Source organism: Sulfitobacter sp. SBS6, from assembly GCF_048285585.1.
Classification (GTDB): domain Bacteria; phylum Pseudomonadota; class Alphaproteobacteria; order Rhodobacterales; family Rhodobacteraceae; genus Sulfitobacter; species Sulfitobacter pontiacus.
The window spans coordinates 112915-169633 of record NZ_JBLWBA010000002.1 but is presented as its reverse complement, the minus strand read 5'-3'; the positions used below and the strand labels follow the sequence as shown (position 1 = coordinate 169633).

General features: G+C 61.6%; 52 protein-coding genes (1 of these 52 cut by a window edge). 21 read left to right on the top strand and 31 right to left on the bottom strand.

Annotation, left to right across the window (positions count from 1 at the left end):
• Window positions 1–198 precede the first annotated feature (198 nt).
• The 7 genes from ACNQ62_RS00905 to ACNQ62_RS00875 form a co-directional block, all read right to left on the bottom strand.
• The gene (locus tag ACNQ62_RS00905) at window positions 199–1338 is read right to left on the bottom strand and encodes a M20/M25/M40 family metallo-hydrolase (RefSeq protein ID WP_418093962.1); all 1140 of its coding nucleotides are present in this window, start codon (window positions 1336–1338) and stop codon (window positions 199–201) included.
• A 71-nt stretch (window positions 1339–1409) separates the two neighbouring features.
• Window positions 1410–2576: a M20 aminoacylase family protein gene (locus ACNQ62_RS00900; RefSeq protein WP_009824267.1), complete on the bottom strand. Its 1167-nt coding sequence runs from the start codon at window positions 2574–2576 to the stop codon at window positions 1410–1412.
• Window positions 2573–4258, bottom strand: coding sequence for an ABC transporter ATP-binding protein (locus ACNQ62_RS00895; protein WP_418093961.1), 1686 nt, complete (start codon window positions 4256–4258; stop codon window positions 2573–2575). Before ACNQ62_RS00895 ends, ACNQ62_RS00900 begins: the two co-directional genes overlap by 4 nt.
• A gap of 1 nt (window position 4259) precedes the next feature.
• On the bottom strand, window positions 4260–5147 hold the full coding sequence (locus ACNQ62_RS00890) for an ABC transporter permease (protein WP_064216922.1): 888 nt from the start codon (window positions 5145–5147) through the stop codon (window positions 4260–4262).
• 1 nt (window position 5148) lies between these two features.
• Window positions 5149–6090, bottom strand: coding sequence for an ABC transporter permease (locus ACNQ62_RS00885; protein ID WP_005848795.1), 942 nt, complete (start codon window positions 6088–6090; stop codon window positions 5149–5151).
• A gap of 64 nt (window positions 6091–6154) precedes the next feature.
• Window positions 6155–7762: an ABC transporter substrate-binding protein gene (locus tag ACNQ62_RS00880; protein ID WP_418093960.1), complete on the bottom strand. Its 1608-nt coding sequence runs from the start codon at window positions 7760–7762 to the stop codon at window positions 6155–6157.
• A 30-nt stretch (window positions 7763–7792) separates the two neighbouring features.
• Window positions 7793–9337 carry a M81 family metallopeptidase gene (locus tag ACNQ62_RS00875; protein ID WP_418093959.1) on the bottom strand — a complete coding sequence of 515 codons (1545 nt, stop codon included), beginning with the start codon at window positions 9335–9337 and terminating at the stop codon, window positions 7793–7795.
• A gap of 134 nt (window positions 9338–9471) precedes the next feature.
• Here ACNQ62_RS00875 and ACNQ62_RS00870 point away from each other — a divergent pair, with 134 nt between their 5' ends.
• Window positions 9472–10281 carry an IclR family transcriptional regulator gene (locus tag ACNQ62_RS00870; protein WP_418093958.1) on the top strand — a complete coding sequence of 270 codons (810 nt, stop codon included), beginning with the start codon at window positions 9472–9474 and terminating at the stop codon, window positions 10279–10281.
• On the opposite strand, the gene ACNQ62_RS00865 is transcribed toward ACNQ62_RS00870, so the two are convergent.
• Entirely contained in the window at window positions 10278–10973 is a 696-nt protein-coding gene (locus tag ACNQ62_RS00865) for a DnaA N-terminal domain-containing protein (RefSeq protein WP_289080375.1), read from the bottom strand. The genes ACNQ62_RS00870 and ACNQ62_RS00865 overlap by 4 nt on opposite strands.
• 389 nt (window positions 10974–11362) lie before the next feature.
• Here ACNQ62_RS00865 and ACNQ62_RS00860 point away from each other — a divergent pair, with 389 nt between their 5' ends.
• The 3 genes from ACNQ62_RS00860 (at window position 11363) to ACNQ62_RS00850 (ending at window position 15231) form a co-directional block, all read left to right on the top strand.
• Complete coding sequence (locus ACNQ62_RS00860) at window positions 11363–12673, top strand: AAA family ATPase (RefSeq protein ID WP_107277637.1); 1311 nt, start codon at window positions 11363–11365, stop codon at window positions 12671–12673.
• The gene (locus ACNQ62_RS00855) at window positions 12670–13734 is read left to right on the top strand and encodes a ParB/RepB/Spo0J family partition protein (RefSeq protein ID WP_418093957.1); all 1065 of its coding nucleotides are present in this window, start codon (window positions 12670–12672) and stop codon (window positions 13732–13734) included. The genes ACNQ62_RS00860 and ACNQ62_RS00855 overlap by 4 nt, the downstream gene beginning before the upstream one ends.
• A gap of 402 nt (window positions 13735–14136) precedes the next feature.
• Complete coding sequence (locus tag ACNQ62_RS00850; RefSeq protein WP_005848780.1) at window positions 14137–15231, top strand: TRAP transporter substrate-binding protein; 1095 nt, start codon at window positions 14137–14139, stop codon at window positions 15229–15231.
• A 252-nt stretch (window positions 15232–15483) separates the two neighbouring features.
• Here ACNQ62_RS00850 and ACNQ62_RS00845 read toward each other — a convergent pair whose 3' ends face one another.
• Window positions 15484–16875: a TRAP transporter large permease gene (locus ACNQ62_RS00845; protein ID WP_005848778.1), complete on the bottom strand. Its 1392-nt coding sequence runs from the start codon at window positions 16873–16875 to the stop codon at window positions 15484–15486.
• Window positions 16875–17453 (bottom strand): TRAP transporter small permease subunit, encoded by a 579-nt coding sequence (locus ACNQ62_RS00840; RefSeq protein ID WP_174226630.1) that lies wholly within the window; start codon window positions 17451–17453, stop codon window positions 16875–16877. The genes ACNQ62_RS00845 and ACNQ62_RS00840 overlap by 1 nt, the downstream gene beginning before the upstream one ends.
• 229 nt (window positions 17454–17682) lie before the next feature.
• Here ACNQ62_RS00840 and ACNQ62_RS00835 point away from each other — a divergent pair, with 229 nt between their 5' ends.
• The gene (locus ACNQ62_RS00835) at window positions 17683–18366 is read left to right on the top strand and encodes a YrbL family protein (protein ID WP_418093956.1); all 684 of its coding nucleotides are present in this window, start codon (window positions 17683–17685) and stop codon (window positions 18364–18366) included.
• 15 nt (window positions 18367–18381) lie between these two features.
• On the opposite strand, the gene ACNQ62_RS00830 is transcribed toward ACNQ62_RS00835, so the two are convergent.
• The 10 genes from ACNQ62_RS00830 to ACNQ62_RS00785 all read right to left on the bottom strand — a co-directional run bounded on the left by ACNQ62_RS00830 (window position 18382) and on the right by ACNQ62_RS00785 (window position 29372).
• Window positions 18382–19446, bottom strand: coding sequence for a c-type cytochrome (locus tag ACNQ62_RS00830; RefSeq protein WP_418093955.1), 1065 nt, complete (start codon window positions 19444–19446; stop codon window positions 18382–18384).
• A gap of 13 nt (window positions 19447–19459) precedes the next feature.
• Window positions 19460–20044, bottom strand: coding sequence for a cytochrome c oxidase assembly protein (locus tag ACNQ62_RS00825; protein ID WP_005848771.1), 585 nt, complete (start codon window positions 20042–20044; stop codon window positions 19460–19462).
• Window positions 20041–20448 (bottom strand): hypothetical protein, encoded by a 408-nt coding sequence (locus ACNQ62_RS00820; protein WP_132998019.1) that lies wholly within the window; start codon window positions 20446–20448, stop codon window positions 20041–20043. The genes ACNQ62_RS00825 and ACNQ62_RS00820 overlap by 4 nt, the downstream gene beginning before the upstream one ends.
• Window positions 20445–23012, bottom strand: coding sequence for a cytochrome c oxidase subunit I (gene ctaD, locus ACNQ62_RS00815; RefSeq protein WP_418093954.1), 2568 nt, complete (start codon window positions 23010–23012; stop codon window positions 20445–20447). Before ctaD ends, ACNQ62_RS00820 begins: the two co-directional genes overlap by 4 nt.
• Entirely contained in the window at window positions 23009–23995 is a 987-nt protein-coding gene (gene coxB / locus ACNQ62_RS00810) for a cytochrome c oxidase subunit II (RefSeq protein ID WP_418093953.1), read from the bottom strand. Before coxB ends, ctaD begins: the two co-directional genes overlap by 4 nt.
• An 11-nt stretch (window positions 23996–24006) precedes the next feature.
• On the bottom strand, window positions 24007–25407 hold the full coding sequence (locus ACNQ62_RS00805) for an APC family permease (RefSeq protein WP_418093952.1): 1401 nt from the start codon (window positions 25405–25407) through the stop codon (window positions 24007–24009).
• Between the two features lie 77 nt (window positions 25408–25484).
• Complete coding sequence (locus ACNQ62_RS00800) at window positions 25485–26102, bottom strand: DedA family protein (protein ID WP_037941363.1); 618 nt, start codon at window positions 26100–26102, stop codon at window positions 25485–25487.
• Between the two features lie 45 nt (window positions 26103–26147).
• On the bottom strand, window positions 26148–26894 hold the full coding sequence (locus tag ACNQ62_RS00795; RefSeq protein WP_418093951.1) for a c-type cytochrome: 747 nt from the start codon (window positions 26892–26894) through the stop codon (window positions 26148–26150).
• A 15-nt stretch (window positions 26895–26909) separates the two neighbouring features.
• Window positions 26910–28691, bottom strand: coding sequence for a GMC family oxidoreductase (locus ACNQ62_RS00790; protein WP_418093950.1), 1782 nt, complete (start codon window positions 28689–28691; stop codon window positions 26910–26912).
• Window positions 28692–28694: 3 nt separating this feature from the next.
• The gene (locus ACNQ62_RS00785) at window positions 28695–29372 is read right to left on the bottom strand and encodes a gluconate 2-dehydrogenase subunit 3 family protein (protein WP_005848754.1); all 678 of its coding nucleotides are present in this window, start codon (window positions 29370–29372) and stop codon (window positions 28695–28697) included.
• Between the two features lie 228 nt (window positions 29373–29600).
• Between ACNQ62_RS00785 and ACNQ62_RS00780 the strand changes: the two genes are divergently transcribed.
• Window positions 29601–30269, top strand: a complete 669-nt coding sequence (locus tag ACNQ62_RS00780; protein ID WP_005848752.1) for a L,D-transpeptidase — start codon at window positions 29601–29603, stop codon at window positions 30267–30269.
• Between the two features lie 82 nt (window positions 30270–30351).
• On the opposite strand, the gene ACNQ62_RS00775 is transcribed toward ACNQ62_RS00780, so the two are convergent.
• The 3 genes from ACNQ62_RS00775 to ACNQ62_RS00765 all read right to left on the bottom strand — a co-directional run bounded on the left by ACNQ62_RS00775 (window position 30352) and on the right by ACNQ62_RS00765 (window position 31775).
• On the bottom strand, window positions 30352–30648 hold the full coding sequence (locus tag ACNQ62_RS00775) for a hypothetical protein (RefSeq protein ID WP_289082184.1): 297 nt from the start codon (window positions 30646–30648) through the stop codon (window positions 30352–30354).
• Window positions 30649–30761: 113 nt separating this feature from the next.
• Complete coding sequence (locus ACNQ62_RS00770) at window positions 30762–31253, bottom strand: MgtC/SapB family protein (RefSeq protein ID WP_180829799.1); 492 nt, start codon at window positions 31251–31253, stop codon at window positions 30762–30764.
• A 168-nt stretch (window positions 31254–31421) separates the two neighbouring features.
• Window positions 31422–31775, bottom strand: a complete 354-nt coding sequence (locus ACNQ62_RS00765) for a PRC-barrel domain-containing protein (RefSeq protein ID WP_174226631.1) — start codon at window positions 31773–31775, stop codon at window positions 31422–31424.
• Between the two features lie 217 nt (window positions 31776–31992).
• On the opposite strand from ACNQ62_RS00765, the gene ACNQ62_RS00760 reads away from it, so the two are divergent.
• Both ACNQ62_RS00760 and ACNQ62_RS00755 read left to right on the top strand, forming a co-directional pair.
• Window positions 31993–32499 carry a superoxide dismutase family protein gene (locus ACNQ62_RS00760; RefSeq protein ID WP_005848745.1) on the top strand — a complete coding sequence of 169 codons (507 nt, stop codon included), beginning with the start codon at window positions 31993–31995 and terminating at the stop codon, window positions 32497–32499.
• A 138-nt stretch (window positions 32500–32637) separates the two neighbouring features.
• A complete protein-coding gene (locus tag ACNQ62_RS00755) occupies window positions 32638–32883 on the top strand; it encodes a DUF1289 domain-containing protein (protein WP_009824242.1) in 246 nt (81 codons plus the stop codon).
• A 44-nt stretch (window positions 32884–32927) separates the two neighbouring features.
• Here ACNQ62_RS00755 and ACNQ62_RS00750 read toward each other — a convergent pair whose 3' ends face one another.
• Window positions 32928–33401, bottom strand: coding sequence for a Dps family protein (locus tag ACNQ62_RS00750; RefSeq protein ID WP_005848741.1), 474 nt, complete (start codon window positions 33399–33401; stop codon window positions 32928–32930).
• Between the two features lie 109 nt (window positions 33402–33510).
• The gene (locus ACNQ62_RS00745; RefSeq protein ID WP_005848738.1) at window positions 33511–33951 is read right to left on the bottom strand and encodes a hypothetical protein; all 441 of its coding nucleotides are present in this window, start codon (window positions 33949–33951) and stop codon (window positions 33511–33513) included.
• A 302-nt stretch (window positions 33952–34253) separates the two neighbouring features.
• Between ACNQ62_RS00745 and ACNQ62_RS00740 the strand changes: the two genes are divergently transcribed.
• The 3 genes from ACNQ62_RS00740 to ACNQ62_RS00730 are packed head-to-tail and all read left to right on the top strand — an operon-like array spanning window position 34254 to window position 38579.
• On the top strand, window positions 34254–36347 hold the full coding sequence (locus ACNQ62_RS00740; protein ID WP_064216576.1) for a TonB-dependent siderophore receptor: 2094 nt from the start codon (window positions 34254–34256) through the stop codon (window positions 36345–36347).
• Window positions 36347–37570 (top strand): MFS transporter, encoded by a 1224-nt coding sequence (locus ACNQ62_RS00735; RefSeq protein ID WP_418093949.1) that lies wholly within the window; start codon window positions 36347–36349, stop codon window positions 37568–37570. Before ACNQ62_RS00740 ends, ACNQ62_RS00735 begins: the two co-directional genes overlap by 1 nt.
• Window positions 37563–38579 (top strand): siderophore-interacting protein, encoded by a 1017-nt coding sequence (locus tag ACNQ62_RS00730; RefSeq protein ID WP_418093948.1) that lies wholly within the window; start codon window positions 37563–37565, stop codon window positions 38577–38579. Before ACNQ62_RS00735 ends, ACNQ62_RS00730 begins: the two co-directional genes overlap by 8 nt.
• 75 nt (window positions 38580–38654) lie before the next feature.
• Here ACNQ62_RS00730 and ACNQ62_RS00725 read toward each other — a convergent pair whose 3' ends face one another.
• The 3 genes from ACNQ62_RS00725 to ACNQ62_RS00715 all read right to left on the bottom strand — a co-directional run bounded on the left by ACNQ62_RS00725 (window position 38655) and on the right by ACNQ62_RS00715 (window position 41740).
• On the bottom strand, window positions 38655–40445 hold the full coding sequence (locus tag ACNQ62_RS00725; RefSeq protein ID WP_418093947.1) for a Hint domain-containing protein: 1791 nt from the start codon (window positions 40443–40445) through the stop codon (window positions 38655–38657).
• Window positions 40446–40843: 398 nt separating this feature from the next.
• The gene (locus tag ACNQ62_RS00720) at window positions 40844–41593 is read right to left on the bottom strand and encodes a helix-turn-helix transcriptional regulator (protein ID WP_037941385.1); all 750 of its coding nucleotides are present in this window, start codon (window positions 41591–41593) and stop codon (window positions 40844–40846) included.
• Between the two features lie 78 nt (window positions 41594–41671).
• Entirely contained in the window at window positions 41672–41740 is a 69-nt protein-coding gene (locus tag ACNQ62_RS00715) for a hypothetical protein (protein ID WP_418093963.1), read from the bottom strand.
• Window positions 41741–41763: 23 nt separating this feature from the next.
• On the opposite strand from ACNQ62_RS00715, the gene ACNQ62_RS00710 reads away from it, so the two are divergent.
• From ACNQ62_RS00710 to ACNQ62_RS00685, 6 genes are all read left to right on the top strand, one after another.
• Window positions 41764–42642 (top strand): glycosyltransferase family 2 protein, encoded by an 879-nt coding sequence (locus tag ACNQ62_RS00710; protein WP_418093946.1) that lies wholly within the window; start codon window positions 41764–41766, stop codon window positions 42640–42642.
• A gap of 109 nt (window positions 42643–42751) precedes the next feature.
• Entirely contained in the window at window positions 42752–43528 is a 777-nt protein-coding gene (locus ACNQ62_RS00705; protein ID WP_418093945.1) for an enoyl-CoA hydratase-related protein, read from the top strand.
• 104 nt (window positions 43529–43632) lie between these two features.
• Complete coding sequence (locus ACNQ62_RS00700; protein WP_418093944.1) at window positions 43633–44070, top strand: enoyl-CoA hydratase; 438 nt, start codon at window positions 43633–43635, stop codon at window positions 44068–44070.
• The gene (locus ACNQ62_RS00695) at window positions 44067–44972 is read left to right on the top strand and encodes a cation transporter (RefSeq protein WP_278376424.1); all 906 of its coding nucleotides are present in this window, start codon (window positions 44067–44069) and stop codon (window positions 44970–44972) included. Before ACNQ62_RS00700 ends, ACNQ62_RS00695 begins: the two co-directional genes overlap by 4 nt.
• Window positions 44973–45082: 110 nt before the next feature.
• On the top strand, window positions 45083–46213 hold the full coding sequence (locus tag ACNQ62_RS00690; RefSeq protein WP_418093943.1) for an efflux RND transporter periplasmic adaptor subunit: 1131 nt from the start codon (window positions 45083–45085) through the stop codon (window positions 46211–46213).
• Window positions 46210–49290 carry an efflux RND transporter permease subunit gene (locus ACNQ62_RS00685; protein ID WP_418093942.1) on the top strand — a complete coding sequence of 1027 codons (3081 nt, stop codon included), beginning with the start codon at window positions 46210–46212 and terminating at the stop codon, window positions 49288–49290. The genes ACNQ62_RS00690 and ACNQ62_RS00685 overlap by 4 nt, the downstream gene beginning before the upstream one ends.
• A 116-nt stretch (window positions 49291–49406) precedes the next feature.
• Here ACNQ62_RS00685 and ACNQ62_RS00680 read toward each other — a convergent pair whose 3' ends face one another.
• Together ACNQ62_RS00680 and ACNQ62_RS00675 are read right to left on the bottom strand one after the other, a co-directional pair.
• Window positions 49407–50054 (bottom strand): NAD(P)H-dependent oxidoreductase, encoded by a 648-nt coding sequence (locus ACNQ62_RS00680; protein ID WP_288960228.1) that lies wholly within the window; start codon window positions 50052–50054, stop codon window positions 49407–49409.
• A gap of 123 nt (window positions 50055–50177) precedes the next feature.
• Window positions 50178–51728: an AMP-binding protein gene (locus ACNQ62_RS00675; RefSeq protein ID WP_254693873.1), complete on the bottom strand. Its 1551-nt coding sequence runs from the start codon at window positions 51726–51728 to the stop codon at window positions 50178–50180.
• Between the two features lie 201 nt (window positions 51729–51929).
• Here ACNQ62_RS00675 and ACNQ62_RS00670 point away from each other — a divergent pair, with 201 nt between their 5' ends.
• On the top strand, window positions 51930–52796 hold the full coding sequence (locus ACNQ62_RS00670) for a bile acid:sodium symporter family protein (protein ID WP_168592940.1): 867 nt from the start codon (window positions 51930–51932) through the stop codon (window positions 52794–52796).
• 10 nt (window positions 52797–52806) lie between these two features.
• The gene (locus tag ACNQ62_RS00665; RefSeq protein WP_418093941.1) at window positions 52807–54462 is read left to right on the top strand and encodes an FAD-binding dehydrogenase; all 1656 of its coding nucleotides are present in this window, start codon (window positions 52807–52809) and stop codon (window positions 54460–54462) included.
• 10 nt (window positions 54463–54472) lie between these two features.
• Here ACNQ62_RS00665 and ACNQ62_RS00660 read toward each other — a convergent pair whose 3' ends face one another.
• Window positions 54473–55108, bottom strand: coding sequence for a TetR/AcrR family transcriptional regulator (locus ACNQ62_RS00660; RefSeq protein WP_005848717.1), 636 nt, complete (start codon window positions 55106–55108; stop codon window positions 54473–54475).
• A gap of 213 nt (window positions 55109–55321) precedes the next feature.
• On the opposite strand from ACNQ62_RS00660, the gene ACNQ62_RS00655 reads away from it, so the two are divergent.
• On the top strand, window positions 55322–56350 hold the full coding sequence (locus ACNQ62_RS00655; RefSeq protein ID WP_418093940.1) for a YeiH family protein: 1029 nt from the start codon (window positions 55322–55324) through the stop codon (window positions 56348–56350).
• On the top strand, window positions 56350–56719 hold the beginning of the coding sequence (locus tag ACNQ62_RS00650) for a LysR substrate-binding domain-containing protein (RefSeq protein WP_418093939.1). The gene runs 506 nt beyond the window's last position; 370 of the gene's 876 nt are visible here — the first part of the coding sequence; it begins with the start codon at window positions 56350–56352; the stop codon falls past the right edge of the window. Before ACNQ62_RS00655 ends, ACNQ62_RS00650 begins: the two co-directional genes overlap by 1 nt.

Below are 56719 nucleotides of genomic sequence, written 5' to 3'. Positions count from 1 at the left end.
CTACGTAAGACCCGAACCGTAACCCGTCGTCCCCGTCTAGCGCCCCGTGTCTGCATCTCTGCGTCTCCGGTAGAACGCTCTATAGACCTGTGATTTGGGGGCTGCAACAGCTTTTTTCAAAAAACTTCGTTTTTTTCGATTTTATTCGGAACCGCGCTGATATCGCGTGCTGTTGGCGCTATGCCCCCATTCCGGCCCCTATGCCCCAAGCCGACAGTAAAGCCCCGCGGCCAGCTTTGCGCGCTCTACCAGACTGTCGACTTCGATATGTTCATTCAGCGTATGGAGCCCCTGCCCCCGGACCCCGATGGAATCGAGCGTGGGCAATCCGAGGTAGCCGGTAAAGTTCCCGTCCGATCCGCCGCCTGCCGATTGGCCGGTCATCTCGAACCCCAGCTCGCGCGAGATGTCTTGCGCCACCCCCAGCATCGCCATCGTGCCGGGCTGGTCCGGTTCCCACACGGGGCGGGTCACACCGCGCGTGACCTCCATCACCACATTCCCCTGATCCGCGTTCAACGCCATCATCTTGGCAATGCCCGCATCCAGTTGTTCCTGTGTCTTGGCCATAGACAGGACTTCGGCGTCGCAGACCGAAGATACGCAGTTCACCCATTGGCCCGCGTTGAACACGCCCAACGAGAAGGTACAGTCGTCGCTGGTCATGCCTTCGATCACGGCGACATGCTTTGCCATTTCGGCAATCGCCGACACGCCGTCCTTCAGCGCCCATCCCGCGTGGCTGGGTTTGCCGCGGGTTTGCAGGTTAAACCGCGCGATGGCATAGCGCCCGATCACCGCGCCGCCGTCGGGGCAGGCAGGTTCGGGCACAAGGATATACTTATGGCGCTTGGCCTCGGCCTCGATCAGCGCGCGGGTCGACGGTGTGCCGACCTCTTCATCCGGCGTGAACAGCACGGTGACGGGCAGCGGAGTCTCGACCCCGGCGACCAGCAATTTGCGCAGCGCATCAAGGAAGACATAATTGCCGCCCTTCATATCCATCAGCCCGGGGCCATAACAAAGCCCCCCCTCGCGCCGAAACGGCAGCTTTTGCAACGTGCCTACAGGGTGCACCGTATCCATATGCCCCAAGAGCAGAATACCCCCCTCGCCCGCGCGGGGGTGGGGCATGGTGGCGCGGACGCTGTCGCCGAACCCCATCCGGCCCGGAATCCGTTCAACCCGCGCGCCCAAGGCCGCCAGATCATGCTGCACCAGATCCATCATCCGGTTCACGGCCCCCGCGTCAAAGGTCGGGCTTTCGGTTTCGATCCAGGGGCGCAGCCCTGCGATCATCTCGTCCGTGTCAAACGGCAGCTCAAGCGGATTGGTCATGTCGGGTCTCCTCCCTATTGCGACGCCGTGATCTGCGGCGCCGCCAGACGTTTTTTGATGATAGCGTAACTTCAGGCTTTGGGCAGACGTGTTTCCACGATGCGCGCATAGATCGATGCCCCCACGGGCAGCATCGCGTCATCCAGCACAAAGCCCGGATTATGCAGCGGCACATTTCCCGCGTGTCCGACACGGCAATAGGCACCGGGCACGACTTTCAGCATATCGGCAAAATCCTCTGATCCGGTGGCCTGCTCGGTCGATTCTGACGACAGGTCAGCGCCCACCACATCTGCGGCGGCTGCGACATAGGCGGTGGTCAGGTCGGGGTCGTTCATCAGCACGTCAAAGACATTGCGCAGATCCACGTCAATCTCCACCCCGTAAGACAGCGCCATGCCCGCGCAGATATCGCGGATGCGCTGATCGGCAAGCTGGGACACATCGTCGTGGAAATAGCGGATGGTGCCGGCAATCGTCGCCGTATCGGGCACCACGTTATAGGCAGAGCCCGCATTGAACTTGGTCACCGACAGAACGATGGGCTTGGTAGGGATGATATTGCGGCTGGCGATGCTTTGCAGCTGTTGCACCAAAGCGGAGCCGATAACGATCGGGTCTTTCGACTGATGCGGCGCGGCGGCGTGGCTGCCGGTGCCCTTGATCGTGATGTCGAAAAAGCTCGCCCCCGCCATCGCGGGCCCCGGCGTGACAGACACGACGTTGGGTTCCGAATTCGGATCGTTGTGCATCCCGTAGATCTCGTCACAGGGGAAGCGTTCAAACAGCCCCTCGGCGATCATGCGGCGCGCACCGCCCAGACCTTCCTCGGCGGGTTGGAAGATCAGCACCACGGTGCCGTCAAAATCCCGCGTCTCGGCCAGATAGCGCGCGGCCCCCAGCAGCATCGTCGTGTGACCGTCGTGACCACAGGCATGCATCCGCCCCGGATTGGTGGACGCATAGGCCACGCCCGAGGTTTCCTCGATCGGCAGCGCATCCATATCGGCGCGCAGACCCACGCGGCGGTTGCCACCCCCCTGCCCCTTGATCAGCCCGACAACACCGGTGCCGCCGATGCCTTCGTGTACCTCGTCCACCCCATAGGCGCGCAGCTGCGCCGCCACGATGCCCGAGGTCCGCACCTCTTCGAACCCCAACTCGGGGTGGGCGTGGAAATCCTGACGGATCGCGGTCAGATCGCTGGCAAAGGATTCGATCTTCGGAATGGTGGTCATAGGGTGGCTCCTGTCACGGGGGGCGTGCGGTCCAGCGCACGGAAGTTGGCGAAATCCCAATGCCGGCCGGGCGCGGCCTCGATCAGGTTGCGGGTGTAGTCATGGCGCGGCGCGGCAAGCACCTCGCCCGCGGGCCCATGTTCGACGACAACGCCTTTCTGCATCACCAGCACCTCGTCGCAAATCTGCGCGGCGACCCGCAAGTCATGGGTGATGAACAGCATCGCGATGCCGAATTTTTCCTGCACGTCATCCAGCAGGTCAAGCACCTGCGCCTGCACGCTGACATCCAGCGCCGACACGGCCTCGTCCGCGACCAGCAGATCGGGCTTCATTGCAACAGCGCGCGCGATGGCGATCCGCTGGCGCTGCCCGCCCGAGAATTGATGCGGATAGCGGTCCAGCGCATCGCGCGGCAGGTCCACCAGCTCCATCAGCTCGGCGGCGTGTTCCATCGCATCGGCGCGGCTGGTGCCAAAGTTGATCGGCCCCTCGCACAGGCTGCGCGCCACGGTCCAGCGCGGGTTCAGCGACCGGTAAGGGTCTTGAAACACGATCTGGAAATGCTTGCGATGCGGCTGCAACTGACGGCGCGACAGCTGCGCGATCTCGGTCCCCGCAACAGTCACCTTTCCCGCCGTAGGGTCGATCAGCCGCATGATGGCACGGGCCACGGTCGATTTCCCCGACCCGCTTTCGCCCACGATCCCAAGGGTGCGCCCCGGCTGGATGGTGAAATTCACATCCTGCGCCGCCCGCACCCCTTGGCTGGCGCGAAAGAAACCGCCCCCACCATAGGTCATCTCTAGCCCGTCCACGGTGATCACATCCCGCGCCTCAGCCGGTGCCCGAGGGGCGCGCGGATCAAGGTTGGGCACCGCCTGCAACAGCTTGCGGGTGTAGTCTTCCTTGGGCGCGGTCAGAAGCTGCCGGATCGGCGCGCTTTCAACAATGCGGCCCTTCTGCATGACGCTGACCGTATCCGCGATCTCGGCGACCACGCCCATATCGTGGGTGATGAACAGCACCGCCGTGCCATGGCGTTCCTGCATCTCTGCAATCAGCTTGAGGATCTGCAACTGCGTCGTCACATCCAGCGCCGTCGTCGGCTCGTCCGCGATCAACAGATCAGGGTCAAGGATCAACGCCATCGCGATCATGATCCGTTGCCGTTGCCCGCCTGACAGCTGATGCGGGAAAGCGGAATAGATGCGTTCCACATCCGGCAGATGCACCTGCTCCATCATATCGATGGTACGGGCCTTGGCCTCGGCGCGGGACAGATCGCTGTGCATGTTCAGCACTTCCTCGATCTGCTCGCCCACCCGCAAAACAGGGTTCAGCGCCGTCATCGGTTCCTGAAAGATCATCGCGATCCGCCGCGCCCGCAAGGCCCGCATCTGCGCCGGCTTGGCTTGGGTAATCTCGATCCCTTCCAGATCAATCGACCCGCCCTGAATTTCCAGCGCATCCTTGGGCAGCAGCCCCATGGCCGTCAGCGAGGTGACAGATTTGCCCGACCCGCTTTCGCCCACCAGACAATGGGTCTCGCCCGCGCGGATATCCAGATCGATCCCGCGCAACACCGGATCGGCCTTGGGCCGCCCCGCCAGCCCCACCGTCAGCCCGCGTATTTTCAGCACGCGTTTGGCATCGGTAAAGTCTTTGGACTTGAATTCCATCTCACACCTCCCGCTTTTTCATACGTGGATCAAGGATATCGCGGGCCGTGTCGCCCAACAGGTTGATCGCCAGAATACATAGCGACAGCATCAACCCCGGCCAGAAGATCAGCCCCGGCTTGATCTGGAAATAGCTCCGCCCCTCGGCCATGATATTCCCCCATGTAGGGATCTCGGTCGACACGCCCGCCCCCAGAAAGCTCAGGATCGCCTCGATCAGAATGGCAGAGGCGCAGATATAGGTGCCTTGCACGATCAGCGGCGCAAAGGTGTTGGGCATCAGATGCTGCAACAAGACCTTGGGCATGGACGATCCAAGCGCGATCGCCGCCTCGACATAGGGTTCTTCACGCGCGGTCAGCACCACCGACCGGACCAGACGCACGACGCGGGGCACCTCTGGCACGGTGATCGCGATGATCACCGATGTCACGCTCGGCCCGTTCAGGGCGACCAGCGCAATCGCCAGCAGGATCGCGGGGATCGCCATCAGGCTGTCCATGATCCGCATGATGATACTGTCGGCCAGCCGGAAATACCCCGCAACCAGACCAATCAGCAGCCCCACGGCGACACTGACCACCGCCGCCCCGACACCGATCAGCAGCGACACGCGCCCCCCCGTCACAACGCGGCTAAAGATATCGCGGCCGTAAGGGTCCGTGCCCAGCAAGAAGTCATCCGACGGCGGCTTCAGCCGCGCCATCGCATTCATCTCAAGCGGGTCATAGGGCACATAGTAAGGGGCCAGCACCGCCGCGAGGACAATCGCCACAAGGATCACCGCCGCAATCGTCGGACCGACACCGATCCGCATCGCTTTGGGGACAGAGAATAAACCGGTCACAACCTGAAAGGCGCTGTGCCGAGAGCTTGGGATCTGCGTCATATCAGTACCGGATCCTTGGATCGAAGAATGAATAGGAAATGTCGATCAACAGGTTGACCGTCACATAGATGCCCGCGGTCAGCAGGATCATCGCCTGAATGACCGGATAGTCGCGCGCCAGAATGGCATCGACCGTCAGCCGCCCGATCCCGGGGATGTTGAACACGCTTTCTGTCACCACCACGCCCGAGATCAGCAGCGCGAAGCCCGTGCCGATGATGGTCAGGATCGGCACCGCCGCATTGCGCAGCGCATGGCGGAACAGCACGACATTCTCGCGCACCCCCTTGGCGCGGGCGGTGCGGATATAATCCTCGCCCAGAACCTCAAGCATCGACGCCCGCGTCATCCGCGCGATCAGCGCGATATAGATCGTGGCCAGCGTCAGCGACGGCAGGATCGCACGGCTAAAGAATGGCCCGATGCCATCGGTTGGCGATTTATAGCCCTGCACCGGCACCCATTTCAGGTCGATGGCGAAAATCTGGATCAGGATATAGCCGATGACAAAGACCGGCACGGAAAAGCCGAGCACCGAAAATGACATCACAAGGAAATCCACCCAGGACCGGTGACGCCAGGCGGCAATCACCCCCATCGGCACGGCCAAAGCGACCGAGATCACAATCGTCATCAGCGCGATATTCAACGTCGGCCCCAAACGGTCGCCGATCATCCCCGCAACCGAGGTATTCGACAGCAGCGATGTGCCCAGATCACCGCGCAACAACTGGCCCATCCATGTGCCGAACTGCACCAGCAGCGGGTCGTTCAGCCCCAGACTGTCACGGATACGTTCAAGCTGCGCAGGGGTGGCAGCATCACCGGCAAGGATCGCGGCAGGATCACCGGGCGTCAGCCGCAGCAAGAGAAACACAAAAATCGCAACGATCACCATCACCGGTATCGTGGCCAATATGCGCTTGAGGATATAGAAAAACATGCCGAAGGCTCCTTGCGGTCGTAGGGGTGAGAGGCGCGCATCGCAGCGCGCCTCTCAAGGCAGATCACTCTGCCGCTTTGGTCATGTTCCAGAACACCGGCACCGGCGACGGGATCATGTCTTCGATGTTGGACCGACGCGCCTGCGGGATGATGTATTCGCCCATCATCATATAGTTCACGTTGTCCATCACATGCTCCTGAATACGCGTCGCGATCTCTTTCTTGGTCGCGTCGTCACTGGCCGAGACATACTCGGTCCGCATGGCTTCGATTTCAGGGTCATCGGGCCAGCCGAACCAGCCATCATCGCCGCGCCCGTTCAACATCACGTTGACCAGCGGGTCAGAGACTTCGGGCACCATCCAGTTGGTGAAGAACAGGTTCCACCCGCCCTCGGCCACCGGCGACTGCTGTGCGCGGCGTTGCACGACCGACTGCCAGTCCATCGACTGCATATCGACCTCGAACCCCGCCTCGCGCAGCGCTTGGGCTGCAACTACTGGCTGGTTGTTCAAGCTGATCACATCGGTCGGGGCCATCAGGACAATCGGCGTCCCGTCATAGCCCGCTTCGTCCAGCAGCTCCTTGGCACGCTCGGTATTCGCGCCACCGGTCAGCAAGTCAGATCCCGCCTCGTCCCCCAAGGGGGTCGAGCAGCCAAAGATCGCGCCACAGACTTTGTAGTATTCAGGATCACCCTGCATCGTCGCCAGCATGGATTCCTGATCCAGCGCGGCCATCGCCGCCTGACGCACCAGCTTGTTGTCAAACGGCGCATGCAAGAAGTTCGGACGCCCGATGGTGACATAGCCCAGATCATCGCGTTTCTCGACGACGACATCCTCGTTGCCCGACAGGATCGGCATCAGGTCGATCTGGACCTGCTCAAGATAGTCGATCTCACCTGCCGAAAGCGCATTCAGCGCGGTCAGCGCATCGGGCATCGTGGTCCAGACCACCTTGTCCACATTCACGACCTTGCCGCCTGCCATCCAGGATGCAGGCTCGTCACGCGGCACATAGTCGTCGAACTTTTCATAGGTCACCGACACGCCGGGCTCATAGGCGTCCTGATCGAACACAAACGGACCGGAGCCGATGTATTCCGTGATCGTCTCATCGGCAGAGGTTTCGGCAACACGCGCCGGCATGATGAACGGCGGCACCGCGGATTGCTTGGAGATCACGTCAATCAGCGGACCAAAGGGCTTGGTCAGCGTCCAGACAACGGTTTTGTCATCTGTCGGTTCAAGGCTTTCGGTCACGTCAAAGATCAACTGCCCGCCGCTGTCGCGCTTGCCCCAACGGGTCAGAGAGGCAACAACATCGGCGCCGGTCACAGGTGCGCCATCGTGGAACACCAGCCCGTCGCGCAGGGTGAACGTATAGACCAGCCCGTCGTCAGATGTTTCCCAGCTGGCCATCTGCGGCTGCGGGGTGAAATTCTCGTCCACCGCCGTCAGCACGTCATAGATCATATAGGCGTGGTCACGTGTGATGTGCGCCGTGGTGATCACCGGATCCAGCACCCGCAAGCCCGAGTGCATGACCGCCGTGATCGTAGTTTCTTCCTGCGCGAAGCTCGCGGCAGGCACCAGCAGCGCAGCCGTGGTCATCAGCGACGCCGCAAGCCCCCGGCTTTGTTTCAATGTGGGTCGTAAAGTCAGCATATCAATTTCCCATGTTGGTTGTGGTCATTGTTATATTTGGACACCGCCGGTTGATCCGCCGGTATCGGGGCGTGCAGCAGCCGCACGCGCGGCCCCGAAAACGGGACCGTTAGGAGAAAGCCGCAGCCCCGCACGCAACCGCGTAAAGGGCAGGTCTGCGGGGTCGAACGGCATGGGGCCGGGGGCACGCGCGACAATAATCTCGCGCGCACTCGGGGTGAAATCGGCCCGAAAATGGGTAGAGCTTTTGACGACAAGGATTTTCTGCGTCTCTGGTGCGATCCCGACAAAGCGGAACATCTCGCGGTCAGCCATCTGCGCAATCCGCGTAGACACAGCCACCCGCACGCCACCGATGCGCAAACAGGCCGAGGGCCCCAGATCCAGCATCGTCCCACCGTAATAGGGGCCGGTGGCTTTCACTTTGCCGTCCGACAGCATCTCGACAACCGCCTCGACCTCGACGGGGCTATCGTCGGGCAGACCGGGGTGCCCGCCCAAGCGAAAGACCGCGCGCGCACCCTCCCCCAGCTCGTGGGCTTGGGCGGCGGAATGCGGGTCTACGATCAGCCCGATCGCCGCGTCTTGGGCATCAGCATCGATCAAGGCCCGCAACATCCCCGTCGTGGCAGACACCCCACCCGCACCGGGGTTGTCTTGGGTATCGGCAATCACCACAGGCCCCTGCCCTGCCCCTTTTGCCACGCGCACCGCATAGGCAACCGCCGCGTCGGGGGTAAATGTATCATTGTCGAACTCGGATTCGGCAGCGGCATAGGCATCCGCCACCGCATCTGCTGCGGCATCCGCCGCCGCTTGAGTCTCGGCATAGGCCACCGCCGTGGGGCCACAATCGGCAATATCCGCCGCCGGAAAGCCCATGAACAGCGACGCCGACAGTGCGCCTTGCGCCTCGACCTCCGTCAGGTTTTCATACAATCCCTTGGCGGGCTGCATATCCGTCGTCTGAAACGGGATCGGCACCAGATAGGACATGCGGCGGAACGCTTTGGCCGGGCGCCTGCCGGTCTGCATCACATGATCCAGCAACCGCGCCGCTGCGGCACCGGTATCGGCCATGTCGATGTGCGGATAGGTGCGGAATCCCGCCAGCACATCCACCGTGTTCACAAATTCTTCCGAGATATTGCCATGCAGGTCCAACGCGGCTGCAATCGGCACATCCGGCCCCACCAATGCGCGTACCTGACGGGCGATCTCGCCTTCACCGTCATCGTGATGCGTCGCCACCATCGCGCCATGCAAGTCCAGAAACACGCCATCCAACGGCCCTGCGGCACGTAGCCCGTCCAGAATCTCGCCCAGAATAGTGTCGAACGCATCCTGCGTCACAGGTGCCGATGGAATAGCCCCCGCCCAAAGAACAGGCACCACATCCCAATCCGAATCCCCCGCCACCTTCAACGCACCGGTCATGCCAAGGTTCACTTCCTGAAAGGCGTCGATCATCGCGGGGCCACCCACCATAGGGACATAACCGCCACCGGCCTTGAAGGCCGCCATATCCGCAGGCTCGGGCGCAAAGGTATTGGTTTCATGAAGAAATCCGGCCATGGCGACGCGCATCGGGGAACCTACCTCTAAATCTTGTATCGCTTCACAAAACTGAATGTATTGCTTGGCGATACGGCTGTATTGCCATACGATGCTAGGCACTGACCTATCCTCGCGTCAACCCGGAGCGCTCAATGCCTGACCCCAAACGACCACATTCCTCTGTCGCGTCTAATTTTCAGGCAGATGCCGATAGGCTCTTTGTGCGCTCCGCCGCCCGCGCCATTCACGTGCTTAGCGCGTTTCACGAGGCCGACGGCCCGCTCAGCCTGTCAGACATCGCCACGAAGGCAGAGATCGACCGCTCCGCTGCGCAACGTCTTGTGCATACGCTCATGACATTGGGGCACATCCGGCGCAGCCCCGATGACCGCGGCTACCTGCCCGGATTGCGCTTGCTTGACCACACCCACGACACCCTACGTCTGGACCCCGTGGTGCAGGTCGCCACCCCCGTTATCCTCGAGATGCGCAAATCCATCGCCGAGCGGATCGACTTTAGCCTCTATGATGAAACCCGCGTGATCTATGCCCTGCGCATGCAAAGCAAACGCGAAACGTTTTACGCGACGCTTGTGGGCCATAGCGTCCCCACCTATTGCACCGCAGGCGGCCGCGCGACCCTCTGCGCCCTGCCCCCCGAAGAAGCGCGCGAGATCATCACCCGCTTCGCGCTGCACAGCTATACCTCTTACACCAACGTGGACCCCGACAGCATCATGAACAGTCTCGAACAGGCCCGTAGAGACGGTTTTGCGCAGGTCCAGAATGAATTCGTATTAGGCGAAGTCGCCATTGGTGTGCCCGTCGTCAACCGTCAGGGCCGTCCCTTGGGGGCCATCCACATCGCCGGGTCGCTTTCCGAATGGAGCGCCGAAGACTTCGCCCGCCGTGCTGCCCCCATCGCCCAAGAAGCCGCCCGCGCCATCAGCGGCAGTTTCTAGCCCTTGAATTCAATCCGCGTCACCGGCCCCAACTCTGCCTCCACCGCCGCGACAAGCGGGCGCAGAAGATGCGTCTCTATATAGCGTTGCGCGAATTTGCTCGGGGTGCGCAGCTCAAGCACGCCCCCTTCGAACGCCACATATTCAAGCTGCGAGAACCACGCCTTGAACTGATCCGCGTTCTCCCGCGACAGGTTCACCATCGCACGTTGCCACGTGCCCGGCCCGCCCTGCGCGGGCTCTGATGCCTCGGGTTTCGCGTAATCGGCCAGTTGCACCACCTTGACCGGGGTTTCGCTGCGATACCGCTCTTTCATCCGCGCATCGTAATCCGGCCCGACCAGCGGCCAGCACGGCTCTGACAACCGCGCGATCTGCGCATAGTTCAACCGATAGGCCGCCACCCTGCCCCGCACGCCGCCGCGCGTACAAATCAACAGCTGCGCATCCGTCAGCCGTTTGATCTCGCGTTTCACCGTGCGTTCATTCACTGACCACATCCGCGCCAGATCCCGCTGGCCCACGCTCAGCTCGTCAGCGCGCCAATTATACCGCGAGGTCACCGCTGCGATCAGCCGCATCAACGAGGTCTGCAAGGTCGGTGATCCGTTCAACCCCGCCACGCTCAACGCGGTCAAAAGGTCGTACTTGATCACCCCGGCTTCAGGGCCGGTCAGCCGCAATGGGTTCATGGTTTTGCCTACTCGATGTATCGTCTTATTTTTATCGGTCAGCTTCTTTGAGCCGATTCCGTTTATGCTTTCTACAAAGCTCTAAATCCCGTCTTCTGTCAACCCGCTGGGAAAAACAGGAATTATCCTTTTCCTTAATCCAAATTCAATTTGGTAAAGGTTAATAGGTTAAGGGGGACGCTAAGGTGTCACCATATCAGGGGATCGCTGTCACCAAAACAGCGTCATATGCCCCTTGCCTGTCACCAAAATCTCTTTGCCCCGCGTTAACCGCAGCGAAATAAAGCCGTTCTTCAGGAATGGCGCGCGAATTTCGGGAAAATTAGGTTTTGCCAAATTGCCGAATTCGCGTTATTCGAAATTCGAGGCTTAAAAACGCGAGTAGATAGATGAGAAATCACAACGACCTTCTTAACATGAACGAGCGCAGCTTGGAACAACAGGCCGCCGTGCGCCGCGCCACCTTCTCCCCCGGAGAGATAAAGGCCCTGCGCCCCTTCTCTATCTGGGAGATCAGCCAGTTCATGTTCGACGTCCCCGCCGACACCCTGCGCAAGAAGCTGGCGGACGACCCGACCCTGCCCCAGGGGCTTACCGAAGAGGATGGCCGCCAACGCTGGTTCAGCCTCGAAGAGATCAACGAGCTGCGCCGCCGCGCCAAATTCCGCGGCCGCAAGCTGCTGCCCGAACGCCCCCGGGGCCGTGCCATGCGCGTGGCCGTGTCGAACTTCAAAGGCGGCGTCGGGAAGACGGTCGTCGCACAACACCTCGCCCATGCCGCCGCCCTTGATGGCTACCGCGTGCTCTGCGTCGACTTCGACCCGCAAGCGACGCTGACCCATTCGATGGGGCTGACCGAGGTCAAGGAAAGCCACACGGTCTGGGGCATCATGTGTCGCGACCTCTGCCGTGAATCCAACCGGATCATGGAAAGCTATGATGACCCCGATGACTGCCCCTACCCCGCCGCGGACGAATTGCCCGAAGACGTGCAATCCATCGGCGCGCAGCGGTTTCAGGAATTCATCCAGCCCACCTGCTGGCCCACGATCGACATCATCCCGTCCTGCGCCAACGCGGCTTTCGTGGAATTCGCCTCGGCCCAATACCGCGCGCTCCACAAGGCATGGAGCTTTTTCGGCTGCGTCGCGCGCTATCTCGATGAACTGCCCGACGATCAATATGACATCATCATTTTCGACTGCCCGCCCGCCATCGGCTACCAGTCCCTAAACGCCGCGTTTGCGGCTGATATCCTCTATATCCCCTCGGGCCCGGGCTACTGGGAATATGACAGTACAACCAGCTATCTGGGCCAGCTTGGCGACGCGATGGCCGATATCTCGGAAGGGTTCGCAAGCCTTGCAGCGGATGCAGGCATTACGCTTCCTAAACAGTTTTCCGACATCCGTTTACTTATGACCCGTTTTGAATCCAACAATCCGTTGCACAGCGCCATGATCGACGCGTTCAAGAACGTCTTCGGCGCCGATGTCTGCGCCCACCCGATTGAAATGACCCGCGCGGTCGAACAGTCGGGCCGGTTCCAGATGTCGGTTTACGAACAGGACTATCGCCAGATGACGCGCGAAACATGGAAACGGGCGCGGCAGAGTTTCGACCGTGCCTATGACGAGTTTTTGCAAACCGTGCTCGAAGCGTGGAAAGAAAACGGAAAACGTAAGGAGAAGGCAGAATGAGCAGTAAAAACAAATTCGGCTTCGCCCCGGTAGAAGCCCCCACATCCGGCAGTCGCCGCAACCGCCAGCCGGGCCCCATGGGCGCCGCCGTGCGGGACGTGGCCGAAAACCTGCAAGAGGCAACCGAAGCCAAAATCGAACAGCGCCGCCGCAACGCCGAAGACGCCAAGACTTTCCGGCAAGCCCAAGGCGAAGGCCGCGTGCTCTACCAGATCGACCTGTCGGAAATCTTCACCGACGATCTGCCGCGCGATCGCCTTGCGCTGGAAGAAGTCGCGCAGTCCGACGAGATGGAGGAGCTTAAATCCTCGATCCGCGAACGTGGGCAGCGCGAGCCCGTCGAGGTCTATGTCGGGCCGAACGGGCGCTACCAGCTCAAGAAAGGCTGGCGCCGTTTCACCGCCCTGTCGCAGTTGTTTTCGGAAACCAAAGATGACCGCTTTGGCACGATCACCGCGCGGGTAGAAGTGGGCGAGGATGACCGCATTTCGCGCTATGTGGATATGGTCGAAGAAAACGTCGTGCGCGAAGACCTGTCTTTCGCCGAGATGGCACAGGTTGCGATCACCGCCGCCAAGGACGACGCAGTGGAAGAGATCGACCCGGCAGAGCTGGTGACCCGTCTTTACAGCGCGCTGCACAAGACCAAGCGGTCTTACATCAAAAGCTTTGTCTTCCTTCTCTCTGCTTTGGAAGGGAGCTTGCAGTGGCCCAAGGCCGTGCCGCGCAATCTGGGGGTCGATGTCGCGCGCGCGCTGCGCACGCCTGATCAAGCCAGCGTCTTGCAGGAAAAACTCTTGGATGCGTCGACACCGGACGAGCAGAATAAAATTCTCAAGGATTTTCTGACCACCTCGAACGAGCCGACAGTGAAGCCCGCCTCCAAGGCAGAGCCTAAGCAGAAGTTCGAATTCTACGTCGGCCAGACCAAGGTCACCGCCCGCCACGGCGAATGCCGTTTGATGAGCGATATCGACTTTGCCACCATGCCCAAGAAGCAATTGGAAGAAGCCGTGCGCGCCTTTGAAGAGGTGCTCAGCAGCGGGCCGCGCATCCGGTAACCGGTTACCCATGGGTAACCACCGCGCATCGGGTTACCCATGGGTAACCACCGCGCATCGGGTTACCCATGGGTAACCGGCAAGGGTAAATGAGGGGGGTAGCGGGGAAGGGGGCGCAGAAGCGTCCCCTTTTTTGTGCGTTGAAAGGCAAAGAGCGCAAATACCCCATTTCCCAATAAAACAAGGGGTTTTCGGCGCGAATATAGGCTTAACGCGTTGATTCAAAACAGCTTTGCGGCTGAAAGATCCAGATTCCATCGTGATTCCGCCCTATTGGCACCAGAACGCGACGTTGACCCATGGACATCCCCTGAAACGCGGGATTAACGTGCGCCCATAGGGGAGGGCTGGCAGAAGTCAGAAAGACCTTATCGACATATTTTTGATCTCGGGAGAAACATCATGGATCGTCGTTCGTTTATTCGTGGCGCAGGCGTTGCGGGGGCAGGGGCCGTTGCTTCATCGCTGGCCGCACCCGCCGTCGCCCAAGGCAACATTACTTGGCGCATGGTCACCACCTGGCCAAAAAACTTCCCCGGTCTGGGTGTCGGCGCGCAGCGTCTGGCCGACCGTATCACAGCGGCCTCCGGTGGCCGTCTGACCGTGCAGGTCTACTCCGCTGGTGAGCTGGTGCCGCCGCTGCAATCGCTGGACGCCGTGATCGATGGCTCCGCCGAGATGAGCCACGGTGCCGCCTATTATTGGCAGAACAAATCGCCCGCGCTGTCCTTCTTTACCGGCGTGCCCTACGGCATGACCACGCCAGAGCTGACAGCCTGGATGCGCTATATGGGCGGTCAGGAAATCTGGGACGAGATCTATGACCAGTTCGGCGTTCAGGGCTTCCTGTCGGGCAACACCGGCACGCAGACAGGCGGTTGGTTCCGCGACGAGCTGACCAGCCTTGACGATGTCAAAGGCGTGCGCTTCCGGACCCCTGGCCTTGGTGGTCGCGTGTGGGAGAAGCTGGGCGCGACCGTGACCAACATGGCCGCGGGCGAGATCTTTCAGGCGCTGCAATCGGGCACGCTGGACGCGGCCGAATTCGTCGGCCCCTACAACGATCTGGCGCTCGGCTTCCATCAGGTTGCCAAGAACTACTACATGCCGTCCTTCGTTGAATCCGGCCTTGCGACCGAGCTTGTCGTCGACAAGAAGAAGTACCAGGAACTGCCCGAAGACCTGCAGGCGATCATTCGTGATGTGAGCCAAGCGGAATACGATCAGGTTGCGGCGGACTTCTATGCCAACGATCCACGCGCGCTGAAAACGCTGGTGGAAGAGCACGGCGTGACCGTCCGCAACTTCCCCGACGACATCATGGAAGCCGGTGCAAAAGCCTCGGTCGAGGTGGTCGAGGAACTGCGCAGCAGCGACGACCCGCTGGTCAAAAAAACCGCCGACAGCTTTGTCGAAGCGCTGAACCTTGTCCGCACCCGGACAGAGAAGATCGACAGCCCCTACATTCAGGCGCGTCAGAGCTTCCTGAAATACTAAGCTCCGCCCGTCGGATACAGAAAAGGCCCGGTGGAAACACCGGGCCTTTTTTCGTGCTGGGGCAGGGGCTTAGTCCCCGTCCCGCCCGGTGGCACACCGGGCATCGCCCTCCCTCCGCCCGGAGGGCGATTTTGCGATGTCGCGCCATCTGCATCGGTCAGCGGTTGATGCACCGGGGCTGCCACTTTCAAACCTGCGGATCGCCCCCCAGGGAGGGCGATCCCCTTAGCGTGTCAAAGTATAAGGTGGCCCTTAGCCCGCGATCAGTTTGGGCAACCAGGTCACGATCTGCGGGAACATGAACAGAATCGCAATCGCCACCACTTGCAGCATCACGAAGGGCAGGATGCCCTTGTAGATCGCGCTGGTGGGCAGGTCCGCCGGGGCGACGCCGCGCAGGTAGAACAGCGCAAAGCCGAAGGGCGGGGTCAGGAAGGACGTTTGCAGGTTCACCCCAACAAGCACACCCAGCCAGATCGGATCGACATCCAGCATCAGCAGCACCGGTGCGGTGATCGGGATCACGATAAAGATGATCTCGAAGGTGTCGAGGATGAAGCCCAGGAAGAACATGATGATCATCACCACTGCGACGGCAGCGAGCGTACCGCCCGGCAGATTGCTGAGGAATTCATGCACCAGATTGTCGCCGCCCATCATGCGGAATACGACCGAAAAGACCGACGCCCCGAGCAGGATCACAAAGACCATGCTGGTGATTGTAGCCGTCGATACCATCGTTTCCTTAAGCACGCCAAAGGACAGACGCCAGCGCAATGCGGCGAGGATCATGGCCCCGACGGCACCGACGGATGCGGCCTCTGTCGGGGTGGCGATGCCGCCCAGAATAGACCCTAACACGGCCAAAATCAGCGCCAGAGGCGGGACAAGCGCCACAAAGACCTCGCGCAGCAGCTTTGATTTCTCATCCGCTGGAACGGGGGTGGCAGGGCAGGATTTAGGGTCTGTTGCGGCTTTGAACAGCACATACCCGAGGTAGAGCGATACGAGCAGCAGCCCGGGCAGCAGGGCCCCGGCAAAAAGATCCCCGACAGAGACGGGCGTGGGGGCAAAGTTGCCCTTGGCCATCTGCACCTGCGAGTTGATACCCGACAGCATATCGCCCATGAAGATCAACACGGTAGAGGGGGGGATGATCTGGCCCAAAGTACCGCTGGCGCAGATTACGCCGGTGGCCAGTTTCGGGTCATAGCCCGCTCGCAGCATCGCGGGCAGCGAGATCAGCCCCATCGTCACCACAGTCGCGCCCACCACGCCGGTAGAGGCCGCGAGCATCGCCCCGACCAGCACCACAGAGATCCCGAGCCCGCCGCGCATATTGCCGAACATCTTGCCCATGGTGAGCAACAGTTGTTCGGCGATCTGGCTGCGTTCCAGCATCACGCCCATGAAGATGAACAGCGGCACGGCGACGAGCACTTCGTTCGTCATAAAGCCGATATAGCGGTTGGGCAAAGACCCGAAGTTGGACGGGTCGAACACGCCCAAAGCCATGCCTACACCGCAGAATAGTAACGAAGTCCCGGCAAGGGTGAAGGCTACGGGGAAGCCCAGAAGCAGAAAGCCGATGACCCCAAAGAACATCAGCGCGGCGAGCATCTCGCCAATCATGATCGGGTCCATCAGGCGGCTCCCTCGGTGGTGGCGGGTTTGATGGCGTCCGGGCTGTACTGCATCGCGGCGGGCACAAGATCAGCCCTGCCGCCAAGCACCAGAATGGACCGGATCGCCATGGCAATGCCTTGCGCCGCAATCAGGGCCGCAAAGACGATGATAAAGGTTTTGAGGATATAAAGCCCCGGCATCCCGCCCACATTGGCAGAGCCTTCGTGATAGCCCCATGCGCGCTGCACGAAGGGCATCGAATAGATGTAGACGATCCATGTGAAGGGCAGCAGAAAGACGAACACCCCGATCAGGTCGGTGATGGCGCGGGTGCGCAGTTTGGCGGGACGGTAAAAGATATCGACGCGCACGTGATCGTCGCGCAGCAGGGCAAAGCCTGCCACCGCGGTGAACATCGCCCCGTTCAGCCAGATATAGAGATCCTGCATCCAGACGTAGCTGGTGGCAAAGAGGTATCTTTGGACCACTACGGTAAAGCAGACGACGACAATGGCCAGCGCGAGCCAGGAAAAGACTTTTCCGATAATCAGATTAACAGCGCAGATGAGGGATGCTACTCCAGCGAGAAAACGCACATTCCACCCTTTTCTATGGTTTCTATCGTTCTTAACGCATGTCAATCAAAGTGCCGCAGGGGAATGTCAAGCGGGGTCTCAGCATTTCGCTGTGCGAAATATTGCGCATCTGCGGCGGTCGTCCGCCCTTTTTAAGATACTTTTTGACAGCGTTCGCAACTGTAGGTTACGCATGCGCTGTGACACGCTCTGCTTAGTAGGTACCAACAGTTAAAGATAAATAGTGTAGATGACACAGTCAGCCGAATTGCTTCAAATGGAAACTGGTACGTTGCTTAAACAAGAGCAGGGCCGGGCGGTCTTTGCTGTGAAAGCGCCCGATGATCTTGTTGTGAAAGTACCGATGGAGGCGCTGCGGGCGGCGGACACGGGGCGGGTCAGACCGTTTCTTTACAAACATTTCCCGACGACGCGACACCGCATGCTGTTGCGCCAGTTGACCCATGACATCGAAGTGCGGATTCGCAGCCATGACGCGGGTATTGCTTCGCCGATTGCATTCACCAACGGGGTGATGCGGACGGATATGGGGCTGGGGCTGTTGATGCAGCGGGTCGGGCCGGAAAGCGGCGGGCTGGGGATGACGCTGGACGATTTCGTCGCGCGGGATCTGCTGGATACGGCGGCGCTGAAGGCGTTGAACGATTTTTCGCGCGCGGTCTTTGCGCTTGGAGTGGTGGCCCCGGGGTTGAACTCCCGCAGTATCGTCTGGGGACAGCAGGAGGGTAAGTGGCAACCGCTGATCGTGGACGGGTTTGGCGATCCCAATGTGATCAAGCTGCGCAGCTGGGTGCCCTATCTGCGGCACCGCGCCCTGCACCGCGGGATGGAGCGGACAGCCCGCGATGTCGGGCTGCATTGGTCGCGGCGCAAAAAGATGTTTCTGCGCAACGATTACGACGCGCTCACCTAGGGTTGCCCTCTCTGCCTACTCCGCCGGAAGCTGGGAATAATACAGCGCCAGCGCGTCGATCTCGGCATCTGACAGATTGCGGGCGGCTTTTTCCATCAGCTCTTTGCGGGGGCCGCCGCCGCGTGTGCCATCGCGCCAAAGCTTCAGCTGCTGCGCCAGATAGGGGCGCGGCTGGCCGCTGATGCGCGGGAAGCCGGGTTTGGTCTGGTCCAGACCGGGGCCGTGGCAGGACGCACAAGACGGCGCGTCGATATTGCCGATGGCGGCGACGCCGGCCCCTTGCTCCATCAGCTCGAGCTCTGTCGGGGGCAGGGGGGCTGTCGGGGTCGGGCCATCGGGCGCGGATGCGGCATAGTGGCGGATCACGCGGGTCAGGTCATCGGGGGGAAGCTGCGTTGCCGCATGGGCCATAAAGCCGCTGTCCCGCGCGCCGGTGCGATAGGCGATGATCGCGTCCTGCATGTACCCTTCGTCGAGGACATCGAGGCGGGGGATATGGTCGTTGCCTTTGCTGTCGCCCGTCGCGCCGTGGCAGGAGGCGCAATAGGTCAGCGCGGTGTCGTCGGCCGGTGCGTCTGACGCCAGCAGCGCGTCAAAGCCCGCGCCCTCCATCTTGCGGACATGGGTGAGAAAGGCGACCATGGCCCAGATCTCGTCCTCGCGGTTTTCGGCGGGCCAGTAGGGCATGCCGCTCATCTTTACGCCGTCCTTGACGATGGTGAACAGATGTTGCGGCTGCCAGTCGGCGACGGCGTCGGTGATATGGGGCGGTTCGGGCGACATGGCGTCGGCGGTGGCGGAGTGGATCCGGTCAGGGGCGGCGTGGCAGAAGCTGCAGGCGCTGTCGAAATGCCCCGCGCCAAGGGCGACGAGATCGGGATCGGACAGGTCGGGCACCTGTTCGGCGTCAGGGGCGCGGAGTTTGACCGACTGGCGATAGGCGGTGTGCAGCACCCAGGACACGCCCGGAATATGGCCCGCGCGGGCAGAGACGTTGAACAGCCCCAGCCCCACGATGGTCACCGCGCCGACAGCCCCCAGCAGGGCCAGAACGATCAGGGTTTTGATCACAGTTCTCATTGCGTTTGCTCCGTTACGTTTGGGGTGCGGGGTCGGTGCTGCGCAGGTCACGGCCCACCAGCCACAATCCGGCGATCAGATAGACCGGTGTGCCGATGCCCAGCATCAGCAGCCCGCCCAGTTGTTGCCCGCCAAGGTCGGCGGCGCGGCCGCAAATCTCGGCGAAGACATCGCGGGGGGCGAGGATCAGCAACGCCCCCAGTAGGGTCATATGCATCGAGGTCAGCAGCAGCGATCCGGCCCCTGCCAGCCCGTTGTGCGCGCGCAGGGCGCTGACCCAGACCAGCAGCCCGACGATCAGGAAGCTGCCCTGTTCCAGCGCAAAGCCCGCGGGCAGCAGATAGGCCATCCCGTGCAGCTGCGGCAGATGCCATGCCCAGACCACCATGAATTCAAGCACCGTCGCGATCAGCGGAGAGATCATCAGCCAGCGCAGCCGGTCCCCCAGTCCGAAGGCGAGCAGCGGTGCGACCACGGCGACCAGCCCCATATGTCGCAGCATATGGACGGGGAAGGCGGCGCCGGTCAGCCGTTCCAGCGGCACCAGCCAAAGCAGGCCAAGCAGGGCAAACCCCAGATATGTCGCGGCGCGGGTCATGCGCAGCTGGCGATCAGGAGCACGGGGAGCGAGACATAGATCACCCCGACCGCCGAGATCAGCGACAGCAGGAAGGCCGCGTGGCCCATGAACTGGTGGCGGTCCTCGTTGTTGCCCGCGTCGTTTTCCCATTCGCGGTCACGCACCACATCCCATTGCCGCCACGCGCCCCAGCCCAGCCAGACGATCGCCGCCAGAACGCCTATGGTCAGCAGCCCGATGCCAAGGCGCAGCGTGCTGAGGTAATCCACGCCGAGGATATGATCGGCGCAGAATACGGTTGTGGCACCGTAGCAGATCACGAAATGCAGCGCCCAAAGCGTGGGGCTGAGGGCGAGCCGCCAGAGGCTGTCTTGTTCCTCGTGGAATTCCTCTTGCTCTTCTTCGGTGGAGATCTGGTTCATGCCAGCAACCTTGGGGCCACGCCCAGAATAAAGCCGGTGACCAGTGCGGTCAGCACCATGAAGTGCCAGAACAGCGTCACGTTGCACAGGTCGGCGTCATATTGCGGGGTCACCTTGCCAAAGATCGACCCTGCCAGCGCATAAAGCTGCATGATGACCCCCAGCAGGGAATGGGCCACCAGCCAGACCATCAGCGCCCACATGGTCGCGGGGTAGACATGGGTTGTGGGCTCAAGGTGGAGGACCGACAGGATGATCAGCCCCGCCCCGCCGACGGTGCAGGTCGCGGCCAGTGCCAATGCGATGCGTGCGAGCGTGATATGGCTGCGTTTATTGACCTCGCGCGCGAGCAAGGTCGCGGCCCATGAGACGACAAACAGCGTAACCCCGAGCGCGACGGCGGCACCCGTCGCGTGGTCCGCTCCGATGGTGATAAAGTCCGGGCGCGCGGTCCAGTAGAAGAAGAACCCGAAGACGAGGCTGGCGAAGGCGGTGCTGTCGCCCAGCATCGTGATCCAGACCGCCCACCACCCGACAGAGGTCGGCCCCGAGGCGTAGGTCGGCAGGCTGAGGCCAAGGCCCACGTCCTTGCGTTCTTGATCCGGCACCTGTGCTGTGCTGGTCCAGAGCCAGTAGAGCACGCAGACAATGGCGAAGGCGCCGCAGACGATGGCGGGTTCGTAGATGTGGAAGGTGGGGAAGATGAACGCACCGCCGGTAAAGAACGCGGCGAGCATGGTGATCCACGCGGGGCCGGTGACGCGCTGCACCATCAGCGGTTTCGCGTCGATGACCGAGGTGATCAGCGTCTCGCGTTTGCCCTCGGGGGCGTCGGGCAGATAGTAGCGGCCCGCGTCCATACGCTCGACCAGTTTGGGCTGGTCCCACAGGGGGTAGCGCGAGGTGATATAGGGCACCGAACGGTTGCCCCATGCCTCTTCGGGCACATCATGGGCCCATTCCAGCGTGCCGCCGCCCCAAGGGTTGCGCTTGATCTGGCCCTGGTACGCTTTGGGCCGCAGCAGATCGTAGACGAAGACGGCAAAGCCTGCGGCGGTGATATAGGCCCCGACGGTGGACATCATATTAAGCCAGTCCCAGCCCGCGCTGCCCGGATAGGTGAAGATCCGGCGTGGCATCCCCTTGAGCCCCGTCAGATGCATCGGCAGGAAGGTGACGTTGAAGCCCACAAAGATCAGCCAGAAGGCCCAACGGCCAAGGGTTTCGGACAGAAGCTTTTTGCGGAAGAAGGGGAAGAAATAATAGACCCCCGCCATGACCGGAAAGACCATGCCGCCGAACAGCGTGTAATGCAGGTGGGCCACGACGAAGTAGCTGTCATGGGCCTGCCAGTTGAAGGGCACGATGGCCAGCATCACCCCTGTCAGACCGCCGGCCACAAAGATTGCCAGCGCCCCCGCGATCCAGAGCATCGGCAGGGTCATCTTGACCCGTCCCACCATCAGCGTCGCGACAAAGGCGAAAAGCTGGATGCCGGTGGGGATCACGACGGCCTCGGACGCGGCAGAGAAGAACCCCAGACTGATCTGGGGCAGGCCGGTGGTGAACATGTGATGCACCCACAGCCCGAAGGACAAGAACCCCGTGCCGACCGCGCTGAGCACGATCCACGAATAGCCCACGATGGGCGTGCGTGCGACGGTGGGCACGATCATCGCGGCGATGGCGATGGAGGGCAGGAAGATGATGTAGACCTCCGGATGGCCGAAAATCCAGAACAGATGCTGCCAGAGCATCGGGTCGCCGCCCCGGACGGGATCGAAGAACGGCCAATCGAAGGACCGTTCGAGTTCGAACAGGAAATCCCCCGCGATCAGCGGCGGGAAGGCGAAGAGGATCATCCCGCCCACGACCATCACATACCACGCATAGAGCGGCATGATGTTGACGCGCATCCCTGGCGGGCGGCATTTGAGCGCGCCGACAATCAGCTCGACCGCCGCGGCGATGGAGGCGACCTCGATAAACGAGAGGCCCAAAAGCCAGACATCGGGGCCGATGCCTTCTTCCTTGGTGGCGAGCGGGGGGTACATGAACCAGCCCGCCTTGGGGCCGGAATCGAACAGGATGGACCCGAAGACGAAGATGCCGCCGATCAGGAAACACCAGTAGCCATAGGCGCTGAGCCGCGGGAACGGCATGTCGCGCGCCCCCAGCATCCCGGGCAGCAGCAGGATCGAGATCGCCTCGAACATGGGCACGGCAAAAAGGAACATCATCGCCGAGCCGTGCATGGTGAAGAACTGGTTATAGCGGTCGGCGTCGAGGAAATCATTCTCGGGCACGGCAAGCTGGGTGCGCATGAGCACCGCCAGAATACCGGCGCAGAGCATGAAAAAGAACGCGGTCATCGTGTACCAGATGCCGACCTCGGTGTTGTTCACCGCTGACCAATAGCGCCAGCCTTGCGGCGTTTTCCAAGCTGCACGCAGGCGTTTTTTCTGCGCCTCTTGAACCTCCTGCGGGACGGGTTCGGCGAGCATATCCTCGGTCGGGGGGTAGGTGCCTTCGGGTTGCAGCACATCGGGGTATCTGCGGGTCATTCCAGCCCCCCCAGATAGGCGGCGAGCGCCGCGAGGTCGTCGTCGGACAGGAAGTCATAGGTGGGCATATTGACCTCGGGTTTGATCGTGTCGGTGTGGCCGATCCATGTGGCGATGGCCTGCGCGTTCAAGGGAAGGGTGCCTGCGGCAAGCGAGTGGCGATTTGCCAGATGGGTCAGGTCGGGGCCCGTCTTGCCGATGGCTTTGGTGCCACGAATGGTGTGGCAGGCGCCGCAGCCTTCCTCAAGGAACAGGGTCGCGCCGGCTTGGGCCAGCGCGCCTTGGGGTGGCTTGGCATCGCGCGCCTCTGCGCTGAGCCATTGGTCGAATTCATCGGGCGGCATCACCACGGTTTCAAAGGCCATCAACGCATGGGAGGCGCCGCAGAATTCGGCGCATTGGCCACGGTAGATGCCGGGATCGGTGGGCGCGAGGGTCATGCGGGTTTCACGCCCCGGGAACATATCGGTCTTGCCACCAAGGGCCGGCACCCAGAAGGAGTGGATCACCCGATGGGCGTTCAGCACAAGCTCGGTCCGGGCACCGGCGGGCAGGCGGAGTTCATTCGCCGAGACGATTGTTCTGGTCTCCCCTTGCTGTTGGTATTCGACGCGCCACCACCATTGTTCGGCGGTGACCCGCACGACCAGCCCGTCCCCTTCGGCGCGGGTCGGTCCCATCAGCGGCAGGGAATACATCAGCAGCCCCCCCAGCAGGACCACGGGAAAGAGGATGCCCCCGCCGACGATCAGCATCTCGGCGGTGCGGCGGCGCATGGCACCGGGGTTGATGCGTGTGACATAGACGAACAGCAGCGCGACAAGCCCCCACAGGATCACCGCGCCGACCAGCATCACCCAAAAGAGGTTCAGCACATCCGCCGCGTCCTGACCGGCGGGGGCCAGCACGGATTGACGCCCCTCGCAGCCTGCCAGAAGCAGGGCGGCCGGGGCGATTGCACAGATGCGCCAAGGGTGTTGCAAGGGGGCTCCTTTCACTCTGACAATTTGTCCATGTCCGAGGCAAGCGGGTCTTGCCCCTTTGATTTCATGTAGAACACGGTCGCACCCCAGAGCACCACACCCAAGCCGATCAGCACCGCGGCGATGAGGTATTGCACGCTGTCGCGCCCCGTCCACGGGCCGACGAAAAACGCGCAGGATATCGCGCCGATATAGGGCAGGCCGAGGGGGCTGGTGAAATGGTCGTGCTCCACCGTATCGCTGCGCAGCACCAGCACGGCGATATTGACCAGCGTGAACACCGCAAGCAGCAGCAGCGCCGTGGTGCCCCCCAGATCAGGCACCGCGCCGACAAAGGTGATCAGCGCGATCGCCAGCCCGGTGGTAAAGACAATGGCGGTATAGGGCGTGCGCCGCTTGGGCAGCACCTTGCCCAGAATGGTGGGCAGCACTTTTTCCTGCGCCATCCCGTACAGCAGGCGGCTGGCCATCAGCATGTTGATCAGTGCGGAGTTTGCCACGGCGCACATGGTGATGATGCCGAAGACGCTGAGCGGGAACCAGGGCGCGCCGGCTTCGACGACCTTGAGCAGGGGGGTGGCCCCTTCGCCCAAGGCCTTTGCGTCGACAAGGGCAATGGCGGTGATCGACACTAGCAGATAGATCACGCCGGTGATCAGCAGCCCGCCGAGCAGGACTTTGGGAAAGATGCGCGAGGGGTTCTTGGCTTCTTCGGCCATGTTCACGGAATCCTCGAAGCCGACCATTGCAAAGAATGCCAGCGTGGTCGCGGCGATCACGGGCCAGAACAGCCCCTGCTCTCCGGCGCTGCTGAAATCGAACGCGCGCCCGAAATCGCCTTGCCCGCCCATGAGCGCGGCGGCACCGATCATGATGATGATCAGCAGGCCGGTCAGTTCGATGCAGGTGAGCACCACATTTGCCTTCACGCTTTCGCCGACGCCGCGCAGGTTGATCAGCCCCAGCAGCACCATAAAGCCGATGCTGATGGCGGTGATCAGGAAGGCCCCGTCGCCCAGACCGAAACTTTTCCCGAAATTCTCGGCAAAGGCCTGCGAGGCGGTAGAGGCCGAGGTGATCCCGCTAGACATCACAGCGAAAGCCACAAGGAAGGTGAGGAAATGCACGCCAAAGGCCTTTTGCGTATAAAGCGCGGCGCCGGCGGCCTTGGGGTATTTGGTGACAAGTTCAAGGTAGCTGCAGGCGGTCACGGTGGCCAAGACAAAGGCCACGAGGAACGGCAGCCAGACAATGCCGCCGACCTTTGCCGCGACTTCGCCTGTGAGCGCGTAGATCCCTGTGCCCAAGACATCGCCCACCACGAACAGCAGCAGCAAGCCGGGCCCCATCACACGTTTAAGTTCGGTTTTCTCGCCGTCTTGATCCGGCGCTGATGAAACATCCTTGGTCATGGGACACTCCCTTCCCCCCTTGCCGGGGGCGTGGCCCCGACATCACAGCCGTCACCAGTTCACGCCCGTAGCGACGGCTAGCCCGTGGCGTCTTGTGCGCTGCCGCCTTTCTTGCGGATCACGCGGTAGATGTAGGTCAGCACCAAGGCGCCGATGACAACGTTGGACACGGGGTTCATGTAGTCCGCGACCAGATCGTATTGCGACCCAAGCGCGTAGCCGAGGCCGGTCAGCAATGTGTTCCAGATCACCGTGCCCGCCAGCGAGAAAGCCAGAAATGGCAGGTGATGCATCGGCGTCAGCCCCGCGGGCACCGAGATCAGAGTGCGGATCGCGGGCACCATGCGCCCCATGAGCACGGCCAGATTGCCGTGGCGGTCGAACCAGTCCGACGCGCGGTCAAGATCCTCGGGGGACATGGTGAGCCAGCGGCCATGCTTTTCCAGAAGGTGCCGCACGCGGTCGTGCCCGATCTTGCGCGCGATGATGTAGTAGAGGTAGGTGCCCGCCAGCGACCCGATGCTGCCCGCGATCACCACGCCGACAAAGTTCATCTGGTCCTGATAGGCCAGAAACCCCGCCAGCGGCATGATCAGCTCGGACGGGATGGGTGGAAAGACGTTTTCCGCGAACATCAGAAACGCGACGCCCAGATAGCCTGCGGCATCCAGCAGGCCGGTGATCCAGTCAAACATGGGGACTCCGGTTCTGTTGCGTTGCGGGGGAGGGGGCGTTGAGGGTCATTGAGGGTCTTTCGTCGTCAGCGGGTTGGCCACACGCTCGTAGTATTCACTGATGGCGCGCATATCCTCGGCGGTCATTTTGCGGGCGATGGCGGACATCATGCCGCCAAAGTCATTGTCCCGCTGGCCGCGTTTCCAGCGGTCCAGTTGCAGCACCATGTAGTTGGCGTATTGACCGGCAAGATAGGGCACCGAGGGCGGGTTGCCCGTGGCGTCGGGCCCGTGGCAGTTGGTGCAGGCGGGCAGGCCCTTGTCAGGCGATCCGGCCCGCGCGATGGCGGCCCCTTTCTGGATGTCTTGTACCGAGACCTGCCCGCGCGCCACCCGCAGCGGCGCGGCGAGAGAGGCGTAATAGGCGCTGACCGCGGCGCGGTCGTCGTCAGAGAGGGATTGCGCGACGGGCGTCATCAGGTCGTCGGGCCGCGCGTCGCTGGCATAGTCATCCAGCTGCTTGTCAAGATACCACGCCGGTTGTCCGGTAAGCCGCGGGAAGCTGCCCGACCCGTCCCCCTGACCATCAACGCTGTGGCAGGTCACGCAGGATTGCACATCGCCCGCGCCCTGTAGGGCGATCGCCTGCCCCCGTGCCAGCGTGTCGGCGTCGGGCGGCGTATCGACCGTCATGTTGAACAGATCGCGCGCCGTATCATAGGGCTGATCCGCAGGGATCGCCTGCGCGGTGGCCAGCGCGGGCAAAAAGGCTGCGAAGGCGAGGCTAAGCAGGGGGCGGTGAGGGATGTTCATGGCGGCTCCTCTGCTTTAGGCGTCCATCAGCGGGCGCGGGTTGGCGATATAGTCGTTCTTCATGTGATCGAGCGTCCAATAGGCGACACCCATCAGCGGCCCTGTGGGGTTGTAGCCAAGGTTCTGCGGAAACAGCCCTGCGCCAAAGACAAAGACGTTGTGATGATCCCACATCTGGCCAAAACGGTTCACGACGCTGGTGGTCGGGTCCGTGCCCATCACCGTGCCGCCGGTGTTATGGGTGGTCTGATAGGGCACGATGGAATAATCACTGCCCTCTGCCGCGCGGTTGCTGGCGGAGGTGGATGTCACGTTCTCCATATTGCGCGCGATCTCATGCGCCTTGCCCATCACATAGTCGGCCATGCGCCGGTCGTTTTCGGGGAAGTTGAAGGTCATCCGCAGCAGCGGGCGGCCATAGGCGTCTTTCCAAGTGGGATCGAGGTCAAGGTAGTTATCGGGCGTCGCCATAGATGACCCGTGGACGGTCAGGCTGGCGTGGTGCAGGTAATTCTCGCGCACGGCACGTTTCCAGTCGGCACCCCATGCGGGCGTGCCTTCGGGCGTGGGCTGGTAGTTGATCGGGCGGCCATTGGTCTGCGTGCAGGCGATATAGCCGCCGCCCAGAAACCCCAGATCGCTGTGGTCGAAGTTGTCGCCGTTGAAGTCATCGATCACCGTGCCAAGCGCCCCCGCCCCCATGAAAGGATTGGTCACCACCTGATCCTCAAAGAACACGTTCACGCCTGCCATCGTCTGATAGGCATAGTTCCGGCCCACGCTGCCTGTGCGGGTTTTCGGATCGTAGGGTTTGCCCAGACCGGAGACCAGCATCAGATGCACGTTCCACAGGCCATAGGCATTCATGCAGACGATGTCGGCGGGCTGGAACACTTCTTCGCCCGCGTCGGTCAGATAGGTGACACCGGTGGCGGTCTTGCCGTCCTCTGACTTCTCGACCCGCAAGACCTGTGCCTGATAGCGGATTTCAAAATTCTCGTGGGATTTGATCTGGTCATAAACGCAGATGATCGGGTCGGCCTTGGCGTAGTAGCCGCAGCCGAAGCGTTCGCAAAAGCCGCAATAGGTGCAGGGATGCAGCTTGGCACCGTAGGGGTTGGTGTATTCCTTGGTGGCGTTGGCGGCGGGCAGGGGGAAAGGGTGGTAGCCGAGCTTTTGCGCCGCCTCCCCGAATTTGGTGGGGCCGATGGGCTGGCGCATGGGCGGGTTGGGATAATCGGCGCTGCGCGGCCCTTCGAAGGGGTTGCCGCCTTCACGCGGGCCGTCTGCCATCTGTCCTGCGGTGCCAGAGGTGCCGCAGATCTTCTCGTAGAAATCGAAATGGGGCTCAAGCTCGTCATAGGTGACGCCCCAATCCTGCACATTCAGATCATCGGGAATGAAGTCGGCACCATAGCGATTTTCGTAATGGCTGCGCATTTCGAGGTCGGAGGGCAGGGGCCGCCAAAGCTGGCCGTTCCAGTGGATGCCCGCGCCGCCAAGTCCGACACCGGGCAGGAACGACCCGAGCCTGCGCATCGGCAGCGCCTGCTGGCTGGCGTTGTTGCGGAAGGTCAGGGTCTCTTTGCGGGTGTTGATCATATGCGCGTGGTGCACCGCATATTTCAGTTCGTCATGTTCCTTGGGAGCGGCGAAATCATCGGCGTCGTGGCGGTAGGATCCGCGTTCCAGCACCACACAGCGTTTGCCAACATGGGCAAGTTCATATGCAGCTGTCAGACCCGTCCAACCGGCCCCGATGATGACCACATCTGTTTTCGCCAGCCGCCGTGCCATGATCTACCTTTCCCAGTTGAAGTCGCTTGTGCCCGGTTGGTGCCCGATGCCCATAGGGGGCTGCCGGTAGGGGCGATTGTGGGCGTCGACCGTGTCGGTGAAATAGCCGAAGGCTCCGGGGAAGCCGACCATATGCCAACCGGCATAGCCCTTGTTGCCGCCATAGATCGGGTCGGCAAAATAGCCCTGGTTCGTCAGGGCGTGGAGTTCGGTAAAGAAGGTTTTGGCCCCGACACGACCGGCAAGCGCGGGCCTATCCTCGGACAGGTCGGTCATCAGCTGGTCGAGCGCGGATTGCGGTTGTCCGTCAAGCGGGCCGATGACGGTCTGCATCGCCGCCAGCCCCTCGCGCCAGAGCTCGGCGGGGCGTAGGGGAGATTGGTAGCCTTGCTCGGGTGTGCCTTGGGGGTGGGGCCCGTCCATATACAGGTGTTCCCCGCGCCCATATCCGCCCGCAAGTTGCAGGTCGATGAAATCGACCACGCCGGCCTGACTGGCCGAGGGGAAATCATCTTGCGGGATCAGCGTGTCACACAGCAGTGCGAGGCTTCGGGCCTCGGAATCGGTCAGGAAGGTGAACGGGGTGCCATCAAGAGCGGCAAAGGCATGGCGCGGCAGGGACGCAAGGCCGACTGCGGCACCGAAGCCGAATAGAACTGATCGTCTGGAATACGTTGGCATACGAAACCCAAATGATTGGTCATTTGTCTAAATAACGCCCGCGTGAACGAGTTGTTCCGCAGTTTTGCAAAAAATTTTGGCGAAACTAGTCGTGGCGTTTCTGCCGGGGGCGGTCTAGTTTGCGCAGGCCGAAACAAACTCACACAGCCATGTGACTGGTTCTTGGGAACAGGGTCGCGCTATTGGGGGTTACATCGTCAAGCACTAACTAAATAGGAGCGTGCACGCATGCTGACCAAACGCCATTTTATCACCAGCTCCGCTGCCGCGTTGTTTTCTGCCCCTCTGGCCCCCAGTCTCGCCGCCGCGGCGACAACAGACAAGTCGATGTGGGACGCATGGGATGCGCAGGTAACGCCTGCGGGCTACGATCCTGCAACGACGAATCCCTGGGGCGTCGCGCCCCGCTTTCTACCCCGACTGGTCGAGGCGAACCCCGGTCTGACGCCGGGCGATATCCACGTCGATGCGGTCGCGCGGTATCTGTATCACATTCAGGATAATGGCACCGCCATGCGCTATGGCGTGGCGATTGCGCGGGGTGACCTGTACGAGCCCGGCACCTATTCGATCAAGCGCAAGGCGAAATGGCCAACCTGGACGCCGACGCAGAACATGATCCGCCGCGATCCCGAGCTTTATGAACAACATGCCGATGGGATGGACGCAGGCCCGCAGAACCCCTTGGGGTCGCGTGCGCTGTATCTTTTCGTCGGCAACCGCGACACCTATTTGCGCATCCACGGGTCGCCTAACCCGCAATCGATCGGGGGGCGTGCAAGCTCTGGCTGCGTGCGGATGATCATGGCGCATATCAACGACCTCTACGAGAACGTGAACACCGGATCGCGCGCGGTCCTGTACCCGCCGGAAGAGCTGGTGACGGCTGCGACCTAAGTCCGGACCTTTGCACACATGAAAAGGCCGCCCGAAGCGAGACGCTTCGGGCGGCCTTTTTACGTCACGACGCGGGGCGCGATTAGCCCGCCGCAGCAGCCGCGATCGTTTGGGTGCAGATCGGACGGCCATTGTCGGCGCGCAGGGGCAGGAAGGTTGTTTCGACTGGCCCGCGGTAGCGATAGACGTAGCACCCGTTGCTGGGGTCGATCTTAACCGCGGTCAGATCCTGGTTCTTGGCAGCCACCATGCGCACCCCTTCGGGCAGTTCCTTGAAGAACCCGTCGTCCGTTGTCATCTTGTCAGTGGTGGTCTGTACATCTGCACAAGCAGCCAGTGCCAATACGGCACAGCCTGCAATCCAAACCCGAACGCTCATCGTGATATTCCTCATATGAATTTGCTATGCAGCTAGGGTATTTCGCCGGAGTTGTAAAACAAGGGCGCGTGTTTCTGGGTCACAAACTGTTGCATTGCTGCCGATGGCCGCGACTAGTCGTGGTCTTCATAGGTGCCTGCGCGTTTTTCAAGCTTGCGGACCAGCGCGATGATGATCAGCGCGAGGATCACGGTCATGCCCGCGATCGTCCATTCGCCCAAGCCGCAAGCCACACCAACGGCGGCGGCGACCCACATGCTGGCCCCCGTGGTCAGGCCGCGCACCTTGCCTTGGGAAAAGACGATCAGCCCCGCGGCAAGGAAAGCGACGCCGCTGGTCACCGCCTCGATGATACGCAGGGGGTCCATCCGGATGGTATCGCCGAATTCGGCGCTGCGGGCGAGCAGGGCGAGGGTCAGCAGGCAGTAGATGCACGACGCGAGGCCGATCAGCATATGCGTGCGCAGACCCGCGGGCCGTTTGGAGGTTTCGCGTTCAAGCCCGATCAGCCCGCAGAATACCACAGTCGCAAGGGTGCGGGCCACAACGACCGACAGGGGCAGGCTGGGGGCGAGGGAGAATTCGTTCAGCAGATCCTCCCACATCAGCGTGTCTCCTGCGCGCAAGACGGGTGCGGGAGAGGCGGGCAGGGGGCGGAACTGGGCATGGGGGCAATCCGGTCTCTTGAAAGCTGATGGTCTGGATATAGGGCGGTGACAGAAAAAGACCGCCCCCGGATGTGGGGACGGTCTGCGGTTGTTAACTTCTGTGGATCAGATCCAGTAATTCGGCACCATATAGTGTTCGTGGGTCCGGCGTTCCCATTCGCGGTCTGTCACCCAACCGTCGCTGCGGGTTGGTGCGCCTTTAACCTGCTCTTCGGTGATGTCGGTCACGAAGCCTTCTTTGGTGGTGTCGTATTCAAGCTTGCCCCACGGCACGGGGTGGTGATCCTCGCCCAGGCCCAGAAATCCGCCAAAGCCCATCACGGCATAGGCGACCTTGCCGGATTGCTTGTCGATCATCAGATGATCAATGGACCCGATATGCGTGCCGTCGCGGCTGTAAACAGTCGTACCATTCACGTCAGAGGAAGATACGAGGCTAGAATGTGATGTCGCAGTCATGTCGAAACTCTCCTGTGTTGTGGTTACCTGTAGTTGAAACGACAGAGGCGGCGCGGCGGTTCCGCGGCCTTCGGCGGGCGGCTAACTTCTGCCGATGGGCGTTGTTTGGCCGTGCGGGCACGGGGGCTTGGAACTTTGGGTAAATGCGGCGGGTTGGTCTTTGACCAATCGACCACAGCTGGCCGGTTCAAACCCAAGCATGAAAAGGGAGATTCCAATGAAATTCGCACTCACCACCGCCGTGGCCTGCGGGCTGATGACAAGCGCCGCTTTCGCCGCCGAGACGACTGCGCCGGTTATGGATGCCGAAGGGGCAGAGGTCGGAACCGTGACGGTCCAGGATACCGAGTCCGGCGTGGCGCTGGCAAAACTGTCGCTGTCCAACCTGCCGGCAGGGGGCATCGCGGTGCATCTGCATGAAACCGGTGATTGTTCGGGCGACGGGTTCAAATCCGCTGGCGGACATATCGCGGGGGACCGCGAGCATGGCGTGTTGACCGCCGGTGGCCCGCACCCCGGTGATATGCCGAATGTCACGGTGGGCAGTGACGGCACCGTAGAGCAGGAAGTGTTCTTGCCGTTCCTGAATGTCGAAGAGCATCTGATGGATGACGACGGCGCTGCCTTTGTAATCCACGGCGGGCAGGATGATTACAGCTCGCAACCCTCGGGTGATGCGGGCGACCGGATTGCCTGCGGTGTCTTTGGTGCTGACCCCGCCTGATCCCCCTTCGGCAAACGATGATTTGAACGACCAAGACCGCGCCCCCACTGGCGCGGCCTTGCTTTTGCTGGCATAGGCTACCGCTGGCACCCTGCACGGGCAGGGGGCAAACCGCCGGATCAATCAGCAAGGTTTCCCATGGCAAAAACACCCAGCCCCTGCATCGACGTGTGCAAGTTCAAACGCGAAGGCCATTGCATCGGGTGTTCGATGACCAAGGCGCAGAAATCCATGTTCAAATCGCTGAAGAAAGAAAGCCACCGCGTCGGCTTTATCCAGATGCTGACCGCGCAACAGGAACGTCTGGGTAAATACAGCCATTGGGATCTGGCCTATCGCAAGAAGCTGGCAAAACGCAAAATCGCGGCCGAGAAGCTTCTCTAGCCGCGATTTGATTTGGGTGCTGACGGGATCAGCGGGCGGGCTGGTTAGCCTGCGAGGTGTGCGCGCAGGAACCACGCGAATTTCTCGTGCTCTGTCCCGCGTGCGATGCACAGATCTTCTGTCAGCGTGTCGCCGTGGTCGGCGGCCAATTGGCCCGCGCCCGCGATGGTGGAGGCCAGCGTTTCCTGCGCTTCCATCATGATGCGGATCATTTCCTTGTCGTTGGCGTGGCCATCATGTTCGTTGATCTTGGACCGCTTCAGCATGCCTGCAAGCATCCCTTCGGCATGGACATCAAGGGCGCGAATACGCTCTGCCAGATCATCCTGCGCGACAAAGTGGTCTTCGTAGATCTTCTGGAACAGGTCGTGCAGCGGGCCGAAACCCATGCCTTTTACGTTCCAGTGAAAGTTTTGCGCCAGCATTGTCGTCACGGCGGTTTCCGCAACGCATTGGTTCAATGCATCGGCGATTGCTGTTTTTGCATCGGTTGTCAAAGCAGCTGCTGTCTGGTTCATTTTCTCGTCCCCAAGTGATTAAAATTCTGACTGGCTGGCACGGTACTAGCTTGCTGTCCATTCAACATAGACACCAAAAACGGTTTGCCAAGGTCTTTTTGGAATTATTCTAAACTTGAGAAAACTGCTCGGAAATCTGGCCAAGAAGATAGCCGATATAGCGTCGGTCCGCAGGGGCTACGCGCGACTTGATCAGGAAGTTGAGACTGGCGGGATCGTCCTCGCGGATGCTGGTCAGGCAGCGCAGGATCCATGCTTCGTCAAACGATAGCGTGTCTGTGCCCGGCGCGAACCAGACGACCTTGCGCTGCACCGCATTCGGCAAACATTTGATCAGCGTATCCACAAATGTGCGTTTCGCGTCCTCGCCATCAAGGCTGAGCAGGGCGCAGGCTTCGTAAAGATCCGTGCGCGCGGCGACGCGGCAGGCCATCGCCGACATCCGCAAATGGGTCAGCGCGGCGCGTTGTTCGGGGGTGATACGGGGGGCGGGAGCCTGTGCCGGAGCGTCGTCGCGGTCGAGGATCGGAAGGGTCGCCAAAGATGCCATATCAAGAGAAGTCCATACATGGGGCAGGGTTGGGGCCTGTCCGGTTGAATATCTTACTTTATTTATAGGGTATAAGCTTCGCCCCGACAAGGGGGAGTGTTTTAGTGGGGTATTTGAAAATACTTCGTGATTACATGGGTGTAGGAAGGATGCCGCTTGTGATGGCCAAGTTTGTGACGCAGCGGCTTGCCCCGGCGCGCTGACCTGATTAGGTCTCGCGCAAGTGAATACCTTACTATTTCAGTTTGACAATAGCCGCACGGCGGTTCATTTCCGACTAAAACAGTAAGGGACAGAATTCCATGCAAATTTCAAGGATTGCCTTGGTGGCCGCGCTGGCCGCATCACACCCCGCCTATGCGCAGGAGGCGGATACGCTTGATCTGGGGACGCTCACGCTTGAGGCGGAAAGCGATGCGACGCTGCTGCAAAACGGGTATGTGGCCGAATCGGGGCGTCAGGCCACGCGGGTCGACACCCCCATCCGTGACATCCCCCAAGCGATCAGCACCGTCGGGCAGGACCAGATCGAAGATCAGGAGCCGCGCACGCTGCTGGACGCGTTGGGCTATACCTCGGGGACGAATGTCACCAACTTCGGTTTCGACTCGCGCTATGACGCGGTCTATCTGCGCGGTTTCTCGGCCTATTATGACGGGTTGTTCCGCGATGGCCTGCGTCAGGTGAACGGGCCGTCGGCGTGGTTCCAGAACCACCCCTACACGTTCGAAGGGGTTTCCGTGCTGAAGGGGCCATCGTCGTCGATGTATGGCGTCAGCGGTGCGGGCGGTCTGGTAAACATCATCTCCAAACGCCCCAAGGACGACGCCTATAACGAGCTCAAGCTCACCTTTGGCACCGACAGCCGCAAAGAGCTGGCGTTCGATTTCACCGGCCCCGTCGGCACCGACGGACGGCTCAGCTATCGTCTGACCGGTGTCGCGCGGGATGCGGATACGCCACTGCCGGGCTATAGCGATGATCTGGCGCTGCTGGCCCCGTCCTTTACCTATCAGTTGACGGACCGGACCAAGATCACCGTGCTGACTGAATATTCTGAATCAACCCGCGGCGGCACGGCGTCTTACTACAACCCGTCGCAGGGCGAAGCGTCTGATATTTACGTCGGCGATCCTGACTATAATGACTTTGTGAACGAACAATGGCGCGTCGGCTACGAGCTTGAGCACGAGATGGACAATGGCGTGACCCTGCGCCAGAACCTGCGGTATTCCGAAGTGGATGCGGATCTTGAGTTCAGCGGCATCTATGCGGCGGGCACGGGGTTCGGGCGCTACTGGGGCCATTACCTTGAGAATTCCGAGAATTTCTCGGTCGATACCTATGCCGAGGGGCATTTCTCTACCGGTGCGTTTGACCACACGGTTGTGGCCGGTTTCGATTACACGCAGTCGTCCTATGACGCCTATTATGGCGGTGTCGGCTATGTCTCTGCCGCCGACACGGATGCGGTGGATCAGCCCTATTCCAACGGTCAGGAGATGTATCAGTATGGCGTCTATGTGCACGACCAGCTGAGTTCCGGCCCGTGGACGATGTTCCTGAGCGGTCGTTACGACTGGGTCGACATGACCACCTTTGACGCCAATCAGAACGGCACCGATACATCGCACAACGGGTTCTCGGGCCGTGTCGGGCTGAGCTATGCGTTCAACACCGATCTGTCTGTCTATGCCAATGTGTCGAGCTCTTTCGTGCCGACCACAGGGCTGGTCTATGACGACAGCACCGACCCCAACAGCGGCCGTTCGGCAGAGCCGACACGCGGGCTGCAAAAGGAAGTGGGCGTCAAGTACCAGCTGCCGGGCACGGAAAGCCTGATCACCGCGTCACTGTTTGACATCCGCCAAGAGGACGGGGTTGTCTTCCAGACAGTTGATCCGGCGACGTTCAATGGCTTGAACCAGGTGCAGGTGCCCTATGACCTGCGGTCGCGCGGGCTGGAGATCGAAGGCCAGTTCAACTTTGCCAATGGTTTGCGCGTGACCAGCGCCTATACCTATCTGGATATGGAGATCGAGGCAGGGTCCACCGGCACCGTGGGCAACCAGCTGTCGGCCACACCGCATCACACCGCATCGATCTGGGGCTTTTACGAGCCGCAAAGCGGGGCGTTCAAGGGCTTTGGCTTCGGGGCCGGTCTGCGCTATGTCGGCGAAAGCTATGGCGACGATGCAAATACCTACAAGAACGATGCCGAGGTCTTTGCCGATCTGTCGATGTCCTATGACTTTGGCGAAGTCGGTTATGACGGGCTGAGCGCGCAGATCAACGTCAAGAACGTCTTTGACAACACAGACCAGACCTGCAGCGCGGACTATTGCTATCGCTACGAAGGGCGCACGGCCACGGCCAGCGTCAGCTACCGCTTCTGATGGCGCGGTCCGGGGGAACTTGGGGTGTCGTCGGCGCGATCGGCGGCATCTATATCGCGCAAAGCGTGATTGCGGGCGTCACATGGTCGGGGCTGCCGGGGGTGTTGCGCGCGCAGAAGCTGCCCCTGGACCAGATCGGGTTGATCTCGGTACTGGTGCTGCCTTGGGCGCTCAAGTTCCTTTGGGCACCGAGGGTTGAACGGTTCCGGCTGCCCGATGGCGGGCGGGACCGGTCGGTCACGATTGTAACACTCGGCGCTGCGGTGGTGATCGCGGCGCTTTTCGTGGTGGGGCTGATCGGCCCGTCGCCAGTGCTGCCTGTTCTGGCGGTGCTGATGGTGGCGGCCTTTGCGACGGCCACGGTGGATATTGCCTGCGACGGCTATGCCGTGGCGGCGTTGAAGGACACGCAATACGGCTGGGGCAATGCGGCGCAGGTGGGCGGTGCCTATCTAGGGGCTGCGATCGGCGGGGGCGTGTTCCTGATCCTCGTGGACCGCGCTGGATGGCTGGTGGGCGCATGGGGGATGGCGGCGGTGATTGCTGTGCTCTGCGTCCCCTTTGCGATCATCGCGCGGGCGAAAACCGCGCAGGCGCGACCGCATCAACCGCAACTTAGAACCGCCTTGGCCCGCGCCGAGGTGCGTCAGGGTTTACTGGTCGCGGCGCTTTATGTCGTGGCGCAGAAAACCGCGATGGGGATGTTCGGGCCTTACTTTATCGATGCGGGCTATGATCTGGGTCAGCTTGGACTGCTCAGCGGGCTCGGCAGCCTGACCTTGGGCTTTGCGGGGGCGATGACCGGCGGTGCCGTGGTGCGCCGTTTCGGCACCCGCGTGGTGCTGGCAGGTGCGGTGGCGCTTCAGGCGCTGATCCTCGGGGTGGTTGGCCTATCGGCGGCGGGTGGCGTTTTCGCCGCTGCAACGGTGGCCCCGATTGCGATGGTCAGCAGCGCGGCCGTCATGGCCTTTGGTTTCGTCGCCCTTTACGGGCAGTTCATGAACTGGTCCGACCCGCGGCAGGGCGGCGTCGATTTTACTTTGTTCCAATGTATGGATGCGGCGGTGAGCATGGTCTCGGGCATGGTCGCCGGGGTCATCGCCGAGCATCTTGGTTATGGTTTCTTTTTTGGTGTGGCCTGTGCCGTCTCGCTTGCGGCATTGCCGCTGATCTGGCGGGTCTCGGGGCAGCGCGCACCGCAACAGGGGGTGGCCCATGTCTGATCACACTGCACAAACCGAATTGCCCGGCGTCAATTTCGCGACCCTGCGTCAGGCCACCTTGGCCGAAGCGGCAGAGCATGACCTGCACGTCGAACAGGATGGGGCGCAGGGGATTGTCGTGGGCACCTATTATGGGCGGATCGCCTTTGCCCCGTCGGGTGCCAATTGCAGGGCCGAGATATCGACCGCGCGCGCCGATTTCCTGCAGACGTTGAAGGACAGTCTGGTGGATCAGATCGGCAGCGTCATGCCCGATGCGGCGCAGGCGATCCGCTGGTCGGATGGTGTACGTCAGGGTGCTTTGCCCGATAACGCACGGTTGATGACGGTGCAGCACCGCGAGATGTTGGACTGCGGGTTTATGCGGGTCACGCTGGCTGGCGATGTGGCGCGGTTTTCTGACAGTGCGATCCATTTCCGCCTTGGCATCGCGCAACCGGGCAAGACCCCCCAATGGCCCCGCATCGGAGAGAACGGGGCAACGGTCTGGCCCAAGGGTGAACACAAGCTGCATCTGCCGGTCTATACGGCGCGGCGGGTGGATCGGGAAAACGGGCTGCTGGTGTTCGACCTCTTTATCCACGAAGGCGGGCGTACCACCGATTGGGCGCGCAGCGTTGAACTGGGGACGCAGATCCTTGTCACCGGACCGGGCGGCGGCGGCTGTACGATCACGGGGCCGGTGTTCGGATTTGCCGATGATACCGCCTTTCCGGCCATCGCCCGTATTATGGAGGCGAACCCCGATCTGTCCGGGCGCATCATGCTGTATCCATCGCATGTAGATGCCGCGCATTATCCGTTCCCAAAGCACACAGGACTGGAGGTTGTTATCGCCAGCGAGGCCGCGCGTCCCACGATGGGGCAGGCGGCCTGCGACGCGGTTTCATCTGCGGCGGACGGGTTTTTATGGTTCGCGGGGCAAAAAGCGATGGCGACGCAGGTGCGCAAGACGTGGAAAGAGCACGGCGGCGCGGCGGAGCGGTCTTACATCTCGGCCTTTTGGTAAAACCCTGTCATCCACGCAAAAAAAGGCAGCCTGTTAAAGGGCTGCCTTTTCGTTACTTGCGCCGGATTGCGCAGCTTACGCGGCGCTGGCGGATACCAGCAGTTGCGCCTCGTGGGCGCGCAGGGACCGCCGGGCAGCGACAAAGTTGGACATGCCGTCAGCCGCATCAAGTTCGGGGAACAGCGACAGGATCTCGCTGCGCTGTTCGGACTGGATGCCAGCCATCGAATGTGCCCCCGGCTGGAAGCTTTCGGCCCATGTGCCGTCCGCAAACACGACTTCGTGGTTGTCAAACAGCATGTGGATGTAGCTGACCCTGTCCGGCGTGATGGTTTCGATCCCGTCGAGCCCGACCAGATGTTTCGCCGCGACCAGAACTTCGCGTTCGCTGAACATCACCTCGGCCGTTTCGGAGGCGACAAGCATGCGGTGGTTCGGGCTGACCATCATATCGCGCTGCGGCACGCCTTCGCCAAAGGCACCGGCCTTGATCCGAACGGGGTTGAAGCCGGGGGTGCGCAGCAGGTTGTCGCGCCCCAGATTGCGGCGGCCCACCCACCGGACCGGCTGCAGGCCGTTGTCACGGGTGACGACCAGATCGCCAACCTTGATCTGCTGCACCGGGATCTCGCCGCGTCGCGTGGCGATGGTAGTGCCGGGGGTAAAGCAGATCACGACCTCTTCGATCTCCGAATATGTTGTGGTGCCGGTCACGTTGCCATCGGCATCGCGGAATTCGATGGTGCCGGATTCAGGGCCCGTTTTGGTCAGCGTGTACTGCGACCGATCCAGCCCGCTGAGGTTCAGAACGTCGACATCTGTGCCGTCCGCATCTTCGCCACCCACGATGGTGTGATTGCCGCCCGAGGTAAAGTTGAACAGGTCGGAGCCTTGCCCCCCTTCGGCGCGGTCGTTGCCGCCACCCGAGGTGATGGTATCCTGCCCGTCGCCGCCTTCGATCTGATCGTCGCCTTCGCCACCGTCCAGGCTGTCGTTCCCGCCCTGACCAATGATCGTGTCGTCGCCCTCGCCGCCCAGAATGGTGTCATTGCCCGCTTCGATCGGGGTCACAACGGCGTCATCAATCAGGTCGCCAGACAGGGTGAAGCCCGACTGCGTGGAACGGGTTTCGAGCGTGAACTCGATAAACTCGCGGTTCTCGAACTGGCCCGAGAACCAGGCATCCTGATCGTCGGGGGAGTTCGCCTCGGTGCCCGCTGCGGTTACGGTGCCATCGGCATTGGTGACATTCAACGACGTGTCATCGCTGGTCGCAAAGGAGGTGAAGCTGTTGGTGTCCAGCGTCACGGATTCCTGATCGCCGGGGTTGTTGCGATCCAGATCGTTGAAGGTCGCGGTGGAATTCAGCGCGATCGGCTTGAACTCGCCCGTATCGACGTAGTGCTGGCGGTCGTAGAATTCGAGCCGGAAGGTCGCGGTTTCACCGGCATACCTGCTCCTGCTTCCATTACCGGAGTTCAGCAGGATCTCGAAGCCGGTGCCACCGGTAAGGTCGATGGGCATGTCGTCATTCGAGGTGTCGACCAGCACCAGCCGCGCGAAAACGCCGCCGCCATTGTCCAACGTTGCCACGTTGTCATAAAAGACGCTGTCGCCTTCGTCGGCAGAGTTGCCCGTGTTGAAAAGGCGGCTGGCATAAGACAACGTGATCGGAGACGCGTCGTTGCCCGGTGCCGTACCGACGCCTGCATCACCATACAGCAGGTCATCGCCCGCGCCACCGTCGATCCGGTCGTCGCCGCCTTCGCCAGACACGCGGTCGTTGCCGGCACCTGCATCGATCCGGTCGTCTTCTGCCGTACCTTGAAGGGTATCTGTCCCCGTCGTGCCGTTGATCGCTGCCATTGTCGTCTGCTCCGCGTGATTTCTGCAAGAAACCACGGTCCGAAGTCGGCAAAGGTTTCGCAAATCGTGAAAAAACTAACGTTCTTTTTATCGCGGTATGCGCATCTGGCAACGGATTTAACGGCTTTGTGATAAGTTGACGTAGCGGCCTTCTCGCGTCAGTTGTGAGTGGGGCGATGGTTCACGTTTTACGATCAGTGAATACAAAATGGGGGCGGCATTACTGCCACCCCGCGCTTTGGTCTAAGAATTACTTGCGAAGCAATGCCAGTATGACGAGAAAAGGCAGCGTGAATATGCCCTATCTCACCGGCCTGCTTGGAGAAAATCGTGATGCCGTTCTATGCGCTCTACCTGCCAGTAACCCAAGGGTAGATCAAGCGGGGGAAAACCCCCATCTACGGTTGGATTAGCCCTAAAACCAGTGATTTGGCGACCGCATGATCGCGTGTGCTGGCCCGCAGCTTTTCTTTCGCGCCCTTGATGTGTTTCTCGAAGGTTTTTTCGCTGATCTTGAGGGTCCAGCAGATCTCGGCCGGGCGCAGACCGATGGCAAGATAGCTGAGGCAGTCACGCTCGCGCGGGGTGAGGTTGACCAGCACGCTCATGTGATCGCGGCGGATGCCTTCATCCATCGCAAAGGACAAACGTCGTAATGCGCTGCGATGCTGTTGCCAGTAAAGATCGAATTCGCGGTCGGTGCGTGTCTCGCTCACCCAAAGACCGATGCCGGAGATGGCCTGACCCGCAGGCGTGCGGTTCAGCGCGAAAGACGCACCGAACTGCATCCCGATGTCATTCTCAAGCTCGGATTGCATCTGTTGCGGCTCGGTCGCGTGGTCCAGCAGGCTGGCGTCATTCCACAGCACCTCTTTCGTGCCATTGGCGATCAACTCGACCGAGATGTCGTCATCCACCAGCGCCTGTTCCTCGACCGCGGTGACCCAGTCTTGGGGGTAGGTGTGGCGAAAGAAACCGGCTTGGGTAAACCCGCGCACGGTCGCGTCACTGGCGTAAGGGATGATGCCATAGCCGATGCCGGTGACGCCCAGATCGGCGAAGGTTTGGGTGCAGCTGTCCCAAAACGCAACATCGCCCGTGCCCGCTTTCGCGGCACCTGCCAAATCAATCAGCTTTTCCAATGACATGTTCGCCCCCCGGCCTAGGCAACATAATGGCAACGGTGTCGCCAAAAAGCAACATAAAATATGGCTGGAACAAGGCGTTCACCCTATTGCGTAAGGGAATTTGGAGGCGTCAGGCCGGTGCGTGACAAAATACCCTGTTCGGAAAATCGCAAAGCGCGTAAAAGGACACCATGAATATTTGCGCGATCACAATGGTTTACAAAGACTACTGGGCGCTGTCCCAGTGGTACGCGCATTACGGGCGTATGCTGGGGTTTGATAACCTCTATATCGTCGCCCACGGGGCCGACGCCAAGGTCGCCAGCCTTTGCCCGCGTGCGACCGTGATCACCGTGCCCCGCGAAACGCTGGAAGGGTTCGACCGGCGACGCGGGCAGGTGCTGAACAGTTTTGCCGATGGGCTGGCCGTGTCTTTCGACTGGGTGATCCGCACCGATGCGGACGAGCTGATCTGCTATGATCCCGCACTATATACGTCACTGCACGCGGTGTTAGAGACGGCATCGGCAAAGTCGATGTTCGCGCTTGGTCTCAATGTGGCAGAGACCTTGGAGGATGATGTGCTCGCGGCGGGGCAAATGGCTCTTGGCCATCGGCGCACGGCGGTGTTCTCGGGGCACTACAGCAAGGCATGGGTGACCAAACGCGGCACGGGCCTGTGGCGCCACGGCATATGGGTCGGGCCCAAGCGCATTGAAACGGCGGTGTTTGACCTGCCGCGCGGTGTCTACTTGATGCACCTGAAATACGCCAATATCGACGCGTTAGAGACGGCAAACCAGCATCGGACCGACGTGGGGAACATGCCGGGGCGCGGCTTGCCCGGTGCCGCGTGGAAAGAGGCGGACCAGACGGCGGCGCGGTTTTATGCCCGATTGGCGGGATTTCACGACGAGACATGGGAGGTCGCGCGCGATCACGCCTATGCCACGATCAGCGCGGATCCGGTGCGCGACACCAAAGAAAACGTGCTGCGGGCGAAATCGACAGTGTTCGAGCAGCGGGTGACCTTGCCAAAGTGGGTCGCCGCGACGTTTGGCGATACCTGATCAGTGAGCCTTCGACGCGACGGGTTCCGGTGATGGCGCCTTTACCATGCCCTGTTCCCGTGGTGGGATACCCCGACACAGACCGTAGAATGCGTGGGAGGAGAGCAGGATGACGGATAAGATCAGGGTCGAACGGCACGGGCCGGTGACAGTGCTGCGGCTTGATGATGCCGAGACGATGAACGCGCTGACCTCTGCCATGGCGCTAGAGCTGCGTGACCTGCTGCAACACGAAGCACAGACAGCGCGGGCGATTGTCTTGGCGGGGTCGCCGCGCGCGTTCTCGGCGGGGGCGAACCTCAAGCAGGGGACGATCGAAAGCGGCAAAGAGCTCGACGCGGGTGCCGCGCTTGAAAATGCCTATAACCCGTTGATGATGACGCTTCGCGATCTGCCGGTGCCGGTGGTTTCTGCCGTGCAGGGGGCGGTCGCGGGTGTGGGCGCGTCGATTGCGCTGGCCTGTGATGTGATTGTCGCTGGTCGCGATGCCTATTTCCTTGAGGCCTTTGCGCGGATCGGGCTGATCCCCGATGGCGGGGCGACGTGGTTGCTGACACGCGCCGTGGGCCGCGTGCGCGCGATGGAGATGATGCTGCTGGCCGAGAAAATTCCCGCGCCGACGGCGTTTGACTGGGGGCTGGTGACGCGGCTGGTCGAGAATGACGCGGTTGACGCCACCGCGCTTGAGATCGCGACCAAGCTGGCAAACGGGCCGGTGCGCAGCCTTGCCTTGATCCGCAAAGCCGCGTGGAGCGCTGCCGACACTGATTTTGACACCGCACTGGCGAACGAGCGCAAGTGGCAGAAAGAAGCGGGAAATACCCCCGACTTCAAAGAGGGCGTGGCCGCGTTCCTCGAAAAACGGGCACCCCGCTTTAACGGGTGATCTGTTGTCGAAGGGGGCTGTGACCCCCTCTGGTTCCTGCGGGTGTCGGCCCCGCGGGAACGAAATCATGATCTGTGCAGTTGTCGCCCTGAAGGGTTTTGATCATGTACCGCCACCTCATCGCCGCTGCTCTTTTGGTCGTTCTGGCTGCCTGCCAGTTGCCGAAAGACCCCGAAAACACCACTGAGATCGTGCAAGGTGCCGTGCTGAAGGTCGGCGCGTTGCAAGATCCGATGCCGGATCAAGACCTGCAGGCGGTGACATTGATCGCCGCGGCACTTGATGCGCAAATCGAATGGCATCGCGAGAACCCGCACCAGATGCTTGACGCGCTTGAGGGGGGTGATCTGCATCTGCTGGCGGGCGGGATACCGAAAGATTCACCGCTGACAGAGCATATGGGCATGACCAACCCCATCGGATATGTGACCGTCGGGGCAGAGCGTCCCGAACGGGTCTTGCTGTTGCGGCGCGGCGAGAACCGGTTTCTCATGCGGTCCAATATGGCGCTGCGTCCGCTGACACGGGAGGCGCAGGAATGAACCGCTACCCCCCGCTGCCGCAAGAGATCGCCGACAAAATCGCGAAAGCGCGTCGGCTGGAATGGTGGACGCTGTTCTGGCTGGTGACGATCATTTTTGTGATGTTCATGGTCATGGGATCAAGTCAGGCGATGCAGGCGGCGTGGATCGAAGACACGCTATCGCTGTTGCCGCCGATCCTGTTCCTGATCGCCGCGCGGCTTGAACGGATGCCACCAAGCCCGAAGTACCCCTTTGGCCTGCACCGCATCGGCACCCTGGCCTTTGCCCTCTCGGCGGCGGCGCTGACCTTGATGGGCGGTTATCTGGTGTATGACGCAGTGGTCACGTTGGTGCGGCAGGAACATCCCACCATCGGCAGTATCGAATTGTTTGGCACCGAGGTCTGGATGGGCTGGTTGATGGTGGCGGCATTGGTCTATTCAATCATCCCGCCGGTGATCTTGGGCCGCAAGAAGCTGGCTATTGCGCCCGACATTCAGGACAAGGTGTTGCATGCGGATGCCGACATGAACGCCGCAGACTGGAAGACCGGCGTTGCGGGTATTCTGGGCATCATCGGTATCTCGATGGGGTTCTGGTGGGCCGATGCCGTGGCTGCGGGGCTGATCGGGTTGGACGTTTTGAAAGACGGTGGACGCAATCTGCGTATCTCGGTCGCGGAGCTGTTGGACGGTGCGCCGCGCAAGCTTGGCTCTGCCGAGCGTCAAAATCTGGCGGATCGTGTTCAGAAAGGCATGGACGGCGCGCCCGTCGTCAAGCTGCGCGAGGCCGGACGCTATCTGCACGTGGTGATCGGTGACGACGACGAATTGCTGCCCGATGCGACGCGCGCGAAAGAGCTGGTCGGCGAGGATGACGCCTGGCGCGTGGTCACCCTGAGCGTGAAGCCCGAAAACTAGGCTGCCCCGGGACCGTTGGATTTTTTTCTACATTTATTCGCGTTTTCAGCGACGGAATTTTCAGGGCCCACGTTAAATGGCTTAATGACCTGATCTGGATAGTTGGAATAATGCGGAAATTTGTGAGTTTGCTGGTGGCCGTCGGGCTTTTGTTCGGGGCTTATGCCATCACCTTTGGCCTGCCCGGCACGGATGCCACAAGCGAGGCTGCGCAGCCTCAGTCCGCGGCGGGTGGGCGCCCTGCAGGTGGCCCCCCTGGGGGCGGGCGTGCACGGGGGGCGACGTCGGTGGTGACGACCGCGCTGGAACAACGCCCCTACGAGGTGACTTTATACGCCACCGGCACAGCATCCTCTTTGCGCAGTGCGGATGTGGTGACTGAAACCGCCGGTACAGTGGTCGAAACCCGGCTGACCGCGAACCGCGACGTTGAACAGGGCGAGGTCCTTGTGCGGTTGGATGCGCGGACCCAAGAGCTGAACCTTGAAATCGCGCGCGCCAATTTGCAGCAGGCGACCGATACGGTCGACCGCTATGACCGGCTGCGGGCCGGTGGCAACTCTACCATTACCGATGTCGCACAGTCAGAGGCGCGCGTGGCGCAGCAACTGGCCGATGCCGAAGTGGGTCTGGCCGAAGTCGCGCTGGAAGACCGTACCATCCGCGCGCCCATTTCGGGGCGTCTGGGGCTTAGCGAGGTTGAGGTCGGCGATATCCTTGGCGCGAATGACGTGATTGCAACGATTGACCAGACCGAAACGCTGGTGGTCGAATTCGAACTGCCCGAACGCGCTATTGGCATGCTGGGGCAGGCGCATGAGGTGCTGGTCTCTACCTCTGCCTTTGTCGGTCGGTCGATCACCGGAGAGATCCTTTCGTTCGACAGCCGGATCGATGCGGTCACGCGTTCGGTCACGGTGAAGGCCAAGATCGACAATGCGGAACGCATCCTCTGGCCGGGCATGACCTTTGCGGTGCGCCTGCTGCATGAAAGCGAACCGCTGTCGGTCTTGCCGTCGACCGCGGTGACGTGGTCGCGCATGGGTGCTGCGGTTTGGGTGGACGACGGTGGGACGGCGGTGCGGGTGCCGATCACGATCCTTTACCGTAAAAACGAATTCGTCTGGGTCGAGGCCGACATCGCCGATGGCGCGATGGTTGTGACCGAAGGCGCGCAAAAGCTGCGGGACGGGGCGAAAATCACCGCGGTCGGTGCCGAGACTGAAATGGCACCGTCATGAGCGATACCCCTGCAAAGCCCAGTGGCGGGCTCGCCGATCTATTCGTCTCGCGGCCGATTTTCGGGATCGTCATCAACCTGCTGATCCTGATCGCAGGTCTGGCGGCGCTTGTGGCTGTGGACGTGCGGGAAATGCCCGACGTTGACCAGCCGGTTCTATCCGTGCGCACCACCTATGAGGGGGCCGTGCCCGCAACCGTCGACCGCGAGGTGACGCAGGTGCTTGAGGACGCGCTGAGCGCGCTTGAGGGGTTATCCTATATGGAATCCACCTCGACCACGGGGTCGAGCCGGATCACCATTGATCTGTCCGAAGGCACCGATGTCGATGTCGCGGCAAATGAAGCGCGCGAGATCGTTTCGTCCACGTTGCGCGACCTGCCCGACGATATCGAGGATGATCCGACCGTGACCAAAAGCGACAGCAACGCGGATGCGATCATCCGGCTGGCGCTGATGGGCGACGCGAGCCTTGATGCGTTGACCGAGCTGGCCGAGGGTGTGGTCTATGACCGGCTGTCCACCATCGACGGCATTGCAGAGGTCACCCTGCGCGGCGAGCAACCCAACGAGTTCCGCGTGACGCTGGATATGCCCGCGTTGCTTAGTCGGGGAATGACCCTGTTCGATGTCTCAGACGCGCTGGCAGCGCTGCGCGATGACACGCCGCTGGGATCGCTGGATTCAGATGCGCAAACCTTGGCGCTGCGGGTCGGCAACGCGAATGTCACCGTTGATACCGTGGGCCAGATCCCGATTGATGCGAATACGCGCGTTTCTGACGTGGCGTTCGTGCGGCTGCTGCCGGAAGAGGACGCGGTACTGACCCGCGTGAACGGGCAAACCGCCGTCGGCATGGACATCACGCGGCAATCCGTGGGCAACACGCTGTCGATCTCGGAAGATGTTGCCGTTGCGGTGGCTGATCTGCAATCGGCGCTGCCTGACGGCGTTCGGCTGTTCGTGACCTCTGACGACGGGACATTCATCAGAGGATCCTTGACCGAGGTGATGAAATCCATCGCTTTGGCGACGGGGATTGTGGTTGTGGTGATCTTTGCCTTTCTACGCTCCCCCCGTGCGGTGATGATCCCGGCGGTGACCATTCCGGTGTCGCTGGTGGGCACAGTCGCCGCGATCTGGCTGACGGGGTTTTCGGTCAATACCATCAGCCTGCTGGCGCTGGTGCTGGCGACGGGGATGGTGGTGGATGACGCGATTGTCGTGATCGAGAATATCGTGCGCAAACGCAAACAGGGGATGGGGGCCTTTGCTGCCGCTGCGGCGGGCACGAACGAGGTGTTCTTTGCCGTCATCTCTACCACGGCGACGCTGGCGGCGGTGTTTATCCCGATCTCTTTCCTGCCCGGTCAGGCCGGCGGGGTGTTCAGCGAATTCGGCTTTGTACTGGCCTTTGCCGTCACGCTGTCGTCGATCACCGCGCTGACGCTGGCACCGGTTCTGGCGGCCTTTCTTGATCCGGGCAAATCCGCGCTTGAGGCAACGGCAAAGCCGCAAGGCTGGGCCGGGCGGATGTTTGACACGGTGATGGACAAGGCCATTCGCATGCCGTTGGTGGTGCTGGGGGCGGCGGGGGCCTTTGTGATCGTGGCGGCGGGGGCGGCGGGCACTTTGCCCTCTGCCATCACGCCCGACGAGGATCGCGGGTTCTTTCTGGTACAGGCGCGCGGCGCGTCCGATACCACGATCGACTACCTTGATACCCAGGTTGATCAGATCGAAGAGATCCTGACCCCCTATCAGGAAAGCGGCGAGGTTACCTCGGTTCAGAGCATCGTTGGCGTCGGCGGTGGCACCAGCGCCTTCATCATCGTGCGGCTCGATGACTGGAGCAATCGTGACCGCAGCCAATCCGCACTGGTCGCCGAGATCAGCGGCAAACTGGCGCGGGTGCCCGGCGTTCAGGCCTCTGCGCGGGGAACCAACAGCCTCAATATCCGCGGCGGCGGGCAGGGCTTGCAGTTCGCGGTGACAGGCAAGGACATCGCGGCGATGACCACGGCAACCGAGGCTTTGGTCGCGGCGATGGCGCAGGATGAGGCGTTTTTGAACCCGCAACTTTCCAACGACGCGGTGCAGGCACAATACGAGGTCCGCGTTGATCCCGAAATGGCGAGCGTCTTTGGCCTGACAGAGGCCGAGATCACCCAGACCATCGGCGCAATGACCCAAGGCAAGGTCGCCGTCACCGTCTTTGCGGACGAGATCGAGACGGATGTGAATGTCGTGCCCGGTGGCCCACCGATCGATGACCCGTCTGATCTTGATAACATCCAGTTGCAGTTGCCGGGCGGTGCCTATGTGCCCCTGTCCGCGGCGGCAGAGCTGGTGCCCGTGGTCAGCCAATCCACGCTGGAACGGCAGGGCGGGTCACTGACGGTGTCGGCGCAGGCGAACCTGAACGACGGTATCGATCTTAGCGTCGCGATGACCCGTCTGACGGCGATTGCCGACAGCGTGCTGCCCGACGGGATGGGGATCATCTTTACCGGCGAGGCGGCGACTCTGAGCGACAGCCAGACAGAGATGTATATGGTGTTCGGCGTCGCATTGGTGGTGGTGTTCCTTGTGCTGGCCGCGCAGTTCGAAAGTATCGCCAGCGCTGTCGTGATCATGCTGACCGTGCCCTTTGGTCTGGCGGCGGCGCTTTTCGCGATCTCGCTCAGCGGTGGATCGTTGAACTACTACAGTCAGATCGGGCTGGTGATGCTGATCGGGGTGATGGCGAAGAACGGTATTCTGATCGTCGAATTTGCCAACCAGTTGCGCGAGGCGGGGCAGGATATCGACAGCGCCATCCGTGACGCGCTGCGTCTGCGGATCCGTCCGGTGATGATGACGATGGTATCGACCGTCTTTGGCGGCTTGCCGTTGATCCTGACCTCGGGCGCGGGGGCCGAAGCGCGCATCGCCGTGGGCTGGGTGATCGTGGGCGGGCTTGGGTTTGCTACCGTGTTCACCCTGTTCCTCACGCCGGTCTTCTACCGCTATGTGGCGGTCTGGGGGGCAGAGCCGGGGATGGCATCAAAACGTCTGACCCGCGAGGCGGCGGTCTGACGAAAACCGCGGGGGGGGGGGGAAAAAAACCGCGGGGCCGGTCAAAAAGACCCGCCCCCGCGTTGGTATGCTTCTGGCGGTGCGAGACGGGTGTTTGCCCCTTCGCCCCGCAACAATCAGTCGATATGGGTGACCAGCGTTTCCGCCGATTTGCGTACCTTTTTCATCGGGGCCAGCCAGTCGGATTCCGCGTCGCGATAGCCCAGAGGCAGCAGGATCACCGACCGCAGGCCGCGCTCTTTTAAGCCCAGAATCTCGTCTACCTTCGCTGGGTCGAAACCCTCCATCGGGGTGCTGTCGACCTCTTGTTCAGCGGCGGCAACCAGTGCCACCCCAAGCGCGATATAGGCCTGACGCGCGGCATGGGCGTAGTTTACCTCGGCATCGCGGGGCAGGTAGTTGTTTTTCAGGTTCTCGTAATAGGCGCTGAGCAAGGGCAGGTCGCCACGGGCTTCGACATTCAGATCGGTGACCGCGTCGATGCGGTCTTTGGTGTAGTTATCCCACGCCGCGAACACCAGCAGATGTGACCCTTCGGTGATCTGGGTCTGGTCGCTGGCGGCTTTTTGGATCTGCGCCAGCTTGTCGGGGTTGGTCACGACCAGCAGCTCGAAGGGCTGGGTGCCGCTTGAGGTGGGGGTCATGCGGATGGCTTCGACGATGGTGTCGACTTTTTCCTGAGGGACTTTCTTGGACGGGTCCATCTTCTTGGTCGCATAGCGCCAGTTCAACTGCTCTAGTAGGGTGCTGGTCATCGTGATCATCCTGTTTTTGGCCCCTTGGGGCGGCGTGTGTACCGGCGCGATGTAGGAATCCCCGCGCCCCAACACAAGGAGACCGGCGCAATTCGCACCGGTCTTAGTTGGTGTAAGGGCGTCAGGTCAGGGTCAGATCGACCGGCCCGCCCCGTCCCAGTAGGGCGCACGCAGGCGGGGTTTGAAGATCTTGCCGCTGTCTTCGCGGGGCAGGGCCTCGTGGAAATCGACGATCCGAGGCGCTTTGAATCGGGCCAGTTTGCCGTCAAGGAAATCAAGCACCTTCTGTTTGTCCGCGCTGTGCCCGTCGGCCAGTTCAACCGCCGCGACGATCTGTTCGCCGAATTCGGGGTCAGGGGCGCCAAAGACGGCGACATCACGGATGAAGGGCGCGCGCATCAGCACCGCCTCGATTTCGGCGGGAAAGATATTGGCCCCGCCCGAGATGATCATGTCTTTCTTGCGATCCGTGATGAACAGGAACCCGTCCTCATCCACCGATCCCAGATCCCCGACAGAGAAATGCCCGTGCTTTTCAGCCGAGGCGCGGCTTTCGGGATCGTTGGAATAGTCGAACCCGCCGAAGGCATCCATGCGGGCATAGATCTCGCCCACCTGACCGGCGGGCAGCTCGTTCCCATCGGGGTCAAGGATCATCAGCGTGCCGCCCATCTGCATCCGCCCTGCGGTGCCGGGCCGTGCCAAAGCATCTGCCGAGGATACCATCGTCATGAACCCGATCTCTGTCGCGCCGTAGCTTTCCCAGAACACCGGCCCCCACCAGTCGATCATCGCTACTTTCAGGTCATGTGGCCAGGGTGACCCCGTCGAGACGCAGAATTCCACCGAGGACAGGTCATATTTCGCCTTCACCTCTTGGGGGAGCTTTAGCATCCGGCTCATCATGGTGGGGACCAGATAGATATGGGTAATGCGCTGAGCCTCGATCGTGGCGAGGAAGCTTTCGGGGTCGAACTTGGGCGCGACAAAGGTCGACACGCCCGGGGTGACCAGCGCGGCAGAGGTCAGCGTTGATGGCGCCGAGTGATAGATGGGCGCTGCCGTAAAGAACCGCGAGCCGGGTTTGAGCTGCAACATCTCGGTGCCTACGCGCGAAAGCACCTCTTCAAAGTCACGCTTGGGCCCGCCCCCCAAACGCCGCACGCCCTTCGGCTTGCCGGTCGAGCCCGAGGTATAGCGCATCAGCGGGCGCATCATCTCGCGCGGGGTGATGGGGTCGGCGGCATCTACCAGCGCGGACCATTCCGGTGTCTCGGGGTCGGTCTTCGCGGCGGCGTCATCAATGCCATAGGCTTGACGCAGCGCGGTATCAGGGGTGACCGCGATGACCGTGCGCCCCTCAAGGGCGGGGCGCAGAGCGTCGATCAGGTCACGGTGGATGATCACGAACTGTGCGCCGCTGTCGTCACAAATGGCGCCGGCCTCTTCTGCCGCAGCGTGCCAGTTCTGCGCCACGATGACCGTGCCGGCCATGGCCGCAGCGCGCATAACCTCGAGCTGGGTCAGATCGTTGCGCATGATCAGCGCCACAGGCACATCAGCCCCCGCCCCCAGACGCGTCAGTGCCGCAGCGCCCTGCGCCGCGCGCTGTTCAAACGCCTCTCGTGCAAGCTTGCGATCAAAATCCGCAATCACCGTATCCGACATTAAATGTACTCCCATCGTGCCAATACCCGCCCGCCACCTTCGGGCGCGCAGGTTGTTTCGTTCCCTTACGCTAAGGTAACCTTACTTTGGGGAAGGGTCCATCGGGGGCCCGTGCGCGACGTTACGGCAGAGCGGATTTCTCTTAGGTGAATCGGCACTTGACGGCTATACCGGAAATATATTCTGTTTTTCACAGATGTCTTGGGAGGGATAATCGTGGATGTATTGATTTCGGTCGTCTTGCCGCTTGGCTTGGCGTTTATCATGTTTACCTTGGGTGTCGGGCTGACACCTGCGGATTTCGCCCGTGTCGGGCAACGGCCGCTCGCGTTTTTCATCGGGGCGCTGAACCAAAGCATCCTGCTGCCGCTCGTGACCTTTATCTGCGTGCTGGCCTTTGGCATCCGCGCGGAAATGGCCGTGGGCTTCATGATCTTGGCGGCCTGCCCCGGTGGGGTGACCAGCAATGTGATCTCGAAGCTGGCGAAAGGTGATGTGGCGCTGTCCGTGTCGCTGACGGCGGTGATCAGCCTTGCCAGTGTTGTGACCGTGCCGCTGATTTTGGGCCTGTCGATGGGATATTTCATGGGCGATGCCGCGCCCGAGATCGACATCACCAAAACCGCTGTCACCATGTTTGCCCTGACGGTGGTGCCGGTCACGCTTGGCTTGGGCGCGCGGGCGATAGCCCCTGCCGCGATGACCCGGGCCGAGCCTAAGCTGAGCGCGGTGGCGACGATCCTGTTTGCGGTGATCGTGCTGGCGGCGCTGGCGGCGAATTGGGCGCTGTTTGTGGAAAATATCGTGGTGATCGGGCCCGCGCTGCTGGTCTTGCTGGCCGCGCTGACCACCATCGGCTTTGTCGTGCCGCGGCTGCTTGGCCGGTCGGTGACCGAGGCCAAGACCATCTCGGTCGAGACGGGGGTGCAAAACAGCACCCTGGGGATCGCCGTCGCCGCGATCATTGTCGGCGGCGAGGGCGGGTTCACCGCCTATGCGCTGCCGTCGGCTGTTTACGGTATCCTGATGTATCTGATCATCCTGCCCGTCGTTTTGAAATACCGCCGCATCGGCACAGCGTAAGGAGCTTTGCATGAACACCTCTGACGTTATTATCGTGGGCGGCGGTCTGGCCGGACTGGTCGCCGCAGCCGAACTGGCTGATCGTGGTAAACAGGTCACCCTCATCGATCAGGAACCCGAAGCCTTTCTGGGCGGGCAGGCCTTCTGGTCCCTTGGCGGGCTGATGCTGATCGACAGCCCCGAACAGCGCCGGATGGGCATCAAGGACAGCCGTGAACTTGCGCTGCAAGACTGGATGGGATCGGCGCAGTTCGACCGGCCCGAAGACGCATGGCCGCGCAAATGGGCCGAGGCCTATGTTGATTTCGCCGCAGGCCCGATGCGCAGCTGGCTGTACGATATGGGAATGCGGTGGTTTCCCGTCGTGGGATGGGCCGAACGCGGCGGCAGCTTTGGGTCGGGTCACGGCAATTCGGTGCCGCGCTTCCACCTGACCTGGGGTGTTGGGCCCGGAACAATGGAACCATTCGAACGCCGCGTGCGGGAACACGAACAGGCCGGTCGCATCACGCTGAAATTCCGCCATCGCTGTTCGCATATCATCATGGAAAACGGTGCCGCGGTCGGTGTCTCGGGCGAGGTGCTGGCGACGGACGGGGCATCGCGCGGGCAAAAGACCAACCGTGATATCGTGGGCGATTTCGAACTGCGCGCGCCCTCTGTCGTTGTTACCTCTGGCGGGATCGGCGGAGATTTCGAGCTGGTGCGCAAGTCATGGCCGACGGCACGTCTTGGGCCCGCCCCGAAAGAGATGATCGCCGGCGTGCCCGCCCACGTCGATGGCCGCATGATCGCCATCAGCGAGGCGGCGGGCGGCCAGCTGATCAACAATGACCGCATGTGGCACTATACCGAGGGCGTGAAGAACTGGGATCCGATCTGGCCCAACCACGGTATCCGTATCCTGCCCGGCCCGTCGTCGATGTGGTTCGATGCAAAGGGCAACCGCTTTCCCGCGCCGTCGCTGCCGGGGTTCGATAGTCTGGGGTCTTTGAAGATGATCCTTGATACGGGCTTTGATTATTCGTGGTTCATCACGACGCAGAAGATCGTGAAAAAGGAATTTGCCCTGTCGGGGTCAGAGCAGAACCCCGATTTCGCCGACAAAAGCTGGGTCAAAGTCTTGCAGCAGCGTATCCTGAACAAGGCCGCGACCCCCGCCGTCGAGGCCTTCAAGGAGCATGGCGAGAATTTTGTCGTCGCCCAAACATTGCCCGAGCTCATCGCCAAGATGAATGGGATGGAGGGGAATGATCTGTTGTCGCTTGACAAGGTCGAAGCCGAGATCAGGGCTCGCGACAGTCAGGTCGATAACAACTTCACCAAAGACGCGCAGATCATGGCGATCCATGCGGCGCGGAACTATCGCGGCGACAAGCTGCAACGCACGGCGAAACTGCACAAGATCCTCGACCCTGAAAACGGCCCGTTGATCGGGGTCAAGCTGAACATCATCACGCGCAAAACTCTGGGCGGGTTGCAGACCAATCTTGACAGCCAGATGCTGGATGCCTCTGGCACGCCGATCCCGGGGCTGTTCGCGGCGGGCGAGGTCGCCGGTTTTGGCGGCGGTGGGTATCACGGGTATAACGCGCTTGAGGGAACGTTTCTGGGCGGCTGCATCTTTTCGGGGCGGCAGGCGGGGCGGGCGGATACGATCGCCTGACCCGCAGGCGCTAATCCGACAGGTATTGCGCCAGATAATGCTCAAGCACTTTGGTCAGCTCTTGCGAATAGGGGCGAGAGCTGCGCCGATCCGCCTGCGCCGCGACCAGATCTTCCATCGCAAGGGAGATCTGGATCGTGGTTTTGGCCACCACCACGGGATCGCCGCCCTGAAACCCGTCGGCACCGCTTTCCCATCTGTTGCATAGAAAGCGGACCAGATCATCGTGGTCGTCATCCTCGATCGCAAGCGGCCCGCGTTTCGTCGCGAAATGCAGCAGGAGGGGGCGGTAGTAGGGATGTCGCGCCAGATAGCTGCGCTGCACATCCAGCACGGCACGCAACCGGTCCCGCCATGTCGTATGGGCGTGCACATCATCAAGGCTGGCAAAAAGCTTGGCGCGTAATTCATTGGCGGTCTGCGAATAGAGCTCAAGCAGCACGTCATCAAGCGTGGGAAAATACCGATAGATAGAGCTGACAGGCACCTCGGCACGGGTCGCGATGGCGGTGGTGGTGAGGTCTTGCAACCGGTTCTCGGCCAGCAGCGCCGCCGTGGCGTTCAGGATGACATGCACGCGGGTCACCGCACGCGACTGGCGCGGCGTTTCACGGGTCCGCAGGGGGCCAAAGATGATCGGGACCATGGGTTTCCCTTTCTGCGCAGCGATGCCGGTTTCGGCAGTCCCTTAACGATAGGGGCGCAGAACCCCAAGCGTAAAGAGAGACGCTGCATCAAGCGACTGCCACGGTCTGATCAATCAATCATATTTTACGATCATTTGGATAATTATAATCCGTTGGATTGATGTATCGGAATGGCCGATAGTGCACGGGACACGACGATACTTAGGCACGCTATGACTGATACGACCCTCTCTGACCTCGTTCACGCTGATAAAACCACGCCATCGATCTGGCCGGGTCTGGCGCTTGCCGCCATGATCGCCGCGCTGGCCTTTGCACTGCGGTATCTGCCGGGGGTGGGGATGCTGAGCCCGTTGATCCTCGCGATCCTTCTGGGGATGGCGCTGCGCAACACCCTTGGCACACCCGAGGTGGCGAAGGCAGGGCTTGCGATCAGCATGCGACAGATATTGCGGGCGGGGATTATCCTGATGGGGTTGCAGCTGACACTGGGGCAGGTTGCGGCTGTCGGCTGGGTGGGGGTCGCGGTGATCGCGCTGTCGCTGGTGCTGACCTTCGGGTTCACCACATGGCTGGGCCGCGTGCTGGGGGTGGATGCCAAGCTGACGCAGTTGATCGCGGCGGGCACGTCGATCTGCGGGGCCTCTGCCGTGATCGCAACCAATACCGTCACCCGTGGCCGCGACGAGGACGTCGCCTATGCGGTGGCCTGCGTGACGATTTTTGGCTCGCTCTCCATGATCCTGCTGCCCTTGGCCGAAAACTGGTTGACCCTTGGCCCGCGTGGCTTTGGCCTTTGGACCGGTGCGTCGATCCACGAGGTCGCCCAGGTCGTCGCCGCCGCCTTCCAGCGCGGAGAGGAGGCCGGCCAGTTCGGCACGATTGCCAAGCTCACGCGGGTGATGATGCTTGCCCCGATGATCCTGTGTCTGGGGGCCTTTGCCGCGCGCCGGCATCAGGGGCAAAGCGGTGGCGGCAAGGCCCCGATCCCGTGGTTTGTTTTCGGGTTCATCGCGATGGTCGGCGTGGCCTCGACCGGATGGGTACCGCAGGCGGTGCTGGACCCCGCGACCGCTGTGACGCAATTCCTGCTGGCGATGGCGCTTGCGGCGATGGGGCTTGAGACTGATCTGCGCAAACTTGCCGCGGCGGGGGGGCGTCCGGCCTTGCTGGGGGCGGCGGCTTGGGTCTTTATCATGGGGGTCAGCCTTGCGCTGATCATCCTGACGGGGGCCGCCTGATGACACTGGACCAGTTGCGCATTTTCGTTGCCGTGGCAGAGCGTGAACATATGACTCGCGCCGCCGAAGCATTGAACCAGACCCAAAGTGCGACCAGCGCTGCCATCGCCGCGCTGGAAGAGCGTCATAACCTGCGCCTTTTTGATCGTATCGGGCGGCGGATTGTGCTGACCGATGCGGGGCGCGATTTTCTGGGCGAAGCCCGCGCCGTTCTGGCCCGCGCCGCCATCGCCAGCCAGCGGCTGGATGATCTGGCGGGGGTGAAACGCGGCAGGCTGCGGCTTGCGGCAAGCCAGACGGTCGCGAACTACTGGTTGCCCGCGGTGATCGCGCGGTTCCGCGAGGCGCACCCCGAGATCGCGCTGACGG

Excerpts from the sequence above, each read along its gene's own strand:
- ACNQ62_RS00850 (WP_005848780.1), top strand. The coding sequence starts at position 14,137 with ATGGATCGTCGTTCGTTTATTCGTGGCGCAGGCGTTGCGGGGGCAGGG.
- ACNQ62_RS00845 (WP_005848778.1), bottom strand. The coding sequence starts at position 16,875 with ATGGACCCGATCATGATTGGCGAGATGCTCGCCGCGCTGATGTTCTTT.
- ACNQ62_RS00835 (WP_418093956.1), top strand. The coding sequence starts at position 17,683 with ATGACACAGTCAGCCGAATTGCTTCAAATGGAAACTGGTACGTTGCTT.
- ACNQ62_RS00695 (WP_278376424.1), top strand. The coding sequence starts at position 44,067 with ATGAACCGCTACCCCCCGCTGCCGCAAGAGATCGCCGACAAAATCGCG.
- ACNQ62_RS00785 (WP_005848754.1), bottom strand. The coding sequence starts at position 29,372 with ATGCCAACGTATTCCAGACGATCAGTTCTATTCGGCTTCGGTGCCGCA.
- ACNQ62_RS00710 (WP_418093946.1), top strand. The coding sequence starts at position 41,764 with ATGAATATTTGCGCGATCACAATGGTTTACAAAGACTACTGGGCGCTG.
- ACNQ62_RS00855 (WP_418093957.1), top strand. The coding sequence starts at position 12,670 with ATGAGCAGTAAAAACAAATTCGGCTTCGCCCCGGTAGAAGCCCCCACA.
- ACNQ62_RS00800 (WP_037941363.1), bottom strand. The coding sequence starts at position 26,102 with ATGTTTGACTGGATCACCGGCCTGCTGGATGCCGCAGGCTATCTGGGC.
- ACNQ62_RS00770 (WP_180829799.1), bottom strand. The coding sequence starts at position 31,253 with ATGTGGGAGGATCTGCTGAACGAATTCTCCCTCGCCCCCAGCCTGCCC.
- ACNQ62_RS00830 (WP_418093955.1), bottom strand. The coding sequence starts at position 19,446 with ATGAGAACTGTGATCAAAACCCTGATCGTTCTGGCCCTGCTGGGGGCT.
- ACNQ62_RS00890 (WP_064216922.1), bottom strand. The coding sequence starts at position 5,147 with ATGACGCAGATCCCAAGCTCTCGGCACAGCGCCTTTCAGGTTGTGACC.
- ACNQ62_RS00740 (WP_064216576.1), top strand. The coding sequence starts at position 34,254 with ATGCAAATTTCAAGGATTGCCTTGGTGGCCGCGCTGGCCGCATCACAC.
- ACNQ62_RS00745 (WP_005848738.1), bottom strand. The coding sequence starts at position 33,951 with ATGGCATCTTTGGCGACCCTTCCGATCCTCGACCGCGACGACGCTCCG.
- ACNQ62_RS00725 (WP_418093947.1), bottom strand. The coding sequence starts at position 40,445 with ATGGCAGCGATCAACGGCACGACGGGGACAGATACCCTTCAAGGTACG.
- ACNQ62_RS00805 (WP_418093952.1), bottom strand. The coding sequence starts at position 25,407 with ATGACCAAGGATGTTTCATCAGCGCCGGATCAAGACGGCGAGAAAACC.
- ACNQ62_RS00755 (WP_009824242.1), top strand. The coding sequence starts at position 32,638 with ATGGCAAAAACACCCAGCCCCTGCATCGACGTGTGCAAGTTCAAACGC.
- ACNQ62_RS00730 (WP_418093948.1), top strand. The coding sequence starts at position 37,563 with ATGTCTGATCACACTGCACAAACCGAATTGCCCGGCGTCAATTTCGCG.
- ACNQ62_RS00735 (WP_418093949.1), top strand. The coding sequence starts at position 36,347 with ATGGCGCGGTCCGGGGGAACTTGGGGTGTCGTCGGCGCGATCGGCGGC.
- ACNQ62_RS00905 (WP_418093962.1), bottom strand. The coding sequence starts at position 1,338 with ATGACCAATCCGCTTGAGCTGCCGTTTGACACGGACGAGATGATCGCA.
- ACNQ62_RS00895 (WP_418093961.1), bottom strand. The coding sequence starts at position 4,258 with ATGGAATTCAAGTCCAAAGACTTTACCGATGCCAAACGCGTGCTGAAA.
- ACNQ62_RS00700 (WP_418093944.1), top strand. The coding sequence starts at position 43,633 with ATGTACCGCCACCTCATCGCCGCTGCTCTTTTGGTCGTTCTGGCTGCC.
- ACNQ62_RS00900 (WP_009824267.1), bottom strand. The coding sequence starts at position 2,576 with ATGACCACCATTCCGAAGATCGAATCCTTTGCCAGCGATCTGACCGCG.
- ACNQ62_RS00675 (WP_254693873.1), bottom strand. The coding sequence starts at position 51,728 with ATGGGAGTACATTTAATGTCGGATACGGTGATTGCGGATTTTGATCGC.
- ACNQ62_RS00665 (WP_418093941.1), top strand. The coding sequence starts at position 52,807 with ATGAACACCTCTGACGTTATTATCGTGGGCGGCGGTCTGGCCGGACTG.
- ACNQ62_RS00885 (WP_005848795.1), bottom strand. The coding sequence starts at position 6,090 with ATGTTTTTCTATATCCTCAAGCGCATATTGGCCACGATACCGGTGATG.
- ACNQ62_RS00825 (WP_005848771.1), bottom strand. The coding sequence starts at position 20,044 with ATGACCCGCGCCGCGACATATCTGGGGTTTGCCCTGCTTGGCCTGCTT.
- ACNQ62_RS00775 (WP_289082184.1), bottom strand. The coding sequence starts at position 30,648 with ATGAGCGTTCGGGTTTGGATTGCAGGCTGTGCCGTATTGGCACTGGCT.
- ACNQ62_RS00750 (WP_005848741.1), bottom strand. The coding sequence starts at position 33,401 with ATGAACCAGACAGCAGCTGCTTTGACAACCGATGCAAAAACAGCAATC.
- ACNQ62_RS00795 (WP_418093951.1), bottom strand. The coding sequence starts at position 26,894 with ATGAACATCCCTCACCGCCCCCTGCTTAGCCTCGCCTTCGCAGCCTTT.
- ACNQ62_RS00820 (WP_132998019.1), bottom strand. The coding sequence starts at position 20,448 with ATGAACCAGATCTCCACCGAAGAAGAGCAAGAGGAATTCCACGAGGAA.
- ACNQ62_RS00865 (WP_289080375.1), bottom strand. The coding sequence starts at position 10,973 with ATGAACCCATTGCGGCTGACCGGCCCTGAAGCCGGGGTGATCAAGTAC.
- ACNQ62_RS00870 (WP_418093958.1), top strand. The coding sequence starts at position 9,472 with ATGCCTGACCCCAAACGACCACATTCCTCTGTCGCGTCTAATTTTCAG.
- ACNQ62_RS00780 (WP_005848752.1), top strand. The coding sequence starts at position 29,601 with ATGCTGACCAAACGCCATTTTATCACCAGCTCCGCTGCCGCGTTGTTT.
- ACNQ62_RS00860 (WP_107277637.1), top strand. The coding sequence starts at position 11,363 with ATGAGAAATCACAACGACCTTCTTAACATGAACGAGCGCAGCTTGGAA.
- ACNQ62_RS00765 (WP_174226631.1), bottom strand. The coding sequence starts at position 31,775 with ATGACTGCGACATCACATTCTAGCCTCGTATCTTCCTCTGACGTGAAT.
- ctaD (WP_418093954.1), bottom strand. The coding sequence starts at position 23,012 with ATGACCCGCAGATACCCCGATGTGCTGCAACCCGAAGGCACCTACCCC.
- ACNQ62_RS00690 (WP_418093943.1), top strand. The coding sequence starts at position 45,083 with ATGCGGAAATTTGTGAGTTTGCTGGTGGCCGTCGGGCTTTTGTTCGGG.
- ACNQ62_RS00685 (WP_418093942.1), top strand. The coding sequence starts at position 46,210 with ATGAGCGATACCCCTGCAAAGCCCAGTGGCGGGCTCGCCGATCTATTC.
- ACNQ62_RS00655 (WP_418093940.1), top strand. The coding sequence starts at position 55,322 with ATGACTGATACGACCCTCTCTGACCTCGTTCACGCTGATAAAACCACG.
- ACNQ62_RS00760 (WP_005848745.1), top strand. The coding sequence starts at position 31,993 with ATGAAATTCGCACTCACCACCGCCGTGGCCTGCGGGCTGATGACAAGC.
- ACNQ62_RS00680 (WP_288960228.1), bottom strand. The coding sequence starts at position 50,054 with ATGATCACGATGACCAGCACCCTACTAGAGCAGTTGAACTGGCGCTAT.
- ACNQ62_RS00705 (WP_418093945.1), top strand. The coding sequence starts at position 42,752 with ATGACGGATAAGATCAGGGTCGAACGGCACGGGCCGGTGACAGTGCTG.
- ACNQ62_RS00790 (WP_418093950.1), bottom strand. The coding sequence starts at position 28,691 with ATGGCACGGCGGCTGGCGAAAACAGATGTGGTCATCATCGGGGCCGGT.
- ACNQ62_RS00875 (WP_418093959.1), bottom strand. The coding sequence starts at position 9,337 with ATGGCCGGATTTCTTCATGAAACCAATACCTTTGCGCCCGAGCCTGCG.
- ACNQ62_RS00660 (WP_005848717.1), bottom strand. The coding sequence starts at position 55,108 with ATGGTCCCGATCATCTTTGGCCCCCTGCGGACCCGTGAAACGCCGCGC.
- ACNQ62_RS00880 (WP_418093960.1), bottom strand. The coding sequence starts at position 7,762 with ATGCTGACTTTACGACCCACATTGAAACAAAGCCGGGGGCTTGCGGCG.
- ACNQ62_RS00720 (WP_037941385.1), bottom strand. The coding sequence starts at position 41,593 with ATGTCATTGGAAAAGCTGATTGATTTGGCAGGTGCCGCGAAAGCGGGC.